Below are 56571 nucleotides of genomic sequence, written 5' to 3'. Positions count from 1 at the left end.
TGGTGCCGGCGAATAGGCCAGATGCGCCATCGCGACCAGTTCAAGTCGGCGGTTGAAGATGCCCAACACCTCATCGCGCTCGAAATCGAGACTCAATGCGTAGCGGCTGATCTGCTCGTCAGTGGCCGGGTAGCCAAAGCGAAGGTAGCGGTCCCGGTCGCTCAAGGCCAGGAGATGGAGGCGTATGCGCTGCCGGTGGCGTCGCGACAGCGAACGGATGGGCACCCAGGAGGCCCAGCTGCGGCGCAGCGCGGATACCGGGTTCCAGGATGTGGCATCGTGGGTGCCAGCATCCGGCTTGGCGGCCTTGTCTGCGTCGGAGGGTGGGAAATTGCTCATGGCGTGTAGGTAGTTCCACTTATCCTAGCTTGTCCCGCGCCGCACCGGGCAGACCTCAGCGGTGATAGTTGGCCCTTTGTGGATCCATGTGCAATCTGTTAGACTGCAAAGCTTCCCTTTGAATGACTGGGGGAAGAGCTTGGTTCGCCTGGCGTGAGAGGTCGCCCTTCATAAGCGACACCGAACGAGAGGCGTTCCGGGACCATGGACAGTCATGCAATCCGCCCTGCGGCCATGTTTGGTGGCAGGGTGAACGAAAGAAACTCATGAAGACCTTCAGCGCCAAGCCGGCCGAAGTGACGCACGAGTGGTTTGTGATTGACGCCACCGACAAGGTGCTCGGACGTGTTGCCAGCGAAGTGGCACTCCGTTTGCGCGGCAAGCACAAGGCCATCTACACGCCTCACGTCGACACCGGCGACTTCATCGTCGTCATCAACGCAGACAAGCTGCGCGTCACTGGCAACAAGGCCACTGACAAGGTGTACTACCGTCACTCGGGCTTCCCCGGCGGCATCTACGCCACGAAGTTCAAGGACATGCAAGCCAAGCATCCGGGGCGCGCCCTGGAGAAGGCCGTCAAGGGCATGCTGCCCAAGGGTCCGCTGGGCTATGCCATGGTGAAGAAGCTGAAGGTCTACGCTGGTGGTTCCCACCCGCACGCCGCTCAGCAGCCCAAGGTGCTGGAAATCTAAGGAGCGGCAATGATCGGAAACTGGAACTACGGTACCGGCCGCCGCAAGTCGTCGGTCGCTCGCGTCTTCATCAAGAAGGGCACGGGCCAGATCATCATCAACGGCAAGCCGGTCGAGCAGTACTTCGGCCGTCAGACCTCGATCATGATCGCCAAGCAGCCCTTGCTGCTGACCAACAATGGCGAAGCCTTTGACATCAAGGTCAACGTCCATGGTGGTGGCGAGTCGGGTCAAGCCGGTGCTGTGCGCCACGGTATCACCCGCGCGCTGATCGACTACGACGCAACGCTGAAGCCCGAACTGAGCCGCGCTGGCTTCGTCACGCGTGACGCGCGTGAAGTGGAGCGTAAGAAGGTCGGTCTGCACGGCGCTCGTCGCCGCAAGCAGTTCAGCAAGCGCTGATCGCCGATCTGGCGCCGCCTCTTTGGCGGCGCTTGGCAACAAGGCCGCCCGCGAGGCGGCCTTGTCGTTTCTGCGGCATGCGGCCTGCACGACGCAAAGCCCGTCGACTGGCAAGGGCAAGGCTTGCGATGCGATCATTTGCCCCAATACTTGAGCGCGTAGCCAGGAGATAATCCGAGCTGCCGTAACGCCTAGATCACCAGAGGATTCCCCCATGAGCGCAGTTCTTGAAAACACCGCCGGCCAGACCGAGATGCCCGCGCCGCTGATCTTCACCGACAGCGCGGCAGAAAAGGTGCGTGATCTGGTTGCCGAGGAAGGCAATCCGGAGTTGAAGCTGCGCGTCTTCGTGCAGGGTGGCGGTTGCTCGGGTTTCCAGTACGGCTTCACCTTCGACGAGGTCGTCAACGAGGACGACACGCAGATGAACAAGAACGGCGTCACGCTGCTGATTGACGCGATGAGCCTGCAGTACCTGGTTGGCGCCGAGATCGACTACAAGGAAGACCTGCAAGGCGCGCAGTTCGTCATCAAGAATCCGAACGCGACGACCACCTGCGGTTGCGGTTCGAGCTTCTCGGTCTGAGCGCGGCCCCGTCGCTTCGAATGTAAGCCGCCCTTGAGGCGGCTTTTTTCATGCCTGTCTCATGCCGGGTGATAGGCGCCTAGGACGCGCAGCCCGCTTGCGCCGGTGACGGCGGGCAGATTGCCGCTCAGACGTTCACAGTGCCGCTGTGCGAGCCAGGCAAAAGCCGCCGCCTCCACCTGTAAAGGCGGCAAGCCGCGCGTCTGTGTCGAGCGCAAGGCCGTGTGGGGCTGTAGTGCTCTGAGCCGCTCCATCAGGAAGCCGTTGAGGGCACCGCCGCCGCAGACCAGCAGCTCCTCGCAGCTGTTGCCGTGGCGGGCCAGACTGTCGGTGATGCAGCGTGCCGTGAGCTCCGTCAGCGTGGCCTGGACGTCGGCCGGGGCTGTGTCGCGGCCATGAAGAGCCAGGTGCTGCTCAAGCCACTCCAGGTTGAACAGATCGCGACCGGTGCTGCGTGGCGGCGCGAGCCGGAAGAAGGGTTCATCGAGCATGGATGCCAGCAGGTCTGGCAGTGGCTTGCCGCTGGCTGCCCACGCGCCATCAGCGTCATAGGCCTGACCCAGGTGGCGCTGTACCCACAGGTCAAGCAGGCAGTTGCCGGGGCCGCAGTCGAAGCCGCCAACCCGTCCGTCGCCATAGAGCAGGCTGACGTTGCTGATGCCGCCGATGTTGAGTACGGCGACATCGTGGTCCTTGCAGCCGAAGAGTGCGGCATGAAAGGCGGGTACCAGTGGTGCACCTTGCCCGCCGGCGGCGACATCTCGGCTGCGCAGGTCGCAGACCACCGCGACGCTGCTCAACTCGGCGAGCAAGGCGCCGTTGAGCAGCTGCACGGTGTAGCCATGGCCGTCGAACATGCCGGGCCGATGGCGCACGGTCTGGCCATGCGCCCCGAGTGCGCGAACTTCTGATGCGCGGACACCAGACCTGTCCAGCAGGGCGGCCACCGCGTCGGCATAGGCGGCCGCGATGGCATTGCCTGCCAGCGCTGCCCTGTGCAACTCGTCGGATCCTGGGCTGTTGAGGGCCAGCAGTTCCGCGCGCAGAGGTGCGTCGAAGGCTTGATGCTGGTGAGCGAGGACATCAAGCGGACCCTGCACGCCCGGGAAGCGGGCAAGCACAGCATCCACGCCGTCCAGCGAGGTGCCGGACATCAGGCCGATGTAAAGGGCTGACACGCCCGCTAGACCTGGATCGTCGAGGCTCAATCGGCGCCGCTGACACCGCTGCCGATGGACTCGGCAACCGCCAGCTGGCTCTTCACGCTGGCCACGGTCTGCATGAACTGGCCTTTGGCTGCGGCGGGCAGCGGGATGGCCTCGGAGGCACGCGCGATGATGCGCGGGTCTTGATGGCGGCCCTTGACCCTGAACTCGAAATGAAGATGCGGGCCGGTCGCCCAACCGGTGGCGCCCACTGCGCCGATGCGCTGCCCCTGGTCGATGCGCTGCCCCTTCTTCACGTCAATGCGGCTGAGATGCGCATAAACGGTCTGGCGCTCACCGGCATGCCGGATGTAGATCACATTGCCGAAGCCGTTCTGCCAGCCGGCGAACTCGACCGTGCCGTCGCCGACGCTGCGCACGGGAGTGCCGGTCGGCGCCCCGTAGTCCACCCCCATATGGGCCTGCCAACGCTGCAGGATCGGGTGGAAGCGCATCGCGAACCCCGAGGTCACCCGTGAGAACTCCATCGGGCTGGCAAGGAAGGCACGACGCTTGTTCTGTCCGTCGAAGCCGTAGTAGCCACCCTTGCCGCTGGCTTCCCTGAACCAGACGGCCGTGTGGGTGCGCCCGTTGTTCACGAACTCGGCTGCGACCACGCGACCGCTGGACTGGCTCCAGGTCGCGGGTTCGCCATCAGCCGTCATGGTCTCGAAAACTACCGAGAAGCGGTCGCCCTTGCGCAGCTCACGGTGGAAGTCGATATCGCCACTGAAGATGTCCGCCATCTGCGAAGCGACGGCGTCAGGAATCTTCGCCTCGTCGGTCGCGGCGAAAAGCGAGGTCTGGATGCTGCCGCTGCCCAGCAGTACCTGGGGGGTCAACGGCGCGGTTTCCAGCTTGGCGCTGAACTTGCCCGCCGCATCGCGCTTGATGGACAGGCGGCTGAAATGGGTGCTCTGCTGCTCGGCCTGTTCTGCCGGGTAGCGCACGACGATAGAGCCGACGCGACCGGAAGCATCGGCACTGAGCTGGACCAGCTTGCCCGGACGACCCTGGAGCACGCGCCGGGCCAGCGCATCCTCGCGCAGGAACTGCGCGGCTGCGCTATCGAAGGCGCCCATGCGCTTGAGCAGGCTGTCGGCCGTGTCGCTGCTGCGCGTCTGGTCATTGCGGATCAATTGCAGCGAGTGATCAGCCAGTGCCTCGAGTTGCTCCTCCAGACCTTGCAGGGCGACAGGCTCGCTGATCGTGTAGCGGGGCAGGTCCTGCGCATCAGGGGCAAAGGGCGCGACACCGAAGGCGGCCACAGCGAAGCCGCCGAGCACGCCGACGACGCTGCCGGTCAGCGCACGCGGATGACGCGACACGGTGCCCGCTACAGCAGCCAATGCCTTGTTCAGTTCTGCTTTCCAGTGAGTCACGCTTGAGGAAGCCCGGGTCTTGGATTGTTCTAGCTATGCCGGCCCAGAGGCCTGGCCCGCGCGGCGTGGGCGCAGCAGGGCGTCCACTAGAATCCTGTGCCACAGCCCCGTCCGCGAGGGCGGCAAGGCTGAAAGGCAGGCGCGAGTATACCGGGGCGATCGCTCGGTCAACGCCTAGAAAACCCGATAAATCAAGGCCTTGCGTGTAAGCGGCAGGGTCAGAGCTGCGCATCCATGTCCGAATCGCGAACTTCCTCCGTCCCGTCCGCTGCGCCGGCCCATCCGATCACGGACCGGGTGCGCGAGGCGCTGGCGATCACCCAGCGCGGCTGCGACGAACTGCTGCCCGAGGCCGACTGGCTGGCCAAGCTGGCACGCTCCGAGGCCACCGGCACGCCGCTGCGCATCAAACTGGGCCTGGACCCGACCGCGCCGGACATCCACCTGGGCCACACGGTGGTGCTCAACAAGATGCGCCAGCTGCAGGACCTGGGCCACCAGGTGATCTTCCTGATCGGCGACTTCACCTCGATGATCGGCGACCCCTCGGGCCGCAATGCGACGCGCCCGCCGCTGACGCACGAGCAGATCAAGGCCAATGCCGAGACCTACTACCGCCAGGCCAGCCTGGTGCTGGACCCGGCCAAGACCGAGATCCGCTACAACAGCGAGTGGAGCGACCCGCTGGGCGCGCGCGGCATGATCCAGCTGGCCGCCAAGTACACGGTGGCGCGCATGCTGGAGCGCGACGACTTCACCAAGCGCTTCCAGAGCCATACGCCGATCTCGGTGCACGAGTTCCTCTACCCGCTGATGCAGGGCTACGACTCGGTGGCGCTGAAGAGCGACCTGGAACTGGGCGGCACCGACCAGAAGTTCAACCTGCTGATGGGCCGCCACCTGCAGCAGGAGTACGGCCAGGAGCCGCAGTGCATCCTGACCATGCCGCTGCTCGAGGGCCTGGACGGCGTGGACAAGATGTCCAAGTCCAAGAACAACTACGTCGGCATCACCGAGCCGGCCAACACCATGTTCGCCAAGATCCTGTCGATCAGCGACGTGCAGATGTGGAAGTGGTTCGAACTGCTGAGCTTCAAGTCCATCGCCGAGATCGCCGCGCTGAAGAAGGACGTTGAGGGCGGCCGCAACCCGAAGGACGCCAAGGTGATGCTGGCCAAGGAGATCACCGCGCGCTTCCATGGCGCGGCGGCGGCCGATAGCGCCGAGGCCGACTTCAACAACCGCGCCAAGGGCGGCATCCCCGACGACATCCCTGAAGTGACGCTGTCGGGCGCGCCGCTGACCATCGGTGCCCTGCTGAAGGCGGCGGGACTGGTGCCCTCCAGCAGCGAGGCGATGCGCATGATCGAGCAGGGCGGCGTGAAGATCGATGGCGCCGTCATCAGCGACAAGGGTCTGAAGGTCGAGGCCGGCCAGTTTGTGCTTCAGGTCGGCAAGCGCAAGTTCGCGCGCGTGAGCCTGAGCTGACGCCACGCTGGCACTGAAAGACAAACGGGAGGCCTTGGCCTCCCGTTTTTCTTGCGGCCCAGGAACTGGGCAGTTTCAGGGCGTGACCGGCCGCGGATAGGCGCCGGGCTGTGGCGTCTGTAGCGGCCGCTCGGCCATGGCGCGGCGCAGATGGGCGATTGCGGCCTCCAGCTGCGCGTCGGCGCCCATGAAGCTGGCACGCGGCGGGTTGTCCACCTCGATGTCCGGCTTGACGCCCACGCCTTCGATCAGGAAGCGGCCCTGGTGATCGATCTGTCCGGTCTCGGCGGCACGCATGATGCCGTTGTCCATCAAGCGGTTGCGGTCCGACAGCCAGACGCCTGCGCCCGAGGTCTGGCGGCCGATGGTCGGTCCCAGGCCCAGGCGCTTGAAGCCCTCGGCAAAGGTCTCGCCGTCGGAGTAGGTGTTCTCGTTGATCAGCACCGCCAGATGGCCGCGGAAGGCCTGCTGCATATTGGCATAGGGCGGCGCGCCTTCGGGTGAGCGGCGCTGCCAGAAGGCCCAGGCGCGGCGCAGCAGCTTCTCCAGCACCCAGCTGTCGATATTGCCGCCGCCGTTGAAGCGCACATCGATGATCAGGCCCTCGCGGTCGATCTGCGCGTAGAACTCGCGCGCGAAGTCGGCGATATCGTCCGGGCCCATCGCACGCAGATGCATATAGCCGATGCGCCCGCCGCTGGCTTCCTGCACGGCGCGGGCACGCGACTGGCGCCAGTCGTTGTAGCGCAGCTGCGCGTCCCGCCTCTGGGGCACGGGCGTGACGATGCGCTGCAGCGTCTTGCCCTCGGCGCTGCGCAACTCCAGCAGCACCTGCTTGCCCGCCTGGCCACGCAGCAGTTCGGCCAGGTGCGGCACCTCGGCGGCGCGGCGGCCGTTGACGGCAGTGACCACATCCCCAGCCTTCAGCTCCAGGCCGGCCGCCGCCAGCGGCGAGGCTTCAGACGGGAGTTCCGGATCGCTGGCATAGATCTGCTCGATGCGCCAGCCCTCGGCCACGCGGCTGAAGCGCGCGCCCAGGCCGGCCAGGCCGGGCTCCTCGGGGCCGCTGCGCACATCGCCCGCACCGATCTGGCTGTGCAGTGCGCCGAGTTCACTGACCATCTGCGCCATCAGCTCGGCCAGGTCGGCACGGCTGCTGACGCGCTCCACCAGCGGCTCGTACTTGGCCCGCACCGCCTGCCAGTCCACGCCATGCATGGCCTTGTCGTAGAAGTGATCGCGCTGCATGCGCCAGGCATCGATGAACATCTGGCGCCATTCGGCGCGCGGCTGGGTGGCGATCTGCCAATCGCTCCAGCGCACCTGGAACTTCGGCAGCTCGGCCGGCAGCTTGGGCGCTGCATCGACGATCAGGATCTCCGGTGCCGCGCCGGCATTGCCGCCCCGCACCAGCATCAGCTTCTTGCCGTCGGCGCTGAGCTCGTAGCTGCGCACATCGCCGGACACGGTTTCGGCGTTGCCGCCCTGGTTGTCGATGGCCAGGGTCTTGAGGCTGGTCTTGCGGTCCTGATCGAGCTCCAGCCACCACAGGCGTTTGCCATCGGTGCGCAGCGCGCTGTAGTTGCCGGCCGCAAGCGGCACCTGATACAGGCGTCCGGCAAGGCCGGCCTGAACGAGGGCGGGTCTGCTGTCGACCTTGGGCTCGGCTTTCGCCGTGCTCTTCGTCGCATCAGGCTTGGCTTCCACCTTGGGCTCGGCCTTGGCCTCGGGCTTGGTGTCCGGCTTGGCTTCGGGCATGTCCAGCTCGCTCTTGGCGGCGAAGGGGAAGCGCTGGCCGGGCTGCAATGCCAGCGCAAACAGCTGGCCGCGGCGGTCGAAGTAGGGCCCCATATTGCGGTCACCCCAGGGACCGCTGCGGCCTGAAACGACGAAGTTCCGGTTCGAGATGAAATAGAGCCAGCGGCCGTCGGGGCTGAAGGCAGGCGAGTCGCTGTCGTAGCGGTCGCTGGTCAGCGCGGGCAGCACCTTGTCCTCGGCCAGGCTGTAGAGCACGATCTGGCTGCGGTTGCTGTTGCGCATCGGCTGCGTCCAGGCCAGATGCCGGCTGTCGGGGGCCCAGCTCAGGCTGCTGATGTCAGCGGCCAGCTTGTCCTGCGCAATCTGGCGCGTGCTGGGCTTGGGGCTGGCGCGCAGGTCGGTCAGGAACAGCCGGCCTTCCTTGTCGCCATGCGCCAGCCAGCGGCCGTCGGGCGAGGGCAGCAGCGACAGGCGCTGCGACTGGCCGTCCTGGGTGATCTGTTCCGGCTGGCTCAGGCCGTTGGCTGCGAAGCGCCAGATTTCCTGCTCACCGCTGAAATCGCAGATGGCGAAGACCTGCTTGCTGTCCGCGCTGAAATCGGCCTGCTTGCAGCGGCCGTCGGCTGGCTGCGGCAATTCGGCGCGGCGCAGAGTGCCCACGCCCTGCGTGGCCAGGCGGCCGCGGCTGCCCAGCAGCACGCGCTCGCCATTCGGCGCGAAGGCGGTGTCGGTCAGAAAGTCCTGCGGCTTCTTGATCCAGCGCTCGCGCTGCTGGTCGAAGTCGCCCCCCAGGCGGATGTCGAGCTTGCGAGGGCTGTCGCCGGCAGTGGCGAGATCCAGCGTGTAGAGATCGGCGCCCAGCGCATAGACCACGCGCTGTCCGTCCAGCGAGGCATGGCGGATATCCCAGCCCTTGTGCCGGCTGTGCTGACGCAAGTCCTGACCCCGGCTGTCGACCGACCAGAGGTTGACGCTGCCATCGCGGTCCGACAGGAAGGCGACGCGTTCGCCGCCAGCGCTGCGGTAGGGCATGGGCCGGTGGTCGTTATTGCCTTCCGCCAGCAGCGGGCGGGCCTCGGCCTGGCTGCTGAGATCGAGCGCCCAGAGGCGCGAGATGGCGCCGCCGCGGTACTGCCGCGCGTTGTCGCCGCTCAGGCCGTTGCGGGTGAAGTACAGCGTTTTGCCGTCGGCGCTGAGCGCGCCATCGCTGGCCTGGGCCACCGGCAGGGCGCGCCGGGTCATGGTCTTGGGATCGATGGCGAACAGCTGGCCGCCGGGCAGTGCCTCCAGGCTGCTGTAGATCACTTCGCCGGCGCTGCTGAAGCCCCAGACGCGCATGCCGCCGCCTTCCCAGCTCAGGCGCTTGGGCACGCCGCCGGCGATGGGCATCAGGTAGAGCTCGGTGCCGCCGTCGTATTGCGCGGTGAAGGCCAGCCACTGGCCGTCGGCCGAAATCGCCGGCCAGGCTTCGGCACCGGGATGGGTGGTCAGGCGCGTGGCCTCGCCGCCGGACAGGCCGACGCGCCAGAGGTCGCCCTCGGCCGCAAACACGGCCTGCTGGCCCTTGATCGCGGGCTGGCGGTAGAAGCCGGCCTGGCTTGCTGCGGCGAGTGCGGGCAACGCACAAAGCGCAAGCGCCCAGGCGGCCTGGGCGAACGGGGGGGTGATCATCAAAGCGTCTCCGGTCGAGTCGCACGGCGCAAGCAAGCCGCGCGGCGGGCTCGTGGCCCGGGGCGCATTCTGCCCGTTAGCGGGACACCGGCCCGTTCGTCACGCCGGTGCTGACATGGCCCGAGGGGACATGGGCCGCCGCGCTGTGGATATGGCCGAGCTGGTCGTCGAAGAAGAAGTCCGGCTCGAACTCGCGCAGGAACTCGCCCTTGGCCAGGCCGCCGAGGAACATCGCTTCGTCGACCTCGACATTCCAGCTCATCAGCGTGCGGATCGCGCGCTCGTGCGCCGGTGCGCTGCGCGCCGTCACCAACGCGGTACGCACGCGCATCGTGCGGCCGGGCTCGCGCTGCAGCTGCTGCAGCGCGGTCAGTACCGGCTTGAACGGTCCCGGCGGCAGCGGCAGGTGCACGCGCTCGCGCTCATGGGCCTGGAAGGCGTCCAGCCCCTGCTGCTGGAAGACGCGTTCGGCCTCGTCGGAGAACAGCACCGCATCGCCGTCGAAGGCGATGCGCAGCTCGAAGGGATGCTCGCTGGAGGCGCGCGCCGATTGCGGATAGACGCGCGCCGCGGCCACGCCGGCAGCCAGTGCCGAGCGCACATCCTCGTCGTTGGCGGAGAGGAACAGCTCGGCCTGCAGCGGGCGCAGATAGCGCCAGGGGTTCTGCCCGCGGGTGAACACGCCGCGCTGGATGGCTAGGCCGTAGTGCTGGGCCGAGCGGAACACGCGCATGCCCGAGATCGGGTCGTTGCGCGACAGCACGACCACCTCGACGCGCTGCTGCGCCTCGGTATTGAAGCCCAGCAGCTTGGTCACCAGCGAGAAGGCCACGCCGGGCTTGGCCGGCACGTCCAGGCGCTGCTGCTGCAGCGCCATGTAGGCGCGGTCGTCGCCGGCTTCGAAGAGCTCGTTCTCTTCCTCGAAATCGAAGAGCGCGCGCGATGAGATGGCGACGACCAGCTGGTCGTCCAGGGTGGCAGGCATGCGGCGATGATAGTGAAGCCGCGCAGTGACTGTCGCGCTACTGAACGAAGCCGATGCTGCTGCGCCTGCGGCCCGGCTCCGGCAGATCCTCGCAAAGGATGCTGCCGCGTCGCGCCAGCTTGGCATTGCCGAAGGCCGTCATCCAGGCGCGCCGCATCTCGCGTGGCGCCAGCTCGGCCATGCGCTCCAGCACCGCGTCGGACGGCTCCTCGTCGAACTGCCGGCCCCAGTCGTGCTGCGCGCGTATGCCCTGGTAGAGCCGCAGCGCGATGCGTCGCGCCGCGGCCGCATCGGGCGCCTCGATCTCATAGACATTGACGCGGTTGAGGATGGGGTCAGGTATTGCCCCGGCGTCATTGGCGGTGGCCACCCAGATCATCTGGCTGGCGTCCACCGCCACCTCGGCGAACTCGTCGGTGAAGGCGCCGGCGGTGTCGTGCTCCAGCAGGCTGTAGAGCGAACCCAGCGGGTCGTAGCTGGCCTCGCCGCCGGCCTTGTCGATCTCGTCGACCACCATCACCGGGTTGGCATAGTCGCCGTCGACCAGCGCCTCGAAGACCTTGCCCGGGCGCGCGCCGCGCCACTGGCTGGACGCACCGGAGAGCACCCAGCCGGCGGTCAGCGAGCTCATCGAGATGAAGCCCATGCCGGTGCCCAGCAGCGCGGCGAGCTGGCGGGCGAAGTGCGTCTTGCCCACGCCCGGCGGGCCAAGCAGCAAGAGCGGCGTGATCTCCAGCGCGTCGCCGCTGTCGGTGCACAGCGCGAGCTGGCGGCGCACGTCGTCGAGCACCTCGTGGAAGTTGGGCAGTTCGTCGTAGAGCGCGTCCATCGCCGGCAGCCCGGAGGGCTTGACCTGGAAGCGCTGCGGCCCCTTGTCGAGCATGCGCCGGTAGGTGCTGCGCAGCGCCTCGTGGTCGGGCTGCTGCGGCAGCTTGGCGAGCTTGTGCTCGACCTCGGCGACGCTGAACACGCTGCGCATCTGCGCGATCGGGATGCGTGGGCCCAGGCAGGCGAGGGCATGGCTGTGAGGCTTGTCACTCATATGCAACTCCCGGCGCCGCCAGCTGCAGCGGCGTCGCCTTCATTCAAGCAAATGCCGAGCTGCTTGCGACTGCGAGAAAGCCCGCAATTGCCCAACTCATTCACGGCTGCGCAGAATTTCGCGTTGCGCCGACTGGCGGGCTACAAATGAAACGCCGTGACGCGCTGCATGAAGGCGGGCTGAAACAAGGGGCGATGAAAGTGCCTGGGGTCATCAACCCTCAGCCACACCCCGTACTTCATGACTCCGCAACAAGTCCAGCTCATCCGCAATTCCTTCGCGCTTGTCGAGAAGCAGGAGCACGAATTCGTCGACCGCTTCTACGAGCGCCTGTTCGAGATCGCGCCCGATGCGCGCAGCCTGTTCCCCAGTGATCTGCGTGCACAGAAGGGCAAGCTCTTCGCAGCGCTGAAGCTGGTCGTCTACAGCCTGGAGCGCTTCGACCAGCTGCGTCCGGCGCTGCGCGACATGGGCCAGCGCCATCGCGGCTATGGCGTGGTGTTCGAGGACTACGGCCTGGTCGGCGAAGCGCTGGTGCAGACGCTGGGCGAGGTGCTCGGCGACGCGGCCGATACCGCCACCGAAGACGCCTGGTTCATGGCCTACACGACCGTTTCCGATGCGATGAACGCCTGATACGGCTTCGCCTTCGAACGCATCACGTCGTGGGCTCGCCTCGCCGTGCTACCGCACGGTCGTCGGCTTGCCGCCGCTCACTTCACCCAGGTATTGAGCTGGATGATGGGCAGCAGCACCGCGAGCACGATCAGCATCACCACGCCGCCCATTGCGACGATTAGCAGCGGCTCCAGCAGCGTTGCCGCGGCCATCGCGCGGCGCTGCACCTCGGTGCCCAGCTGACGCGCAGCGCGGCCCAGCATCTCGGGCAAGGCGCCGGTCTGCTCGCCCAGGCGGGCAAACATGGCCAGCAGCCCCGGGAAGCGTTTCTTGCCGGCCAGCGCTGCGCCCAGCGGCGCGCCTTCGCGCACCTGCACCAGCGCGTCCAGCGCATCGGCGCGCATTGCATGGTTCGACAGCGTCTCTGCCGCCGCCTGCAGCGCCTTCAGGATGGGCACGCCGGCACCCGCGAGCATCGCCAGCGTTGCGGCGAAGCGCGCCGCGTTGTAGCCGCGCGAGAGCCGGCCCAGCAGCGGCAGCTTCAGCCAGGCGGCGTCGAAGCGTTGGCGGAAGGCCTCGCCGCGCAGTGCCCAGCTCAGGCTGGCGCCCGCACCCACCAGCGCGACCAGCACCGCCCAGCCCCAGGCACGGACGAAGTCGCTGATCGCCAGCATCATCACGGTGAGGAAGGGCAGCGCGCGCTTGCTGCCGGTGAACACGCTGGCGATCTGCGGCACCACATAGGTGACGAGGAAGATCACGATGGCCACTGCGATCAGCGAGACGATGGCCGGATAGGCCATCGCGCCGACCAGCTTGGCACGCAGCTCCTGGCGTTCCTCGAGGTCGTCGGCCAGGCTCTCCAGCACCTTGCCTAGAGCGCCGCTCTGTTCGCCGGCCGCGACCACGGCGCGATAGACCTCGTCGAACTCGCGTGGTGCGGTGGCCAGCGCACGTGCGAAGGGCGAGCCGGCATTGACCTCGGCCTTGAGCTGGGCGAGCAGCTCGGCCACGCGCTGGTCCTCGCTTTCGTCGGCCAGGGCCGACAGCGCACGCTCGATCGGCAGGCCCGAGCCCACCAGGCCGGCGAGCTGGCGCGTCCACACCGACAGCGTCGTGGCGCTGAACACGCGGCGCGACCAGCGCAGCGTCGGGCTGCCGGCCTGCTGCTCCTGCTGCGCCACCGGCACGACCTGCAGCGGCACCAGGCCCGAGCTGCGCAGCTGCGTGCGCGCCGCGCGGGCGTTATCGGCCTCGATCAGGCCATGGCTCTGGCGACCGTCCGCATTCAGCGCCTGATACTTGAACGCTGGCATCTCAATCTCGCGTGACGCGCAGCACTTCTTCGGCCGAGGTGATGCCGTCGCGCACCAGGCGCGCGCCGTCCTCGCGCATCGAGCGCAGGCCGGCCGCGGTCGCCGCCTGATGCAGCTCGGCCTCGGCGGCACGGTTGTGGATCAGCTCGCGCACCTTGTCGTCGGCCACCATCAGTTCATAGACGCCGGTACGGCCCTTGTAGCCGGTGTGGCCACAGCTCGGGCAGCCCGCCGGGTGGTAGTGGCCCTCGCCGTCCATCCGTTTGCACTCCGGGCAGAGCTTGCGCACCAGGCGCTGTGCCAGCACGCCCAGCAGGCTGGAGCTGAGCAGGAAGGGCTCGATGCCCATGTCGGTGAGTCGCGTCACCGCGCTGGGCGCGTCGTTGGTGTGCAGCGTGGCCAGCACCAGGTGGCCGGTCAGCGAGGCCTGGATGGCGATCTGCGCGGTCTCGTAGTCGCGGATCTCGCCGATCATGATCACGTCCGGGTCCTGGCGCAGGATCGCGCGCAGCGCCTTCGCGAAAGTCAGGTCGATCTTCGCGTTGACCTGGGTCTGGCCGATGCCGGGCAGCTCGTACTCGATCGGGTCCTCGACGGTCAGCACATTGGTGGTGCTGGTGTCCACCGTCTGCAACGAGGCATACAGCGAGGTGGTCTTGCCCGAGCCGGTCGGGCCGGTAACCAGCACGATGCCGTGCGGCTGCTGCACCAGGCGCTTGAAGGCGGACAGCACCTGGCCGTCCATGCCCAGGCCCTCGAGCGTGAACTTCGATTCGCTCTTGTCGAGCAGGCGCAGCACCGCGCGCTCGCCGTGCGCCGAGGGCAGCGTGGAGACGCGCACGTCGATCGCGCGGTTGCCGATGCGCAGCGAGATGCGGCCGTCCTGCGGCAGGCGCTTCTCGGCGATGTCCAGCTCGGCCATGATCTTCAGCCGCGAGATCAGCGCCGCATGCAGCGCGCGGTTGGGCTGCACCACCTCGCGCAGCGTGCCGTCGACGCGGAAGCGCACCGAGCTGGCACGCTCGAAGGGCTCGATGTGGATGTCGCTGGCGCCGTCCTTGGCGGCCTGCGTCAGCAGCGCGTTGAGCATGCGGATGATGGGTGCGTCGTCGGCCGCCTCGAGCAGGTCTTCGACGGCGGGCAGGTCCTGCATCAGGCGCGACAGATCCACCGCGCTTTCCACTTCGCCGACCACGGTCGCCGCGCTCGATTCGCCGCCGGCATAGGCATTGCCGATGCGCTCGGCCAGACGCGGCTTGGTCTCGAGCTCCATGCGGTCCACCGCATAGAGGCGCTGCAGCTCGGCCAGCGCCGCAGGCGCGGTGTCGGCAGCGGCCCAGAGCACCAGCTCGCTGCCGTCGTCCTCGAGCAGCAGCTGCTGCGCGCGGGCGAAGGCGTAGGGCAGGGGATGGCGGCTGGCCATGGCCTCAGTTGCCCTTGCCTGCCGGCACGTCGGCGCCAGCCTGGCTCGCCGCGGAGCCGGGTGCGGCAGGAATCAGCGGCGCGCCGGTCTCCGGCAGCACGATGCTCTTCTTGGGCTGCGTGGCCTGCTGCGCGGCGCGGATCACCTCGTAGCGGTCCAGCGTCACCTGGTCGGCGCTGGGCTGGTCGCGCAGCACCACCGGTCGCAGGAAGACCATCAGATTGGTCTTGATGCGCTTGCGGTTCTCCGACTTGAACAGATGGCCCAGCACCGGGATGCTGGCCAGGCCGGGCACGCGGTCCTCGCCGTCGGCGTACTCGTCCTTGAGCAGGCCGCCGAGCACGACGATCTGCCCGTCGTCGGCCACCACCGTCGTTTCGATCGAGCTCTTGTCGGTGGTGGGACCGGAGGTGCTGTTGCTGGTTCGTGCGACGACCGAGGAGTTCTCCTGGTAGATGGTCATGCGCACCGTGCCGCCCTCGCCGATCTGGCTCTTGATGCGCAGGGTCAGGCCGACGTCCTTGCGCTCGATCGTCTGGAACGGATTCACCGATGAAGAGCCGGTGCCGGTATTGGTGAAGGAGCCGGTCACGAAGGGCACGTTCTGGCCGATGACGATCTTGGCTTCCTCGTTGTCCAGCGCGATCAGATTGGGTGTCGACAGCACATTCGTGCCGGCATCGGACTCGAGCAGATTGGCCAGCGCACCCAGGGTGTAGAACTCGCCGATCTTCTTCAGCACGCCGACGTTCAGGCCGGCGCTGACGCCGCTGGAGACGGCGCTGCTGATGCCGTCCAGGCCGCTGGCGGTCGCCGCCGAGAGGTTGACGATGTTCGAGGTGCCGGAGCCGAAGTTGGTGCCTATGCCCGAGATCGTGCGGTCGCCCTTGTTGCCGAACACGCTCTGCCACTGCACGCCGAACTGCGCGGCCTTGCTGGCATCGACCTTGACGATCAGCGATTCCACATAGACCTGGGCGCGGCGTCCGTCGAGCTGGTCGATCACCGCGCGCACCTGGCGGTACAGCGGCTCGGGTGCGGTGATGATCAGCGAATTGGTCGACGGGTCGGCCTGGATGAAGCCGCCGGTGGAGGGCTGGGCCGAGGCGGCCACCGGTGTGGTCGCCGCGGTGGAGGCGCCAGTGCCGCCGGCGACGCTGCTGCCGGTGCCGATGCCGGTGCCGATGCCGGTGCTGGCGCCGGTGCTGACCGCGCCGAATGCGCTGCTGCTGCCTGTGCCGCCCAGACTGCTGCCCGTGCTTGCGCCCGTGCCGCCAGATCCGCCGCCGGCCCCGAAGGCAGCGCGCAGCACGGTGGCGAGCTTGGTCGCGTCGGCATTCTTCAGATGCACGACACGGATATTGGCGTTGGCTGCTGCGCCGGAGAGCGGCTGGTCGAGCTTGTCAATGATGGCGCGCGTTGCAGCCAGCTTGGCCGGGTTGGCGGCGCGCAGGATCAGCGAGTTGCTACGCGGGTCGGCCAGCACGCTTAGGCCACTCGTACCGGCCTGACCGGGCACCGCGGCAGCGGCAGCGCCGCCGTCGCCGAGGCGCTGCACCAGCGCCGCGATGTCGGAGGCCACCGCATGCTTGAGCGTGACGATCTCGATATCGGTGGCCGCGGGCTGATCCATCGCCGCGACGATGCGGCCGATGCGCTGCAGGTTCTCGGCGTAGTCGGTGATCACCAGGCTGTTGTTGCCCGGGTTGGCGTTGATGGTGTTGTTGGGGCTGATCAGCGGACGCAGCACGGCCACCAGGTTGTTGGCGTTCTCGTGGTTGAGCTTGTAGATCTGCGTGAGGATCTGGTCGCCGCGCTGCTTGCTGCTGCCCACCTCCACTGCGCCGGTCTGCAGCTTGGCGTCGGCCTCGGGGACCAGCTTGAGCAGGCCGGCGGCGTCGACGACGGTGAAACCCAGGCCGCGCAGCGCGGCCAGATAGCTCAGATAGGCCTCCTGCACCGGCAGCGCCTGCTCGCTGTAGAGCGTCATCGTGCCCTTGACGCGCGGGTCGACGAGGATCTGCCGCCCCAGCATCGCGCCGATCGCGCGGCTGACCGCCTCGATGTCGGCATTGACGAAGTTCAGCGTCACCGGCGTCTGCGCCTTCAGCGCGGGCTTCTTCGCGGAGGCGGGCTGGGCGTGGACGGTCTGGCCCAGCGCCACGGCCAGTGCCAGGGTGGAGCCGGCCAGGACCGGCCAAGGGCGGAGGAGGCGGTTGCGCATGCTCATCCAATCGAGATAAGTGAGCGGCTGCCGTCGCGGCGGCCGATGATGTTCAGCAGATTGTCCAGTCCGGCCTGCTGCTGCGGCGCGGCCTGCGCCACGCCGGTGAAGCGCGCCCGGCCCGCTGCCAGGCTACCCTGGCCGCTGAGCTGCAGCACGCCGGCGAGGGTCTGCAGCTGCAGGGCCGGCACGCCCTCCTGTCCGGGTGGCGTCTGCAGCGTGAGCCTATAGCTGCCCAGCGGTGCGATGGGGGCCAGCCGTGTGCCCAGGTCCAGCAGCTCCAGTTGCAGCCGGCCGGCCAGTCGCCAGCGCCCCTGTGCCCATGCCAGCGCGAAGCCTTCGCTGCTCAGCCGCAGGCTGCCGCTGGGTTGCAGCGTGTTCCAGGGGGTGCCCAGGCCGGCAAGCAGCGCGGCGGGCCAGCGCCCCTGCAGGGCGCCGTCGGCAGCCGCAGCTGCGTCGTTGAGCGCGATCGTCAATCGGCCCAGTCCCGGTCGCAGGTCAAGGCGCAGCGCGTCCGGGATGCAGCAGGGCTGACGCATCTCGACGATCAGGCCGTCCCAGCGCGGACGCAGCTGCCAGGTCAGCCGGTCCGGCAGGCGCGCTGCGTCGCGGCTGTCTGCCCCGCCGGCCAGCACCAGCACGCCGCTGCCCGACCAGATGCTGCCCTGCGTCTCGGCCAGCAGCACATGGCCTCGGGTGGCGCTGGACAGGCCATGCGCCAGCCAGCTGGCCGGCGCGAAAGCCAGCAGCGCAGCGCTGCCGCCGAGCAGGGCGCCAGCCACCGCCCAGCGCCGCGTGCGCTGCTGCGCCGGGACCGCGCCGCCGCGGCCGAATGCGCGCCTGCCCGGCTGGCGGCCCGGTGTGCCGAGCTGCCTCATGTGCTTGCGCCCGCCAGCGCCAGCACGATGCTGCCGCTGTAGGTTCCGTCGCTGCCGCGCTGCAGCGTGGCCTCCACCGGCCGGGCGCGCGCGACGCTGCGCACCTCGACCAGCCAGGCCTGCAGAGCCTCGGGCGCGACATGGTTGAGCTTGAGCACCGCGCGCTCGCCGGTGATGGTGAGGCCGGACGCTTCACCGAGACGTTCGCTGGCTGCCTGCAGCGCTTGCATCGCCTGGGCGGCCGGGACCTGCGGCTGCGCGCGCAGGGCCCGGCTCTCCTCGGCCAGGCGGCGCATCTCCTGCAGCTGCGCATCCAGCTGGGCCAGCTGAGCCGGTGCCTGCTGCAGCGTGCGCAGCGCGGGGGCCAGCAGCACCGTCCAGAGCAGCAGTGCCAGCAGGGCTGCCGCAGCCAGCAGCAGACTCAGGCGTTCGCGAGGGTTGAAGCCCTGCCAGCGTGCGCGCACGCCGGCGCTGATGGCGTCGAGCTGCTGGCGCGTCGCGCCGGCGTCGGATCTCTTCTTCGGGGCCGTCATCGTGAATGCCTAGCGTCGGCTCGCGCGGCTGATGCTGGCGCGGCCCTCTGCGTTGTCGAGCCGCCAGCCCTCAGCTTGCAGGGCTGCGCGGAACTGTTCGATCTGCTGCGGCGCCCAGCCCTGCAGCGGCAGGGTGAGCAGGCCGGTTTCGAAGCGCAGGCTGTCGGCCGGCGCGCGCTCGGCTGGCCAGGCGCGTGCCGCGGCGGCGAGCAAGGTCTCGAGATCCTGTTCTCCGGGCTGGCCGGCCTGGGCGCGCAGCAGCTCCGTTTCGCGGCGCATCTGCAGTGGTGCATCGAGCAGGGCGCGCAGCTGCGGATGGGCCTCGCGCACCGTCTGCACGATCGCGGCGCGCTGCGCTTCGACACTGCGACGCTGCTGCCAGGCCACCAGATTCAGCCCCAGCAACTGCACGCCCAGCAGGGCCGCGACGCCCCAGCGCAGCGGCCGCCAGGCCGGCGCCTGCAGTGAGCGCCAGGCCTGACCCAGGCGCTGCAGGCCGCGGGCACGCGGCGCCAGCTCGAATTGGCGCAGCTCCCAGTCGGTGCCCAGCGCCGCCAGCGCTCGCTCGGCCCGGGTCAGCGGCGCGACTGCGCCGCCCAGCCAGCGCTCTGCCGCCGCGACGAGTGCGGGCTCTGCGCTGTAGCGGCAGGGCTCGGAGGGCAGCAGGGCGCGCGCCAGGCTGCCGGCCAGCGGCAGCATGCTCACGCCCTGTGTTGTGCTCAGACGCAGGAGGGGCGCCTCTTCATGGCCCTGCACATGGCCGCTGATCGAGCCATCGGGTGGGCCCAGCGGCAGCACGCGTTCCACATGGATGCCGGCCTGCTCCAGCGCCGCGAGCGGCGGCAGCAGCAGGGACTTCGCGAAGACGGCGACCCAGGCCTGCTGGCCGCCGGACGCGCCGGGCTCCACCGCGAACGCGAGCTGCTGCGGATCCTCGAGCAGCTGTTCCTCCAGCAGCCCCGACAGGGCCTCGCGCATCTGCCGGCCGGCGCGCGGCAGCGTGATGCGGAACCAGGCGATGTCGGCGTCGGCGGGCATCAGCAGCACGCGGTCGGCCTTGGGCAGGCTGCCGATCGCGCAGCGGCCCTGAGCGCTGAGCTGTTGCCCGTCCTGGCTGAGCAGATAGTCGTAGTCGGCAGCAGCGCTGCCTGCCGCGGCGTCTTCGGCGTCGCGGCCCGGCGAACCGAGGCGCTTGCGCTGCGGCAGGAGCAGGATCAGGGTGGTCATGGGCGGTCGATTCTAGGCACAGTGTGTGGCGCTGCTGCGGCAGGCGCCATCCTGGTTTGTCGCGATCAGTTTCGCCCCGGCGACAGGTTGACGCGCTCGCGCTGCACCAGTCGGATGTTCAGGTCTTCCCGCCAGATCAGGGCGCGTTCTTCCTGCACGCGTTCGTCCAGCCGCAGGCGCGCGTTGACGAAGAAGTAGGACGAGTCCACCGCGACGCGCTGGTTTTCCAGCGGCGTGCCCTGCGGCAGTAGCGCCCCCACGGTCTCGATGCTCTTGAAGGGCTGGCTGCGGCGCCGTTGCACGATGGCCTCGGCCGACGCCAGATCGACACCCAGCACCGCGGCGATCACCTCGCGTGGCGCGGTGTTGAGGTTCAGTGGCGTGGGCCTGGGCAGCAGTGTCACGAGGGGCTGCAGGCGCCCCACCGTCTCGGGCTGCAGGCCCAGCCAGCGCAGCTGCGCGAGGCTGTGCGGGCGCAGCGGCGCGCCGCTGCCGTCGCCCTGGCTTGCGTAGGCGGCGCGCAGGCCATCGGCGATCAGCGCGACGTTGTGCGCGCCTATGCCGGCGCTCTCGCACAGCTGCGCCAGCGTGGCACGCTCGCGGGCGGCGCCTTCGCCGGCGGCGATCAGGTTGCGCAGGTTGTAGCGCGACTGCGCATCCTCGATCGCGCCGGAGAGAAAGGCCTCGGGGCCGTCGTCGGCCGCCGAGACGCCGCTGCCCGCCTCCGCGGCGAGAAAGGTCGAGAGTCTGGCCTCGGCCAGCGGCACCGCCCAGACCTCGCCCAGATGATCGACAGGCTCGTTGCGCTTGGCGCGGGCGTCCTCGCGCAGGATCAGCCGCGCCCAGTCGAGCGCGCCCTGCAGGATCCACGCGCCCTGCGCGCGTGCGCGCTCGGCCGCTTCGATCTGCACCGCGCGGTGCTGACGCCAGACCATGGCGGCGCTGAGACTGGCCACCAGCGTGACGATGAGCATCGCGGTGAGCAGCGCTGCGCCCTGCTGAAGTCCTGCGCGCTTCATCAGGGCTGCTCCAGCTCGATCTGCCGTGTCAGCCGGCCTTGCAGCTCGCTGCCGGGGGCGAACTCCAGCAGCAGGCGCACGCCGGAGGGCAGCGCGCGGCGCGGTGCCGAGGCGGGCGAGCCCGGTGCGGGCGGCGCCGTGCCGGCGTCGGCCTGCTCGTCGCCACTGGACTGCGCATTGCTCCAGCTGTTGTTGCGGTAGTAGTAGAGCTGCCAGGACGCCAGGCCTTCGAGCACGAGCAGCTGCCGCTGGTCCTGGGCCAGCGCCTGCCGGCTCATCGCATAGGCCTCGCTCAGCGCCGAGCGGGTGTTCAGCACCGGCGACTCCCAACGCTGCAGCCGACCATTGCGCAGACTCCACATCACCACCTGCAGGCCGTCCGCCTGGCGACGGGTGAGCAGCAGGCTGGCACCATCGAAGGCCAGCGGCTCGACCAGGCCGCTGTCCTGCAGCTGGCGCAGGTCGGTTTCCCATTGCGACAGCACCGTCTGCAGCCGCTCAGTGCCGAGCAGGCGCTGCTGGCTGATCTCGCGGCTGCGCAGCATGCCGTCGATGCCGCGCCAGGCGATGGTGGTCATCGCCGCCATCAGCGCCAGCGCGACCAGCACCTCGACCAGCGTGAAACCCGTTGAGCGTGTTCGGCACGACATCTTCAGTACCGCCCGACGATGGTGGAGATGCTCAGCAGCGGCACCGCCTCGGGCGTGGCGATCTGCGCATCGACGCGGCGGAAGTTCGGGTTGGGCGTGGGCCGCACCACCAGCCGGCCCATGTAGTCGCGCCCCAATTGTTGGCAGACGAAGTCGCTGTCGCCGATGGAGGGGAACTGTCGGCTCAGGCGCAGCTCGGTGAGCTGGTTCTCGGCGCACCACTGGGCCGCCAGCGTCTGGTCCAGCCGCTCGGCATTGGCGGTGAGCGCGCCTGCAGCCTTGACGCCCGCTGCCAGCGTGATCGCGACGATGGCCAGTGCCACCAGCACCTCGATCAGCGTGAAGCCGGTGCTCGCGGCAGCAGGCGGGCGGCTCAACGCGCCACCTCCGCATCGTCGCTGCGCAGCTGGAAGGGGGCCAGGCCATCGGTGCTGAGCAGCACGCGACGCTCGCCCAGGCGCAGGCGCAGCTGTTGCGCACCGATCAGCGGCTCGGGGCCGAGGCGAATCGAGCCGGTGCTGCCGGCAATCTCGACCACCGGCGCTTCACCCAGCCAGCGGCGCGGCAGCTGCACGCCCGGCGGCAGGCCGGTGAAGCGGAACTGCTCGCCCGAGGCATCGCGCACCGGCATCCACGCAACCGGCAGGCCGCTGACGCGCGCCTCGGCACGTGCGGTCTCGAACAGTGCGGCCAGTCGCTCGCCTTCGCGCTCCAGCTGCGTCGCGGCGGAATCGCGCAAGGCCAGGGCGATGGTGGCCGAAGCAATGGCCAGCAGCGCCACGACCACCAGCAGCTCGATCAGCGTGAAGCCGCGTGCAGCGGTGGCGTCGGCCCGACGGGTCTTACTGCCAGGAGCCGATGTCGGCGTCATTGCCTTCGCCGCCGGGTTGGCCGTCGGCGCCGAGGCTGTAGACATCGACCTCACCCTTCACGCCCGGTTGCTCGTACAGATAGGGGCGGCCCCAGGGGTCGTTGGGCAGCTTCTCGATGTACGGCTTCCAGTTCATCGGCTGCGGGCCGGTCGTGGGCTTGCGCAGCAGCGCTTCCAGCCCCTGCTCGCGCGTCGGGAAGCGCTGGTTGTCGAGCTTGTAGAGCTTCAGCGCCTGCATCAGGTTGTTGACGTCGGTGCGCGCGGCGGTGACGCGGGCATCGTCGGCCCGATTGAGCACATTGGGCACCACCAGCGCCGCGAGGACGCCGATGATGACCAGCACGACCAGCAGCTCGATCAGCGTGAAGCCGGTGACGGCGGAGCGAGGACGGCGCAGCAATTGGGTTCGCATTGGTGGGCAGGCGCAGGGCTTGGTCGGGGTGGGCTGAATCATAATCGCCGCATGCCTGTCCGATTGCTCACCCTGCTTGTCTGGGCCCTGCTTGCCGCCAGCGCGGCCTACTGGGGGCTGCGCCTGTTTACGCGCCCCTTGCCGGTGCCGGCGCAGGCTGTCGCGGTGGCCGAACTCGCGTCGCCGGTGGCCGACCTGTCGCGACTGCTCGGACGCTCGGCGCAGCCGGTGCAGAGCTCCGTCAGCGACGAGCTGCCGCAGGATGCGCGCTTCCGGCTGTTGGGCGTGGTGGCGCCGAAGAGCGGTCTGGCCGCACAACAGCAGGAGGGCGTGGCGCTGATCGCAATCGATGGCGGGCTGCCGCGCGCCGTGCGTGTGGGCGCCGCGGTGGAGGGCGAGCTGCGCCTGCTCTCGGTGGATGCCCGCTCGGCGACGCTGGGGCGTGGCGATGTGCTGACGCTGCGGCTGCAGCTCGAGGCGCCGCCGCCGGCCGCCACCGGTACGCTGCAGTCGCTGACCAGCCCGGTGCCGCCACAGGCGCCGCCGCTGCCGCAGCTGCCCACGGAAAACCTGTTGCCGCCGGCACCGTTGCCGCAGCCCGCGGGACAGCCTGCCGATCGCTGAAGCCGGCTGGCCGCTCAGGGGCGTGACAGCGGTCCGTTGATCGTCTGCGTCAGCACCGGCAGCTCGGAGCCCGAGCTGGCGTGGTGCGGTGCTTCGGCGGGCTCGTGCAGCTCGCTTAGCAGGGCGGCGGCGCTGCGGATCAGCGGCCAGGCCAGCGCCGCGCCGCAGCCATCGCTGCTGTGCATGCCCAGCTCCAGCAGCGCCGAGGCGCGGAACAGTGCCATCGCCTCGTCCAGGCCGTGGCCTGCATGGCTGCGGCAGAACACCGCGTAGTCGGTCACCGGCGGCGCGATGCTGGCGGCGATCTTCAGCGCCGCGCAGGCCGCGATGCCGTCGACGATGATCAGGCTGCGCTTGCTGGCCGCCACCAGCATCGCGCCGACCATCACGGCGAGCTCAAAGCCGCCCAGGGCTGCAAGCACTTCCAACGGTTCGCTGACATCGCGGTGGCGGGTCAGCGTGTTCTGCAGCATGGTCAGCAGCCGGGTGACTTCGTCGGCCGGCCGGCTGGGATCGGGGTCGATGAAGTTGCCCACCGGCACCTGACCCAGCCGGGCCAGCACCAGTGCGGCGCTTTCTTCCGAGCCCTGGCCCAGGCCGGCACAAGCCAGCGCATTGCCCTCGAAGCTGTCGGCGATCTCCATGCCCACGCGCACGCCGGCATGGGCCTGCTCCAACGTCATCGCCATGCCCAGGCGCGCGTTGCGCGTGCCGTGGGCGATCTTGCGCGCGTGCAGCTGCGGATGGGCTGACAGCTGCTCGGCCATGCCGCAGTCGACCACACTGAAATGCAGGCCATGCAGGCGCGCGAACACCGCTGCGGGCAAGCGGTGCTGCAGCGCCAGCTGAGCCTGCTGGCGCGTGGTGTGGCCGTGCAGCAGGCGTATGCCTTCGACGGCCAGGCCGTGGTCGGCAGCGAAGAGCGCCAGCGTCGGTTCCTTGAAGCGCGGTGTCAACGTGTTCTGCACCAGACCCAGGCGCACGGCGAGCGGTTCGAGCTCGCCCATGCTGCCGCTGATCGCGGCTCGACGGTCCAGGCGCTCGCGCAAGGCCCGCTCCAGCTGGGCGTTGGCGGTGGGCGAGATCAGCGACTGGTGGATCGGCATGGGGCGTTGTGCATTCGGGTCGCCGATTGTTGCGGGTGCCGCTCGGCGGCGGCAAGCCCGCAGATCCGGGTCAGCGCGGCTTAGCGCAGGAACAGGCGGTAGACGGGGTTGTGGGTCTCGTCCTCGAAGGGGTAGTTCAGTCCGGCGAGGAAGGCCTTGAGCGCCGCCCGGTCGCCGCGCGGCACCTGGATGCCGACGAGGATACGGCCGTAGTCCGCGCCCTGGTTGCGGTAGTGGAACAGGCTGATGTTCCAGTCCGGATGCATGCTGGAGAGGAAGCGCATCAGCGCGCCGGGCCGCTCGGGGAAGATGAAGCGGAACAGGCGCTCGTCCTTGGCCAACTCGCTGCGCCCGCCGACCATGTGCCGCACATGCTGTTTGGCCAGCTCGTCGTTGCTCAGGTCCACGGTGGGGAAGCCGTGCTTGACGAAGCTTCTGGCCAACCTGTCGGCTTCTTCCCGCTTTGCGATCGACACGCCGACGAAGATGTGCGCCGCGTTGGCGTCCGAGATGCGGTAGTTGAACTCGGTGACGCTGCGCGGACCGAGCAGCTCGCAGAAGCGCTTGAAGCTGCCGCGCTCCTCGGGGATGGTCACGGCGAACAGCGCCTCGCGGGCCTCGCCGACCTCGGCACGCTCGGCGACGAAGCGCAGGCGGTCGAAATTCATGTTCGCGCCGCAGGTGATCGCCACCAGGGTCTGGCCCTTGGCGCCGGTCTTGGCGACGTACTGCTTGATCGCCGCCACGCCCAGCGCGCCGGCCGGCTCCATGATGGAGCGGGTGTCTTCGAAGATGTCCTTGATCGCGGCGCAGACCTGGTCGGTATCGACGAGCACGTAGTCGTCGACCAGCTCGCGGGCGATGCGGAAGGTTTCCTCGCCGACCAGCTTGACCGCGGTGCCGTCGGAGAACAGGCCCACGTCGTGCAGCTGCACGCGCTTGCCGGCCTTCACCGAACGGGCCATCGCGTCGGAATCCTGGGTCTGCACGCCGATCACCTTGATCTCGGGGCGCAGCGCCTTGATGTAGGCCGCCACGCCGGCGATCAGGCCGCCGCCGCCGATGGCGACGAAGACCGCGTCGATCGGTCCGGGATGCTGGCGCAGCAGCTCCATGGCGATGGTGCCCTGGCCGGCGATGACGTCCGGGTCGTCAAAGGGATGGACGAAGGTCAGGCCCTGCTCGCGTTCCAGCTCCAGGGCGCGCCCATAGGCGTCGCTGAAGCTGTCGCCGTGCAGCACAACCTCGCCGCCGAGGGCCTGCACTGCATCGATCTTCACCTTGGGCGTGGTCACCGGCATCACGATGACGGCGCGGCAGCCCAGTTTCTTGGCCGACAGCGCGACACCCTGGGCGTGGTTGCCGGCAGAGGCGCAGATCACGCCGCGGGCGCGGGCCTCGTGGCTGAGGTGGGCCATCTTGTTGTAGGCGCCGCGCAGCTTGAAGCTGAACACCGGCTGCTCGTCCTCGCGCTTGAGCAGCACCTTGTTGCCCAGACGCTTGGAGAGATTGCGCGCCGAACCCAGCGAGGTCTCGACCGCGACCTCGTAGACGCGAGCGTTGAGGATGCGCTGCAAATAGCTGTCACCGCTCGGAATCAACGCCGGCTGCCCTGTCTTGCTGGGGCTGCGGCGGGTGCGCTTCGACGAGGCGGGGGCGGCCATTGGGCGGTTCTCCAGGGCGGGTATTTGCGGCGCTGCATCATAAGCGAGGCCCTGGCGCCGCCCTGTCGGCAGCCTTGCAGCAGCGCAAGGCGCGAAAAAAAGCCCGAGTCCTTGCGGGCTCGGGCTGAATCCACCATGGAGGCGGTGGAGGAGACAAACGGTGCGTCTGAAAACTCGGTGCCGGGCCCAGTCTGGAGCCGACCAATCGTTTCGTCGACAGCGTGCATGCATTGTAAGCCTCAGGAATGTTGCGGTGCAATATTCAGGTAGCCATTTCTGCAACTTTAGGTATCGCCCTCCAGTCAGAGCGTGTGACGAATGTCGCGGACAATGCATCTGCCGCCGGTTTCGGAAGCCGTTTGTCCCGGCGTGCGACGGAGAACAAGACAGCGATGGAATGCACGATCAACTGGATGGGCACGGACGGCATGGCCTTCGTCGCCCAGACCGGCAGCGGCCACATGCTGGCCATGGATGGCGCGCCTGAGGGCGGCGGCCACAACCTGGCCCCGCGGCCGATGGAGACGGTGCTGGCTGGCACCGGCGGATGCACTGCCTATGACGTGGTGCTGATTCTCAAGCGCGGCCGCCACGATGTGCGCGGTTGCCAGCTCAAGCTCAGCGCCGAGCGAGCCGACAGCGACCCCAAGGTTTTCACCAAGATCCACATGCACTTCATCGTCAGTGGCAAGGGTCTGAACCTTGCTGCGGTGGAGCGCGCTGTGGCGCTGTCGCACGAAAAGTACTGCTCGGCGAGCATCATGCTCGGCAAGACGGCCGAGATCAGCACCTCGGTGGAACTGGTCGAGATTTGATCAGATGTGGTGGGCCGTGCGTGTCATCACGCCGGCCGCCATACGCATCAAGCCTTTGATCGGCGCGGGGAGTTCTCGGCCTCCGGCGGCCAGCGCCTCGTCGGCATGGCGGACCTCGTCGGCTTGCATCTGCGCCACGATGGTCCGCGAGGGCTGGTCCGCTGCGGGCAGACGATCCAGGTGGCCGGCCAGATGCTGCTCGACCTGCCGCTCGGTCTCCACGACGAAGCCCAGGCTCCAGCGGTCGCCGGCCAGTCCTGCCAGCGTGCCGATCGCAAAGGCGCCGCCGTACCACAGCGGATTCAGGAAGCTGGTGTGGCTGTCGAGCTGCTGCAGGCGCTGCTGCGTCCATGCCAGGTGGTCGACCTCGTCCTGCGCTGCCTGGGCGAGATGCTCGCGCAGCGCCGGGTCGCGGCAGACCAGCGCCTGGCTCTGATAGAGCGCCTGAGCGCAGACCTCACCGACATGGTTGACGCGCATCAGCGCTGCAGAAAGCCGGCGCTCTTCGTCGGTCAAGGCGCTGTGGTCCTGGCTGCCGGCCGGGTTGGCGCGGCTTGCCCGATGGCTGCCCGACAGCGTGCGCAGCGCGGCATCGACGCTGCACAGCAGCCTGTCGGTCGCCGACAGCCTGACGGACGCGGTGCGCGCTGCTGCAGGACTTGCGGTGGATGGGGTACTCATGGCTGCAAGTGTAGTTTTCGTCGCCGAATTGGGCGCGAGCGACGGCCCGGAGCGGTTCTGCAAGTTAGAGCAAAGCTGCACAAATCGATGGTCTGCGGGACGTTGTTTGCCGACAACGAAGCACATCGAATTGTCATGGTGCTTCTGGTCAGCCCCGGTTCGCTCTGGTGCAATACACTCAACTTCCGTTGAGGAGGTTGCGCCTGATCGGTTCCTGCCAGGGGACTCTGCAGATCAGGGCCTCTAACTACCTTAGGAGATACACCCAATGAAGAAATCCCTGATCGCTCTGGCCGTGCTGGGCTCGCTGGCTGGCGCTGCCTCGGCCCAATCGTCGGTGACCATCTACGGCATCATCGACCTCGGCGTTTCCAAGATCAACAACGGCACGACGCAGCTGAACCTCAGCCCCGTCGTGCTGGGCGCTCGCGATGTGTGGACGATGCGCTCGAGCACCAGCTCGCGTCTGGGCTTCCGTGGCACGGAAGACCTCGGCGGCGGCATGAAGGCCAACTTCCTGATCGAGCATCGTCTGGCTCCGGACCAGGGCACTGCCGAAAACGGCACCGTCGGCATGTGGCACGGTTCTTCGTGGGTCAGCCTGAGCGGCAACTTCGGTGAAGTGCGTCTGGGCCGTCAGTACACCCAGGCCTTCTTCACGGCTCTGGCTGCCGACCCCTGGGGCTATGACTACAACGTCGCCGGCGCTGCTTCCTGGACCCGTGGCGCTAGCGGTGGCACCGAGTACACCCGTCGCGACAACATGATCACCTACCTGACCCCGAACATGAGCGGCTTTACCGCCCAGGTCGGTGTTGCCGCTGGTGAAGGTGCTGCCGCCGGTGTCGGCCGCAACGTTGGCTTCAATGTTGCCTACGCGCAGGGTCCGCTGCAGCTGGGCTTCGGCTACAACGACAGCGACAACGCGGTGAATACCCGCTTCTGGGTGGCCCAGGCTGCCTACAACTTCGGCGTGATCCGTCCGATCGTGTCGTACTCGACCAGCAAGGTCGGCTCGGTCGACACCAAGGCTTACACCATCGGTGCTACCGCTCCTATGGGTGCCAACGGTCAGCTGAAGCTGGTCTATGCCGGCAAGAACCCGGACGGCTCGAACAACGACACCAGCAAGTACGGTATCGGCTACCAGTACAACCTGAGCAAGCGCACCAGCCTGCACGTCGATCTGGGCAGCGCCAAGACCGACAACCTGACCCGTGCGACCGGCTACGAAGCTGGCATCAAGCACATGTTCTGATGCTGCGGCCCGCGTCCTGCGGGCCAGGCATGGAACAATCGAGCCGCCCGCAAGGGCGGCTCTTTTTTTGCCTACCCGCCCCGGCGGTGTGGTGTCGACGGCAAGACCATCGGTCACGCGTTGTGATGCTGAATCAGTTCTCCATGCCTGCGTTCGTGCCTGCATTCCGCGGTATCCGGTCTTCCTTGATCCTGCTCGGGCTTGTCCTGCTGGGAGCTTGTTCCACGGTGCGAGAGGGCCAGCCTCCTCGCGGACAAGTTCCGGCGCAGCAACTTGCAAGCTGGTCGGCTCAGGTCTTGCCGGGCAAGCGTGCGACGCACTACCAAGCTGCTCGACGCGGCGGTCGCGCCTGCCTGCTGGCTCGGGCGGAGCAATCCGCCAGCCTGTGGCGACGCCGGCTGGACATCGAAGCGGCGGCGATTGACCGTGTCGAATTCGAATGGTGGCTGGGCGGTGCTGCGCCGCAGGCCACGGTGACGGCGCCGGAGGTGGACGATGCGCCGGCGCGCCTGGTGCTGGCCTTCGATGGCGACGCTTCACGCCTTTCGCTGCGCAACCGGCTGCTCTTCGAGATGATGGAGAGCCTAAGCGGCGAACCGCCGCCGTTCGCGACGCTGATGTATGTGTGGGACGGGCAGGCTGCTGCAGGTACGGTGGTGGTCAATGCGCACAGTGACCGCGTGCGCAAGATCGTCGTCGGTTCGGGTGGCGGCCAGCAGGGGCAATGGCAGCGCTTCGAGCGAGACTTGCGCGCCGACTACCGACTGGCCTACGGAGAGGATCCGGGCCGCCTGATCGGCGTGGCTTTGATGACCGATGCCGACAACACGCGCGCGCGCAGCGAGGCCTGCTATGGCGAGCTGCGCGTGAACGGTCAGGCGAAAAGTGCCTGGACGGAGTGAGCCGCCTGCCGCTGTTGCGCATCGAGCCAGTCCGGGTTGGTGATCTAGGGGCTTTCCCCTTTGTCCGTGTCGGCCGTATTCGGGATCATTGCGCGCTTGTGACGCCGGCCCCCAAAAGGGTCCGGATCCTGCCGCGGCCCGGCGGCCTGGCGACCGATACCCTTGCACACCCGCAGCAGATAGATGCTCGTATTCATACTCAGACGGCTGGCGCAGGCCGCCGTCGTGATGCTCACCGTGGCCTTCATCGCCTTCATGCTCTTCCAGTATGTCGGCGACCCGGTCACCAATCTGCTGGGACAGGACGCAACGCCGGAGCAGCGCCAGCAGTTGCGTCAGGATCTGGGCCTGGACGCGCCATTTCCGGTGCAGTTCGCCACCTTCGTCGGCAATGCGGTGCAGGGCGAGTTCGGCCTGAGCCTGCGCCAGGGGCGCAAGGTGTCCACGCTGATTGCCGAGCGTTTCCCGGCCACGCTGGAGCTGGCGCTGGTCGCGGCGTTGATCGCGCTCTTCGTCGGCATTCCGCTGGGCGTGTATGCGGCGCTGCGGCGCGGCCGGTTCGGCTCGCAGCTGCTGATGACGCTGTCGCTGCTGGGCGTGTCCCTGCCGACCTTTCTGATCGGCATCCTGCTGATCCTGGTGTTCGCCGTCTGGTTGAAATGGTTGCCCAGCTTCGGCCGCGGTGATGTCATCGCCCTCGGCAGCTGGACCACCGGGCTGCTGACGCTGGACGGCCTCAAGCACCTGCTGCTGCCGGCGGTCACGCTGTCGGTGTTCCAGCTCACGCTGATCATGCGGCTGGTGCGCGCCGAGATGCTGGAGGTGCTGCGCAGCGACTACATCAAGTTCGCCCGTGCGCGCGGCCTGAGCGACCGCGCTGTCTACTTCGGCCATGCGCTGAAGAACACCTTGGTGCCGGTGATCACGATCACCGGACTGCAGCTCGGTTCGCTGATTGCCTTCGCCATCATCACCGAGACGGTGTTCCAGTGGCCGGGCATGGGACTGCTGTTCATCCAGGCGGTGCAGTTCGCCGACATCCCTGTGATGGCGGCCTACCTCTGCCTGATCTCCTTCATCTTCGTCACCATCAACCTGCTGGTGGACATGCTGTACTTCGCCGTCGACCCGCGCCTGCGTGTGGAAGGACGGGCGGGAGGACATTGACGCGATGTCGACCGACGCCTACCGCCGCCTCGGCGAGCTGCATGGCGAGCTCACCGCGCTTCGCCGCGAGCTGCACACCATGCCCGAGCTGGGCTTCGAGGAACGCCGCACCTCCGCGCGCGTCGTCGAGGCGCTGAAGTTGTGTGCTGTCGACGAGATCCATACCGGCATCGCCAAGACCGGCGTGGTCGCGCTGATCCACGGCCGCGGCGGGCCGGGCCGGCAGCTCGGCCTGCGTGCCGATATGGATGCCCTGCCTCTGCATGAAGAGGGCGATGTGCCGTGGCGCTCGGCCACGCCGGGCCTGATGCATGCCTGCGGCCATGACGGCCACACCACCATGCTGATCGGTGCGGCGCGCTATCTCGCAGCCACCCGCAATTTCGACGGCACTGCGGTGCTGATCTTCCAGCCCGGTGAAGAGGGCTATGCCGGAGCGCGCGAGATGATGCGCGAAGGCCTGTTCGAGCGCTTCCCGGTCGAATCCGTCTATGCGATGCACAACTGGCCGCAGCTGCCAGCCGGCCACATCGGGCTGAATCACGGCGCGATGATGGCTGCTTCCGACAAGGTGGAGATCACGCTGCACGGCCGCGGCGGCCATGGCGCGCATCCGCATCTGGCGGTCGATCCGGTGCTGATGGCCGGCCAGGTGATCACCGCCGTGCAGAGTCTGGTCTCGCGCAATGTGGCGCCCTTGGACCAGGCGGTGGTCAGCCTGTGTGCGCTGCGTGCCGGCGAACTGGGCGCCTTCAGCGTGATCCCGAGCAGCGCGACGCTGGTGGGTACGGTGCGCAGCTTCAAGCCTGCCGTGCAGCAGCTGCTCGAGGAGCGGCTCACCACCCTGGTCGAGTCCATCGCGCTGGGTCTGGGCGGCAGCGCCACGGTGCGCTACACGCGCAGCTACCCGGCCACGATCAATACGGCCCGCGAGGCGGCCTTTGCGGCGCAGGTCGCGCGGGGCTTGGTCGGCGCGGAACGGGTCAACGAGCAGCTGCCGCCCAGCATGGGCTCGGAGGACTTTTCCTTCATGCTGCAGGCCAAGCCGGGTGCCTATCTGCGCCTGGGGCAGGGCAGCGAGTCGGGTCCGAACTGTGGCCTGCACAACCCGCGTTACGACTTCAACGACGAGATCCTGCCGCTTGGCGCCGCGCTGTTCGCCTCGCTGGTCGAACAGGGTCTGCCGCTGGCCGCCACGGCCGCAACGGAGCATTGATGAGTTCCCCTGCTTCCACCGCTTCCGCCGCACCGCCCGGCGCGCTCAAGCGCTTCTTTGCCGGCGATGTCTGGCACTCCTTCAAGTCGTCGCCGACGGCGATAGCGGCGGCGGTGATCGCCAGCGTGTGCGTGTTCTGCGCCCTGTTCGCCGGCTACGTCGCCCCGCACAATCCTTTCGATCTGGCCTCGCTGGAGCTGATGGATTCGCGCCTGCCGCCGGCCTGGATGGAGGGCGGCTCGTCCAAGTACCTGCTGGGCACTGACGACCAGGGGCGCGACATCCTCTCGGCGCTGATGTACGGCGCGCGCATCTCGCTGTTCGTCGGCCTGGCCTCGGTCCTGCTGTCGATGCTGATCGGCGTCGGGCTGGGCCTGCTCGCCGGGTTTGCCGGCGGCCGCATCGACGCCTTCATCATGCGCGTCTGCGACGTGATGCTGTCCTTCCCGTCCATCCTGATCGCGCTGCTCATCGATGGCGTGGGGCGAGCCATGTTCCCCGATGCGCACGACTCGCTGGCCTTCACCGTGCTGATCTTCGCGATCGCCCTGTCCGGCTGGGTGCAGTACGCGCGCACGGTGCGCGGCTCCACGCTGGTGGAGCGCAACAAGGAGTACGTGCAGGCGGCGCGAGTCATCGGTGTGTCCTCGGGCCGCATCATGCTGCGCCATGTGCTGCCCAATGTGCTCGGGCCGGTGCTGGTGCTGGCCACCATTCAGGTGGCGGCGGCCATCATCACCGAGGCGACGCTGTCCTTCCTGGGTGTCGGCGTGCCGCCGACCAGCCCCAGCCTGGGCACGCTGATCCGCGTGGGCAATGACTTCCTCTTCTCCGGCGAGTGGTGGATCACGCTGTGGCCCGGCGTGATGCTGGTGCTGATCGCGCTGTCGGTGAACCTGCTGGGCGACTGGCTGCGCGATGCCTTGAATCCTCGCCTGAGATGAGTCGCGACATGACTGCACCCCTGCTCGAAGTCAGCCATCTGCGCGTCGAATTTCCGACCCGGCATGGCACCTTGCTGGCGCTGGACGACATCAGCTTCGACATCGCGCCCGGCGAGATCCTCGGCGTCGTCGGTGAATCCGGTGCCGGCAAGTCGCTGACCGGCGCCTCCATCATCGGCCTGCTGGACCCGCCCGGGCGCATTGCCGGCGGCGAGATCCGTCTGGAGGGCCAGCGCATCGACAACCTGCCTTATGAGCAGATGCGCAAGATCCGCGGTCGCAAGATCGGCGCGATCTTCCAGGACCCGCTGACGTCGCTGAATCCGCTGTACACCATCGGGCGCCAGCTCACCGAAACCATCCTGACGCACCTGCCTATGAGCGCGGCGCAGGCGCGCGCGCGCGCGATCGAGCTGCTGGAGCAGACCGGCATTCCAGCCGCAAAGCAGCGCATCGACCAGTATCCGCACCAGTTCTCGGGTGGCATGCGCCAGCGCGTCGTGATCGCGCTGGCCCTGGCGGCCAGCCCAAAGCTGATCGTTGCCGACGAGCCCACCACGGCCTTGGACGTGTCCATCCAGGCGCAGATCATCTCGCTGCTCAAGTCCGTGTGCCGAGAGCAAGGCGCCGCAGTGATGCTGGTCACGCACGACATGGGCGTGATCGCCGAGACCTGCGATCGCGTCGCAGTGATGTATGCCGGCCGCATCGCCGAGATCGGGCCGGTGCACGAGGTGATCCACCGGTCTGCGCATCCCTACACGGCCGGCCTGATGGGCTCGATCCCGGCGATGGATGAGGATCGCGAACGCCTGTTGCAGATCGACGGCGCGATGCCGCGTCTGAATGCGATCCCGCAGGGCTGCGCCTTCAACCCGCGCTGCCCCCAGGCCTTCGAGCGCTGCCGCAGCGAGCGGCCTGAGCTGATGGACGCTGGCGCCACCCGCGCCGCCTGCTGGCTGCGCAGCAGCCGGCCCGAAGCATCAAAGGAGCAGCTGCAATGAGTGGCGGCACCCGTCCCCTGGTCGAGGTGAAGGACCTGTCCAAGGTCTTCGATGTCTCGCCGCCCTGGCTGAATCGCGTCATCGAGCGCAAGGGTCGCCTGTACGTGCATGCGGTCGACGGCGTCAGCTTCGCCATCGAGCGGGGCAGGACGCTGGCCCTGGTCGGCGAGTCCGGTTGCGGCAAGAGTACTGTGGCCCGTCTCTTGGTGGGCTTGTACGAGCCGACGCGCGGTGCGGTCGCCTTCGATGGCGTGCAGACATCCGTGGCGTTGAAGGGCAGCGGCGCCAAGGCCCTGCGTCGGCGCATGCAGATGATCTTCCAGGATCCCTATGCCTCGCTGAACCCGCGCTGGAAGGTGCAGGACATCATTGCCGAGCCGCTACGCGAGCATGGGCTGATCACCGACTCGGCGCAGCTGCGCACGCGCGTGGGCGAGCTGCTGCAGTCGGTGGGCCTCTCGCCGGCCGACTGCGAGAAGTTCCCCCACCAGTTCTCCGGCGGGCAGCGTCAGCGCATCTCGATCGCGCGCGCACTGGCCACCGAGCCGGAGTTCCTGGTCTGCGACGAACCGACCTCGGCGCTGGATGTGTCGGTGCAGGCGCAGGTGCTCAACATCATGAAGGACCTGCAGCGCGAGCGCGGCCTGACCTATCTGTTCATCTCGCACAACCTGGCGGTGGTACGTCATGTGGCGGATCAGGTGGGTGTGATGTACCTCGGTCGGCTGGTCGAGCAGGCAGACAAGGCGCAGCTCTTCAGTGCGCCGCGCCATCCGTACACGCGCATGCTGCTGGATGCGATCCCCGACATCCACATGACCGGTCGCGCGCGCACGCCGGTGCAGGGCGAGGTGCCGAATCCGCTCAATCCGCCGAGCGGCTGCTCCTTCCATCCGCGCTGCCCGCATGCGAACGAGCGCTGCAAGAGCGAGCGTCCGCCGCTGCAGGAATTCCAAGGCGTGCGCGTGGCTTGCCACGCGGTGACCGAAGGGCGGATCTGAGCTCGCCGCGCTTCAGCGCGCTTGAGCAGCAGGGGCCGACGCGGCCGGCTTCGCGGCAGGCGGCGTAGCGGATTCATTGGGCAGCGTCAGCGGGCCTTTCTGGCCGCAGGCACTGAGAAGCAGGGTCAGCGCGAGGCCGGCTGCCATGCGCGCGGCCGGGCTAGACCCTGAGCGCGAAGCGGCCTCCGTCATGGGGCCTACACTTGCGGCTTGCGCCATGGGCGCACCAGTGTTGCTTGTCTTCATCCCCGGAAGTTTATCGGTCATGACCGCCCCCACCGCCACCCCGCTCAGCGACGCCGATTACCACGCCAAGGCTCACGCCGTGCTGGCACGCGTCGAGGCGCAGATCGACAGCTGGCTGGACGAGGATCTGATCGACATCGATACGCATCGCACCGGTGGCCTGCTGGAGCTCGCCTTCCCGAACCGCAGCAAGATCGTCATCAACACCCAACCACCGTTGCAGGAGATCTGGCTTGCGGCGCGTGCAGGTGGCTATCACTTCCGGCATGTGCAGGGCCAGTGGCTGGAGCGAGAGAGCCAGGAGTTCTTCGCGTTGCTGTCCAGGCTGGCCAGCGAGCAGGCCGGCAAGGCGCTGGTCTTCACACCCGGGGACTGACCGTCTTGTTGCCGAGGGCGGCGCGCAGCGCCGCGGTGGGCTTGAGCCCTAGCGCCTGAACAGGTCGAGGATGCTCTTCTTCTCTTCGTCGCTGGCGGCTTGCGGCACCTGCGAGGCGTCGTCACTCAGCTTGCGCACGCCGTCGGCGCCGACGTATTCGTCGTAGTACCAATCGCCGCCGCGCTGCACCACGCCTTCCGGCGGCTCGATTTCGTGCACCTCGACGTCACGCAGCGCGTGACGCATGTATTCGATCCACACCGGCAGCGACAGGCCGCCGCCGGTCTCGCGGCTGCCCAGCTTGCGCGGCTGGTCGTAGCCGATCCAGACCACCGCCACGGCTTCGCGCTGGTAGCCGGCGAACCAGGCGTCCATCGAGTCATTGGTGGTGCCGGTCTTGCCGTAGATGTCGCTGCGCTTGAGCGTGGCCTGCGCTTTGGCGGCGGTGCCGCTGCGCGTCACCTCCTGCAGCAGGCTGCTCATCAGGAAGGCGTTGCGGGCATCGATGACGCGTTGCGATTCGTCGACGACCACCGGCTGGGCCTGGAACAGCACGCGGCCCTGATGGTCGGTGATGCGCTCGATCAGGCGGGGTGTCACCTGGTAGCCGCCGTTGGCGAACACCGCATAGCCCTGCGCCATCTGCATGGGCGTCACCGAGCCGGCGCCCAATGCCATGGTCAGGTAGGCCGGGTGCTTGTCGGCCTCGAAGCCGAAGCGGGTGATCCACTGCTGGGCATACTCAGGACCGATGGATTGCAGCACGCGGATCGAGACCATGTTCTTGGACTTGGCCAGTGCGGTGCGCAGCGGCATCGGTCCCTCGAACGTGCCGTCGTAGTTCTTCGGCTCCCAGGGTTGGCTGCCGGTCGTCGCAGCGCTGAAGAACAGCGGTGAGTCATTCACCACGGTCGTGGGCGCGAAGCCGCGCTCCAGTGCGGCGGAGTAAATGAAGGGCTTGAAGCTCGATCCCGGCTGGCGCCAGGCCTGGGTGACGTGGTTGAACTTGTTCTTGGCAAAGTCGAAGCCGCCGACCAGGGCGCGCAACTCGCCGTTGCGCGGGTCCAGCGCGACGAAGGCGCCTTCCACCTCAGGAAGCTGGGTCAAGGTCCAGCTTTCTTCCTGCTGCTCCTTGCCGGCCTTGCGCACGGTCTTGACGGACTTGACCACGCGCACGATCGCACCGCGACGAATCTGCACCTTGGGGTTGCCGCGCTCGGCCAGCCCACTGGCCACCGGCTTGAGACCGTCGCCGACGACGGTGATCGTCTCGCCGCTTTGCAGCACCGCCTCGACCTTCTTGGGGTCAGCTGAGAGCACCACCGCTGCCAGCAGTTCGTCGTTGGGCGGATGGTCGGCCAGCGCCTCGGCAATACGCGCGTCCAGCGCCTTCGGGTCCTTGGGCAGGTCGACGTAAGCCTCGGGCCCGCGGTAGAACTGACGCTGCTCGTAATCGAGGATGCCGCGGCGCAGCGCACGGTAGGCCACCGTCTGGTCGCTGGCGCGCACCGTCAGATAGACGTTGAGGCCACGGGTGTAGGCCTCCTCGCCATACTGGGCAAAGATCAGCTGCCGGGCGACCTCGGCCAGGAACTCCGCGTGCATGGCGTTGTCGTTCACCCGCTTGAGCCGCAACACTTCGGCCTTGGCAGCCTCATGCTGCTCCTCGGTGATGAAGCCGTTGTCCAGCATGCGATCGATGATGTGCTGCTGGCGGATCTTGGCCCGGCGCGGGTTGTTGAAGGGGTTGTAGGCCGACGGCGCCTTGGGCAGGCCGGCGAGCATCGCCGCCTCGGCGATGCTGATGTCCTTGAGCGGTTTGCCGAAATAGATCTCAGCCGCGGCGGCGAAGCCGTAGGCGCGATGGCCGAGGAAGATCTGGTTCATGTAGATCTCGAGGATCTTGCGCTTGGGCAGCGCGTTCTCGATCTTCAGCGCCAGCAGGATCTCGTAGATCTTGCGCGTCAGCGTCTTCTCGGTGGAGAGGTAGAAATTGCGCGCCACCTGCATGGTGATGGTCGATGCGCCTTGGCTGCGCGACTCGGCGACGTTGGCCAGACCGGCACGGATCACGCCCAGATAGTCGACGCCACCATGCTGGTAGAAGCGTGCGTCCTCGATGGCGAGCACCGCGTCCTGCATCACTTGCGGGATCTGCTCGATGGGCAGGTAGTTGCGCCGTTCCTCCCCGAACTCGCCGAGTTGCACCGCGTCCGAGGTGAGGATGCGCATCGGCAGCTTGGGCCGATAGTCGGTCAGGCCACTGATGTCCGGCAAGTTGGGGTAGGCCATGGCCAGTGCCAGGCCGATCAGCAGGGCGATGCCGCCACAGGCGGCCACGGCAAGACCGATCGACCAGGCGAGCAGTCGACGCACGAGCACCAGTGGGGAGCGTCCGGCAGACGGCGTGGATTCGGACTTGGCTGTGGATGCGGTCTTGTTCTTGGCGGCGCTCATGGGGCTCCGATCGGGCTGCGCGGATTATAGAAAGTCGGCAATAAGCCCCATGAGTCAGGCTCAGTCGCGCTTTTCGCCTGTTTTTCCGGGTTTCATCGCGCCAGAATGCGTGTATGTTTCGCAACGCGGTGTTACTTGCTGTGACCGGATTTCCTTTCAGCGTCAACACCTTTGCTGCTAGCATTCAAGTAAGTTATTAATATCCGGCGCCTCAAAAGCGAGTTGGAGGATTCGCGTCATGGGAATACTTGACGTACTGCTGGGTCGCAAGCATCCGCCCATGATTGGTCTGGATATCAGCTCCTCCAGCGTGAAGCTGGTTGAACTGAGCCAGACGAAGGGCGGCGAAATCGTGCTCGAGCGTTTCGCCATGGAGTCCTTCGAAAAGGGCTGGATCACTGACGGCCAGATCGAAAAGTTCGACGAAGTGGCTGATGCGGTGCGGCGCTGCGTTGCGCGCAGCGGGGCCCGCACACGCGATGTCGCTCTGGCGATGCCTCAATCTTCTGTGATCACCAAGCGCATCATGCTTCCGGCGGGGCTGCGCGAGGAAGAGCTCGAGATCCAGGTCGAGGCCGAGGCTAACCAGTACATCCCGTTCTCGCTGGACGAGGTGAGTCTGGATTTCTGTGTGATCGGCCCCAGCCCTACCTCGGTGGGCGATGTGGAGGTGCTGATCGCGGCCTCGCGCAAGGATCGCGTGCAGGACCGTCAAGGTCTCGCCGAAGCCGCTGGACTGCATCCGATGGTGCTCGACATCGAGTCCCACGCCTCGCGTCTGGCGATGGGGCGACTGATCGCCAATCTGCCTGCAGGTGGCAAGGATGCACTGGTCGCGTTGTTCGAGATCGGTGCCGACACCACGAGCCTGAAGGTGCTTCGCGACGAGGAGATGCTGTACGACCGCGATCAGGCCTTCGGCGGCTCGCAACTCACGCAGCTGATTTCTCGGCAGTACGGCTTCAGCTTCGAGGAGGCCGAGCAGAAGAAGCTCGCCAATGATCTGCCCGACGACTACGAGACGGCGGTGCTGCATCCCTTCGTGGACAGCCTGTCGCAGGAGATCGGCCGAGCCTTGCAGTACTTCTTCACCAGCACGCCGCACCACAAGGTGCATTACGTGATGCTGGCCGGAGGCACGGCCACCTTGCCGGGCCTGAAAGAGCGGGTCACCGAGCTGACCGGCTTCGCCTGCATGGTGGTCAACCCCTTCGAGAACATGGCCCTTGGACCCGCCGTGCGTGAGTCCAAGCTGCGGCGAGAGGCACCGGCCTACCTGACCGCCTGCGGACTGGCGATGCGGAGGTTCTACCAGTGATCCTGATCAACCTGCTGCCGCACCGCGAGGAAAAGCGCAAGCGGCGCAAGCAAGCGTTCTTCCTGGGGATTGGTGTATCCGCGCTGGTCGGTGCGCTGCTCGTCGGCGCTGCTTATGTGCTGCTGGAGCAGCTGACCAGCCAACAGCGATCGCGCAACAACTATCTGAGCGCCGAGATCTCGCGGCTGGAGGCGCAGATCAAGGACATTGCCAACTTGCGCGCCGAGATCGAGGCGCTGAAATCGCGCCAGCGCGCGGTCGAGGATCTGCAGACCGATCGCAACACCCCGGTGCAACTGCTCAACGAGCTGTCGCGGCATACGCCTGAAGGGGTCTACCTCACCGGCATCAAGCAGGCGGACAAGACCGTCACTGTCAGCGGCGTCGCGCAGACCCAGGAGCGGGTGTCCGAGTTCCTGCGCAACACCTCGCGAAGTTCCGAGTGGCTGGAGCGTCCGGATCTGGTCGAGATCAAGCTGGCCAACCTGACAACCAGCGGTCGGGACCAGAAGCGCCTGTTCGAGTTCACCGCGCGGGTCACGATCAAGACGCCGCCGCGTGAGGCGCCGGCCAACGCGCCGGCCGGCAGAAAGACCTGAGACAGCCATGGCTAGCAAATCCCCTGCGCTGAAGATCGATCTGAATGCCTGGTTCGCCGATGTTGCGGACCAGTTTCGCGGGCTCAATCCCAACGAGCCGGGCCAGTGGCCTGTGCTGCCCAAGTTGGCGGCATTCCTGGCCGTGGTGCTTGTCGTTGTCGTTGTCGGCTGGCTGCTGCTGCTCTCCGATGTGCAGGCGGGTCTGGACGCTGAGCGCGAAAAGGAACCCAAGCTCAAGGACGACTTCAGCATGAAGTTGGCCCAGGCGGTCAATCTGCCCGAGCTGCGCAAGCAGAAGAGCCAGGTCGAGGAATACGTCACCCAGCTGGAGAAGCAGCTGCCCGGCAAGGCCGAGATGGATGCGCTGCTTTCGGACATCAACCAGGCGGGTCTCGGCCGCGGTCTGCAGTTCGAGCTGTTCCGTCCCGGCCAGGTGGTGATCAAGGACTACTACGCCGAGCTGCCGATCTCGCTGCGCGTCTCCGGTCGCTATCACGACATCGGCTCGTTCGCAGCCGACGTCGCCAACCTCTCGCGCATCGTGACATTGCACAACCTCAGCGTTGTGGCGCCCACAGGCAAGGATGCGGGCTCAGGCTCGTTGAGCATGGAAGCTACCGCGCGCACCTATCGTTACCTGGACGCTGCAGAGGTGGCCGAGCAGAAGGCTTCCGCAGCCAAGGCCGCCAAGCCCGGAGCGAAGAAATGATGATCTCCTCGCTGCGTACTCACTCGGCCGGGTCCCGGTTGTTGGCCGGTGCTGCCGTGCTGCTGGCCCTCGCCGGCTGCGCCTCTGACGTCGACGAGTTGCATCAGTGGATGGAGCAGCAGCGCCGCGAGGCCAAGCCCAGCGCCCAGCCTCTGGTGCCGCCGAAAAAGTTCCTGCCGCAAGCCTATGAAGCCGGCGCCGGCGTCGATCCGTTCAGCCAGCAGAAGCTCAGCGTGGCGGTGAAGCAAGAGGCCACGCAGCCGAATTCGCTGCTCACTGCTGAGATGAGCCGTCGGCGCGAGCCGCTGGAGGCCTATCCGCTGGACAGCATGGCCATGGTGGGAAGTCTGACACGCAGCCAGCGGCGCTATGCCCTGCTGAGGGTCGACAACCTGCTGCATCAGGTCAAGACCGGCGACTACATCGGTCAGAACTTCGGCCGGATCACCCAGATCACCGAAACCGAGATCAGCTTGCGAGAAATCGTCCAGGACGCAGCAGGCGAATGGATCGAGCGCACCAGTACCCTCCAGCTGCAGGAGAAGGGACGATGAAGACGAGTACCCAGAAGAACATGAGGATGAGCCACTGGCGCGCCCTGGCACTGGCCTGCGGCCTTGGAATTGCGGCGTCCGCGTCGGCATTCGCGCAGAACGTGATCCGCGCGATCAATTCCGTGCAGCAAGCTGGGGCCGAGGTCGTGCGGATCGAACTGGCCGAGTCCTTGACCGAGTTGCCGCGCGGCTTCACCGTGCAGACCCCGCCGCGAATCGCCATCGATCTGCCGGGCGTGGGCAGCGCCTTGGGCCGCAATGTCGTGGAGATCAACCAGGGCAATTTGCGCTCCGCGAGCGTGGCCCAGGCAGGCGAGCGCACCCGGCTCGTGCTGAACCTGCGCCAGGCCTCGGGCTATCGCGCCGAACTGCAAGACAAGGCACTGGTGCTGATCCTCGACGCCGCGCCCGCCATGGCCAGCGTGGCCGAGGGCGAGCCGACGCGCTTCGCTCCGAGCCTGAACGCCAGCGCGCAGACGCTGCAGGACGTCGACTTCCGCCGCGGCCCGGATGGCAGCGGCCGCGTCATCGTGAACCTGCCGAGTAATCAGGTCGGCGTGGACATCCAGCAGCAGGGCCAGAGCCTGGTTGTCGAGTTCCTGCGCTCGACCCTTCCCGAGAAGCTGCGTCGTCGCATCGACGTGACGGACTTCGGCACGCCGGTGCAGACGATCACCACTTCGCAGAGCGGCGAGCGCGTGCGCATGGTGGTTGAGCCCAAGGGGTCCTGGGAGCACAGCGCATATCAGAGCGACAACCAGTTCGTGCTGGAGGTCCGTCCGCAAAAGGTCGATCCCAACAAGCTGACCCAGGGGCCGGGCTATGCGGGCGACAAGCTCTCGTTGAACTTCCAGAACATCGAGGTGCGGGCGCTGTTGCAGGTCATCGCTGACTTCACCAACTTCAACGTGGTCACCAGCGATACCGTTACCGGCAACGTGACGCTGCGTCTCAAGGACGTGCCATGGGATCAGGCGCTGGACATCATCCTGCAGGCTAAGGGCCTTGGTCTGAAGAAGTCTGGCAACGTGTTGTGGATCGCCCCCAAGGACGAACTGGCCGCGAAGGAGAAGCTCGATCTCGAAGCCAAGGCGCAGATTGCCCAGCTCGAGCCTGTGCGCACTCAGTCCTTCCAGCTGAACTACACCAAGGCCGAGGAAGTGGCCAAGGGTCTGACCGGCCAGAATGCCGCCCAAGGAGGCGGCGGACAGAACAACTCGCGCATCCTGTCGCAGCGCGGCAGCGTCATTTACGAGACACGCACCAACCAGCTCTTCGTCACGGATATCCCGTCCAAGCTCGAAGAGGTGCAGGGAATGATCGCCAAGATCGACGTGCCGGTGCGCCAGGTACTGATCGAGGCTCGCATCGTCGAGGCCGACGACAAATTCGGCCGCTCGCTGGGCGTCAAGCTGGGCTCGCAGGACCTGCGCGGCATCCAGGGAGGCATTCCGGGCTACAACGTTGGGGGCAACAACTACATCACGCTGGGTGGCAACTACTCCGCGGTTGGCGCCCAGACCAATCAAGGTCCGGCGCAGAGTTATTCCAACAGCCAGTTCGTGAACCTGCCGGCCAATGTGTCGTCCGACACCTTCGGCGGCAGCTCGGCCGCGTCGTTTGCGCTCTCGCTGTTCAGTGCCAGCGCGAATCGTTTTCTGAACCTCGAGCTCTCGGCGCTGGAAGCCGACGGCAAGGGCAAGATCGTGTCCAGCCCGCGCGTTATCACCGCCGACCAGGTCAAGGCGCTGATCATGCAGGGTGAGGAACTGCCCTATCAGGTGGCCACCTCCAGCGGCGCGACCTCGATCCAGTTCAAGAAGGCTGTGCTCAAGCTCGAGGTGGTGCCGCAGATTACGCCGGAGGGCAATGTGATCCTCGACGTGGATGTCAACAAGGACAGTCGCGGCACGCTGACCCCTCAGGGTTATGCGATCAACAACAAGCAGGTGCGTACGCAGGTGCTGGTCGAGAACGGCGGCACGGTGGTGATCGGCGGCATCTACACACAGGAAGAGCGCGACGACATCTCCAAAGTGCCGCTGCTTGGTGATGTTCCGGTGATGGGCAATCTCTTCAAGAGCAAGTCACGCGTCGCTACCAAGACCGAGCTGCTGATCTTCCTCACGCCGAAGGTCGTCAGCGATCGGGTGACTGTCCGCTGATCAGGGGGAGCCGGCAGGCCCAGCCATGCCGGCCAAGCAGGAGTTCAATGCAATGAAGACAAGTGATCATTCCGGCCGAGCCGGCCTGAAGTCAGTAGCCATCGGCGCCATGCTCGCCATGGTGCTGAGTGCCTGCGGCGGTGGCGGCGAAGCCGGCACGCCGGTTGTCGGCGGCGGCACGGGGGGCGGCAGTGGTGGTGGCGCCACGACTACCGATGTGGTGACGGTGGGGGTGGCCTTGTCGTCGGTGACGGTGACTGCGGGTGCGCCCTCGACGGTATCCGCGACGGTGAAGAATAAGGCGGGCGCGGGCGTTCCGGGTCTGGTTGTGAAGTTCTCCACCGATGCAGGGCTCGGTGCCTTCAGCGCGCCGTCTGCGTTGACCGATGCGAACGGCGTGGCCTCTGTCGTGCTGTCGCCCGCTCAGCCATCGGCCACCGGCGCGGATCTCGTCAAGGCCACGGTGACCTATCTCGACAAGGACTACTCCGGCTCGACGGGCTTTCAGCTCACTGCTACAGAAGTCAATATTGCCTCGTTCACCTCGGACGTCAGCAATCTCTCTGCCTACGGCCAGGCCAACCTGACCGTGACGCTGTCGGGCACCAGTGCCAGCAGCGCGGTCAGCGTGGCGATCAATTCGGCCTGTGCCACGCAAGGCAAGGGCACGATCACGCCGGCCACGCAGACCACCACCACCGGCAAGGCGACCTTCACCTTCCGTGATGGCGGCTGCGGTGCGGTGAACGCTCGTGAGAACCTGCAGGTTTCGGTGGTGGGCACATCCAAGACGCAGACGCTGAGCCTCCCGGTCAGCTCGCCTCTGGCTTCCAGCATCGGCTTCATCTCCGCTTCGCCCACCAACATCTATCTGCGTGGTTCGGGCCTGATCGAGAACTCGAACGTCACCTTCCAAGTCAAGGATGCCGCCAACAACGGCCTGCCCGGACAGACGGTGGTGCTCGAACCTGACGTGCTGGTCGGGGGACTGACCCTCGACGGCGGCAGCGCCGCAGTGTCCAAGCTGACGGACAGCGAAGGCAAGGTCATCGTCCGCGTCAACTCGGGCACCGTGCCGACGCCTGTGCGCATCAAGGCCACGCTGCAAGGCAGCAATATCTCCACGGTGTCCAGCGCGCTGGCGATCGCCGTCGGCCTGCCTTCGCAGCTGAACTTCTCGCTGGCTCAGCAGACGACCAATATCGAGGGCTACAACATCGACGGGGTCACCAATACCTACACGGTGATCGCGTCCGACCGCCTCGGCAACCCGGTTCCCGATGGCACGGCGATCAACTTCGTCACCGAAGGTGGTCAAGTCCAGGCCATCCGTCAGACCGCCACCAGCGACAAGGGCATCGCCTCCGCCACGGCCAACTTCGTCAGCTCCGAGCCGCGGCCGGCCGACGGGCGCGTGACTGTGGTGGCCTATGCGCTGGGTGAGAAGTCCTTCTTCGATCAGAACGGCAACAACGTCTACGACCTCGGCGAGGACTTCCAGGATCTGGGTGACATCTATCTGGATCGCAAGTACGACGGTTTCTACAACGGCGTCGAGGACCAGTTCATTTCGCTCAGCACCAATGGCTCGCAGTCCAGCAAGTCCTGCCTGGCGGCGGCGGCGCCCTTGATGCAGGTGGGCAAGGACATTCCGTCGCGGCCGGAAACCTGCAGCCAGACCTGGGGACGTGCCTATGTCCGTCGTGCGATCCAGACCATCTTCTCGACTTCTGGGGCGCGCCCGGTGTGGCCCGCTGGGAGTTGGCCTGATCAGGTCTACGGTAGCTGTGCTGTGACGCCGCAGTTGCTCAAGGGCTATGCAGGTGACCAGCCCTTCTATCGTGAGGATGGTATTGACCCAGCGTCCTTCGATGGACGGCACCCTCTGTTCGGTTCAGGCACCTTCTACACCGGCGGTGGGCGCAGCGGCTTCATTACCTTCACTTTGGCTGACGCCAATGGTGTGGCCTTCAACCCCATGGCTGCTGGCACCACGATCACTGTGGCGACGACCGATGGCCTGAGCGCCAATGTCCAGGGGGGCTCGCCAGTGGCGAACACTTCGCGCCCGGGCAATGTTTCTGTCAGCTTCAAGTTCGACGACAAGACAGATAGCGGCACGCTGACGGTGAACATCAAGTCGCCCAGTGGCCTGACGACGTCGGTTGGTCAAGCGCTGGTGGTGGCTGCGTTCCCGGCTACCGGCCGGTGCAGGCCCTGAAGCTCGCGCTGGTCGGCATGCCCGGCTGTGGCAAGTCCACGGTCGGGGCCCAGCTGGGGCGCCAGCTGGGTGTGCCCTGCATCGACTCGGATGCCGAGATCGAGAAGCATCTGGGCGAGAGCATCCGCAGCTTCTTCGACCGCAAGGGTGAGGCTGCGTTCCGCGACATCGAGACCGAGGTCATCCAGAGCCTGCTCTCGTCCGGACGCGAGATGGTGCTCGCCACCGGTGGTGGCGCGGTGCTGCGCGACGAGAACCGGCGCGCGCTGCGCGAGGGTGCCACTGTGGTCTATCTGCGTTCGTCGCCCGACGAGTTGTTCCGCCGGCTGCGCCACGACACCAAGCGGCCGTTGCTGCAGGTGCGCGACCCCTTGAAGAAGCTGCGCGAGCTGTATGCGCAGCGTGACCCGCTCTACCGCGAGACCGCGCATTACGTGATGGAGACCGGGCGGCCCTCGGTCAGTACGCTGGTCAATATGGTGCTGATGCAGCTGGAGCTTGCCGGCGAGATCAGCAACCAGCGGGTCAAGGCCACCGTGGGCGCAGGCAAGCTCGACTGAAGACGAAGCCTGGGCCGCGAGGCTGTCCGGCGACGGCCCGTACACTTGGGGCATGAGCAGCAGCAGCTTCAGCGCAACTGGTTCCCCGACCCCGCGCGCCACGGTATCCATCGCGCTCGACGAGCGCAGCTACGCCATCCTCATCGGTCCGGACCTGCTCGATCAGCCCGCCAGCTGGCAGGGTCTGCCCAAGGCGGCCGCGGCGGTGATCGTCAGCAACGAGGTGGTGGCGCCCTTGTATCTGGAGCGCCTGCGCCGTCAGCTGCTTGCGCACTATCCGCGCGTCGATGCGGTGGTGTTGCCGGACGGTGAGCAGCACAAGGACTGGACGTCCCTCAACACCATCTGCGATCACCTGCTGGCCCAGGCCTGCGACCGCAAGACGGTGCTGTTCGCGCTGGGTGGCGGCGTGATCGGCGACATGACCGGCTTCGCTGCGGCGATCTACATGCGCGGTGTGCCCTTCGTGCAGGTGCCGACGACGCTGCTCGCGCAGGTGGACTCCTCGGTGGGCGGCAAGACCGCGATCAACCACCCGCTGGGCAAGAACATGATCGGCGCCTTCTACCAGCCGCTGCGTGTGGTGGCCGATCTGGCGACGCTGGACACGCTGCCGCAGCGCGAGTACGCCTCGGGCCTGGCCGAAGTGATCAAGTACGGCCCGATCGCCGACGCCGAATTCCTCACCTGGATCGAGCTGAACATCGACGCGCTGGTGGCGCGTGACAAGGCGGCGCTGGCCCATGCGGTGCAGCGCAGCTGCGAGATCAAGGCCTGGGTCGTGGGCCAGGACGAGCGTGAGCAGGGCCTGCGCGCCATCCTCAACTTCGGCCACACCTTCGGCCACGCCATCGAGACCGGGCTGGGCTACGGCCAGTGGTTGCATGGCGAGGCGGTCGGCTGTGGCATGGTGCTGGCGGCGGATCTGTCGGTGCGCGCCGGCCTGATGCCCGGCGACTTCGTGGAGCGCATCCGGCGCCTGGTCGAGCGAGCCGGCCTCCCGATCGTCGCGCCCAAGCTCGGCTTGCAGCGCTATCTGGAGCTGATGCGCGTCGACAAGAAGTCCGAAGGCGGCGCGATCCGCTTCGTGCTGATCGAGGCGCTTGGCCGCGCTGGCATGCACAGCGTTGAAGACGCGCTGATTGCTGCGACGCTGGACGCGCACAGCGCCTGAGGGCGCGAAGCCCTGACGCACCATGGCCCTGGCTGTCTACGCTGCCGATTCCGCGAGGAACCGAGGCCGTCGCCATCACGAACCAGCGGCGCCAACCCGCAGCGACTTTCAGCGCGACCGCGACCGCATCGTCCACAGCAGCGCCTTCCGCCGCCTGGTCTACAAGACACAGGTCTTCCTCAACCACGAGGGCGACCTGTTCCGTACACGCTTGACGCACTCGCTCGAGGTGGCACAGCTCGGCCGTTCTATCGGTCGCAGCCTGGGCCTGGACGAAGACCTGATCGAGACCATTGCGCTCGCCCATGACCTGGGCCACACGCCCTTCGGCCATGCGGGTCAGGATGTGCTGGACGAGTGCATGAAGCCCTTTGGCGGCTTCGAGCACAACCTGCAGTCGCTGCGTGTGGTGGACACGCTGGAGCAGCGCTATCCCGACTTCGACGGACTCAATCTCACTTTCGAGAGTCGCGAGGGCATCCTCAAGCATTGCAGTCGCCGCAATGCCGAGCTGATCGAGGCGCGCGAGCCGGGCGGTGTGGCCTGGCGCTTCCTGCATGGCCAGCAGCCCAGCCTGGAGGCGCAGCTGTGCAATCTGGCCGACGAGGTGGCCTACAACGCACACGATGTGGACGACGGCGTGCGCTCCGGCCTGGTGACTCTGGAGCAGCTGGAGGCCGTGCCGCTGGTCTGCCGCTATCTGCGCGCCACGCTGCAGCAGCACCCGAGCCTGCAGGGCAAGCGACTGCTCGCCGAGACGATACGCCGCATGCTGTCTGATCAGGTCTACGACATCATCGACAGCACGCGTGCCGCGCTGCGCGAGGTCGCACCGCAGAGCATCGACGATGTGCGCCGCGCGCCGCCGCTGGTGCGCTTTAGCAAGCAGATGCGCGCCGAGAGCAGCGAGCTCAAGCGCTTCCTCTTCGCCAATCTCTACCGCCATCCGCAGGTCAGTGCCAAGCGCGAGCGCGCGGTGCAGGTGCTGCGCGAGCTGTTCGAGTTCTACATGAACGATCCGACGCGGCTGCCGCCGGACTTCGCCGACAGCGATGACCATGCGCGGGCCTGTGCCGACTACATCGCCGGCATGACCGACCGCTTCGCGCTGCGCGAGCATGAGCGGCTCACCGGTCAGCGGCTGCTCGGCTGATTGCGATGGCCAGACTCGCACGCCTGAGCCAGGCCGGCCTGACCCAGCATCTGATCCACCGCGGCAACAACCGCCAGCCCATCGTGCTGGACGACGATGACCGGCGCACCCTGCTGGCTGCGCTGCAGGAGTGCGCCGCCACCCACAAAGTGTCCATTCACGCCTACGTGCTGATGGACAACCACCTGCACCTGCTGGCCACGCCGAGCACCGACGAGGGCCTGGGCCGCATGATGCAGTCGTTGGGCCGCCGCTATGTGGCGGCCTTCAATCGGCGCCATGGTCGCAGCGGCACCTTGTGGGAAGGGCGCTATCGCGCGGCGCCGCTGGAGCCCGAGACCCAGTTGCTTGCCGCGATGCGCTGCATCGAGCTCAACCCGGTGCGTGCCGGGCTGGTGGCGCAGGCCAAGGACTACGCCTGGTCGAGCTGCCAGCACCACCTGGGGCTCAGGCGCGACCCGCTGGTCAACGACCACCCCAGCTTCTGGGCGCTGGGCAACACCCCCTTCGACCGCGAGATGCGCTACCGCCATCTGCTCGACGAAGGCGTCAGCGAGCTTGAGCTGCGCACCGTGATGGAGTCGGCACTCAAGGGCTGGCCGCTGGGCTCGCCACGCTTTCTGGCCGAGCTGTCCAAAAGCGCGGCCCGGCCGGTGGTGCCGCGCCCTCGTGGGCGCCCGGCGAAGCCCAAGGTGGTATCTTGACTCTGTCCCCAATAAATTGATTCTGCTTTGTCTGGCTTTGCTTAAATAGACTCTGACCCTATTTATTCCGGCTTGCCGGATTTGCTGCACCGCAGTACCCTTACAAACCCTGATGGTTTGATGTGGAGATTGCAATGGCTGCAGCACAAGACGGACAGATTGGCGTCGTCGCCAGCGCCGAGGAAATCCGGGATCTGGCCGAGCATGGCCTGTACCGGCCGGCCAATGAGAAGGACGCTTGCGGCCTCGGTTTCGTCGCCCACATCAAGGGCAAGAAGGCCCACGACATCGTCCAGCAGGGCCTGAAGATCCTCGAGAACCTGGACCACCGGGGCGCGGTCGGGGCCGATCCGCTGATGGGCGACGGCGCCGGCATCCTGATCCAGATTCCTGACGACTTCTACCGCGAGGAGATGGCCAAGCAGGGCGTCACCCTGCCGCCTCCCGGCGAATACGGCGTCGGCATGATCTTCCTGCCCAAGGAGCACGCCTCCCGCCTGGCCTGCGAACAGGAGCTCGAGCGTGCGGTGAAGGCCGAGGGTCAGGTCTTGCTCGGTTGGCGCGATGTGCCGGTGGACCGCGAGATGCCGATGTCGCCCACGGTGCGCGAGAAGGAGCCGGTGATCCGCCAGATCTTCATCGGCCGCGGCCCGGACATCATCGTGCCCGATGCGCTGGAACGTAAGCTCTACGTGATCCGCAAGACCGCCTCCAGCGCCATCCAGGCGCTGAAGCTGACGCACAGCCGCGAGTACTACGTGCCCAGCATGAGCTGCCGCACGGTGATCTACAAGGGCCTGCTGCTCGCCGATCAGGTCGGCAAGTACTACATCGACCTGGCCGACGAGCGCGTGGTCTCGGCCATCGCCCTGGTGCACCAGCGCTTCTCGACCAACACCTTCCCCGAGTGGCCGCTGGCCCACCCCTATCGCATGGTGGCCCACAACGGCGAGATCAACACCGTCAAGGGCAACTTCAACTGGATGCGCGCCCGCGAAGGCGTGATGAAGTCGCCGGTGCTGGGCGACGATCTGAAGAAGCTCTACCCGATCAGCTTCGAAGGCCAGAGCGACACCGCCACCTTCGACAACGCGATCGAGCTGCTGACGATGAGCGGCTACCCGCTCGCCCACGCCGCGATGATGATGATTCCGGAGGCCTGGGAGAACCACGAGCTGATGGACGAGCGTCGCCGTGCCTTCTACGAGTACCACGCCTCGATGATGGAGCCCTGGGACGGTCCGGCGGCGATGGTCTTCACCGACGGTCGTCAGGTCTGCGCGGCGCTGGACCGCAACGGCCTGCGTCCGGCGCGCTACTGCGTGACCGACGACGACAAGGTCGTGCTGGCCTCCGAGGCCGGTGTGCTGCCCATCCCCGAAAGCAAGATCGTCAAGAAGTGGCGCCTGCAGCCGGGCAAGATGTTCCTCATCGATCTGGAACAGGGCCGCATCGTCGATGACGAGGAACTGAAGAACCAGTACGCCAACGCGCGCCCCTACCGCCAGTGGATCGAGAACGTGCGCGTCCGGCTCGACGACATCGAGGTCGGCGAGGTCGCGGCGCCCGAGTTCAAGAGCACGCTGCTGGACCGCCAGCAGGCCTTCGGCTTCACGCAGGAAGACATCAAGTTCCTGATGGCGCCTATGGCCGCCAACGGCGAAGAGGGCATCGGCTCGATGGGCAACGACAGCCCGCTGGCCGTGCTGTCGGACAAGAACAAGCCGCTGTACAACTACTTCAAGCAGCTCTTCGCGCAGGTCACGAACCCGCCGATCGACCCGATCCGCGAGAACATCGTGATGTCGCTGAACAGCTTCATCGGCCCCAAGCCCAACCTGCTGGACATCAACGCGGTGAATCCGCCGATGCGCCTGGAGGTCTCGCAGCCGGTGCTGGACTTCCAGGACATGGCGCGCCTGCGCGCCATCGAGGCGCACACCAACGGCAAGTTCAAGCCCTATGAACTGGACATCTCCTATCCCTTCACCTGGGGCAACGAGGGTGTCGAGGCCAAGCTCGCCTCGCTGTGCGCCGAGACCGTGGACGCCATCAAGGGCGGTCACAACATCATCATCATCACCGACCGCTATCTGAGTGCCGAGCGCGTCGCGGTGCCGGCACTGCTGGCGCTGTCCGCCGTGCACCATCATCTGGTGCGCGAGGGCCTGCGCACGACGGCCGGCCTGGTGGTCGAGACCGGCACGGCGCGCGAGGTGCACCACTTCGCAGTGCTCGCAGGCTTCGGCGCCGAGGCGGTGCATCCCTACCTGGCGCTGGAAACGCTGGGCGCGATGCACGCCGAGCTGCCGGGCAATCTGTCCACCGACAAGGCGATCTACAACTACATCAAGGCGATCGGCAAGGGACTGTCGAAGATCATGTCCAAGATGGGCATCTCGACCTATATGTCCTACTGCGGCGCGCAGATCTTCGAGGCCATCGGCCTGAAGGCCGACTTCGTCGAGAAGTACTTCCGCGGCACACCCACCCAGGTCGGCGGCATCGGCGTGTTCGAGGTGGCCGAGGAAGCGATCCGTCTGCACAAGGCCGCCTTCGGCAACGACCCGGTGCTGGCCACCATGTTGGACGCCGGCGGCGAATACGCCTGGCGCACCCGCGGCGAAGAACATATGTGGACGCCGGACGCGATCGCGAAGCTGCAGCACAGCACGCGCTCGAACAAGTTCGAGACCTACAAGGAATACGCGCAGATCATCAACGACCAGAGCAAGCGCCACATGACGCTGCGCGGCCTGTTCGAGTTCAAGATCGATCCGAGCAAGGCGATTCCGCTGGAGGAAGTCGAGCCGGCGGCCGAGATCGTCAAGCGCTTCGCCACTGGCGCGATGTCGCTGGGTTCGATCTCCACCGAGGCGCACTCGACGCTGGCGCTGGCGATGAACCGCATCGGCGGCAAGAGCAACACCGGCGAAGGCGGCGAGGATCCGGCGCGTTATCGCAACGAGCTCAAGGGCATCAAGATCGTCAAGGGCACCAAGGTGTCCGATGTGGTCGGCAAGGATGTTATCGCGGCCGACTACGAGATGCAGGACGGCGACAGCCTGCGCTCGAAGATCAAGCAGGTGGCCTCGGGCCGCTTCGGCGTGACCACCGAGTATCTGGTCTCGGCCGATCAAATCCAGATCAAGATGGCCCAGGGCGCCAAGCCCGGCGAGGGCGGCCAGCTGCCGGGCGGCAAGGTCAGCGAGTACATCGGCTTCCTGCGCTACTCGGTGCCGGGCGTCGGTCTGATCTCGCCGCCGCCGCACCACGACATCTACTCGATCGAGGACCTGGCGCAGCTGATCCACGACCTGAAGAACGTCAACCAGCGCGCCGACATCTCGGTCAAGCTGGTCTCCGAAGTGGGCGTGGGCACGATCGCAGCCGGCGTGGCCAAGGCCAAGGCCGACCACATCGTGATCGCCGGCCATGACGGCGGCACCGGCGCGTCGCCGTGGAGCTCGATCAAGCATGCCGGCACGCCCTGGGAGCTGGGCCTGGCCGAGGCGCAGCAGACGCTGGTGCTGAACCGCCTGCGCGGCCGCGTGCGCGTGCAGGCCGACGGCCAGATGAAGACCGGTCGTGACGTCGTCATCGGTGCGCTGCTGGGTGCCGACGAGTTCGGCTTCGCCACCGCACCGCTGGTGGTCGAGGGCTGCATCATGATGCGCAAGTGCCACCTGAACACCTGCCCGGTGGGCGTGGCCACGCAAGATCCGGTGCTGCGTGCCAAGTTCAGCGGCAAGCCCGAGCATGTCGTCAACTACTTCTTCTTCGTCGCCGAGGAGGCGCGCCAGATCATGGCGCAGTTGGGCATCCGCAAGTTCGACGAGCTGATCGGCCGCTCCGACCTGCTCGACATGAAGAAGGGCCTCACGCACTGGAAGGCCAAGGGCCTGGATTTCAGCCGTGTGTTCCACCGTCCGGCCGTGCCGGCCGAGGTGGCCCGCCTGCACGACGGCAGCCAGGACCATGGCTTGGCCAAGGCGCTGGATGTCAAGCTGATCGAGAAGTGCCTGCCCGCCTTCGAGAAGGGCGAGAAGGTGCAGTTCATGCAGGAGGTCACCAATGTGCGTCGCACGGTGGGCGCGATGCTCTCCGGCGAACTGGTGCGCCGCCATCCTGAAGGCCTGCCGGACCAGACCATCTTCATCCAGATGGAAGGCACGGGCGGCCAGAGCTACGGTGCCTTCCTGGCCCCGGGCATCACCTTCTACCTGATCGGCGAGGCTAACGACTACACCGGCAAGGGACTGTCGGGCGGCCGCATCGTCGTGCGCCCGAGCATCGAGTTCCGCGGCGACGCGACCAAGAACATCATCGTCGGCAATACCGTGCTCTACGGTGCGACGCGCGGCGAGGCCTTCTTCCGCGGCGTGGCGGGCGAGCGCTTCGCGGTGCGCCTCTCTGGCGCCTCGGCGGTGGTCGAGGGCACCGGGGACCATGGCTGCGAGTACATGACCGGCGGCACCGTCGTCGTGCTGGGCAAGACCGGCCGCAACTTCGCGGCCGGCATGAGCGGCGGCATTGCCTATGTCTTTGACGAGGATGGCGAGTTCGCCAAGCGCTGCAACCCGGCCATGGTGGCGCTGGACAAGGTGCTGCCGATGGAGGAGCAGGAGGCGGGCGTCGATCGCGCGATCTGGCACCGCATCAGCCCGCAGAGCGAGGTGCAGACCGACGAAGCGATCCTGAAGAAGATGATCGAGGACCACCACCGCTGGACCGGCAGTCAGCGCGCCCGCGAGATCCTCGACAACTGGGCGGCCTCGCGCGCCAAGTTCGTCAAGGTCTTCCCGCACGAGTACAAGCGCGCTTTGGGCGAGCTCAACGCCGCCAAGCAGACCGCCGAAACCATTGCCCAAGCCAAGGCGCCGACCAAGCCGGTCAAGGCCTGAACCAGAGATTAGGAGTCGATCACCATGGGAAAAGTCACCGGCTTCATGGAGTACGAGCGCCTGGAAGAGGGCTATGAGCCCGTCGAGAAGCGCCTGAAGAACTACAAGGAGTTCGTCATCGGCCTGACGCCCGAGCAGGCGAAGGTGCAGGGCGCGCGCTGCATGGACTGCGGCACGCCCTTCTGCAACAACGGCTGCCCGGTCAACAACATCATTCCGGACTTCAACGACCTCGTGTACCGCGGGGACTGGCAGAACGCGATCACCGTCCTGCACAGCACCAACAACTTCCCCGACTTCACCGGCCGTATCTGCCCCGCGCCCTGCGAGGCCGCCTGTACGCTGAACGTCAACGGCGACGCGGTGGGCATCAAGTCCATCGAGCACGCGATCATCGACCGTGCCTGGGCCGAAGGCTGGATCCAGCCCCAGCCTGCCGCGGTGAAGACCGGCAAGAAGGTTGCCGTCGTCGGCGGCGGCCCGGCCGGCCTGGCAGCAGCCCAGCAGCTGGCGCGCGCCGGCCACGACGTGACGGTGTTCGAGAAGAACGACCGCGTCGGCGGCCTGCTGCGCTACGGCATTCCCGACTTCAAGATGGAGAAGTCGCACATCGACCGCCGCGTCCAGCAGATGGAGGCCGAGGGCGTGGTGTTCCGCACCGGCGTGCTGGTGGGCAGCCTGCCCGAGGACAGCAAGGTCACCAATTGGGCCAAGGAAACGATCAGCGCCGACGAGCTGAAGGCGCAGTTCGACGCGGTGCTGCTCACCGGCGGCGCCGAACAGAGCCGCGACCTGCCGGTGCCCGGCCGTGAGCTGCAGGGCATCCATTTCGCGATGGAATTCCTGCCGCAGCAGAACAAGGTCAACGCCGGCGACAAGCTGAAGAACCAGATCCGCGCCGACGGCAAGCATGTCGTCGTGATCGGCGGCGGCGACACCGGCAGCGACTGTGTCGGCACCAGCAACCGCCATGGCGCCAAGAGCGTCGTGCAGTTCGAGCTGATGCCGCGTCCGCCCGAGCAGGAGGACAAGCCCCTGGTCTGGCCCTACTGGCCGCTGAAGCTGCGCACATCAAGCAGCCACGAGGAAGGCTGCGAGCGCGAGTTCGCGATCGCCACCAAGGAGTTCCTGGGCGAGAAGGGCAAGCTGACCGGCGTGAAGACGGTGCGCGTCGAGTGGAACGGCGGCAAGATGACCGAGGTGCCCGGCTCCGAGCAGGTGCTCAAGGCCGACCTGGTCTTCCTGGCCATGGGCTTCGTCAGCCCGGTGGCCACCATCCTGGACGCCTTCGGCGTCAGCAAGGACGCCCGCGGCAACGCCAAGGCTTCGACCGAAGCCGAGGGCGGCTACAAGACGAATGTCGACAAGGTCTTTGCCGCCGGCGACATGCGCCGCGGCCAGAGCCTGGTCGTCTGGGCCATCCGCGAGGGCCGCCAGGCCGCCCGCGCGGTGGACGAGTTCCTGATGGGCTCGACCACGCTGCCGCGCTAACTAATCACGCAAATCAGCGCCAGTGCAGAGAAGCCGCCTTCGGGCGGCTTTCTTTATGCCTTTGCGGCGGCGCATTCCGGTGCAGCATGCCGGTAGCAGTCTGTTACCCCGGCGCGCCACTCGTCGCGCCTCGCGTTCCGCCCGTCAAGGGTGGGCGGCGGAATGTGCAATTTGGCACATCATCAGGCGCCGCGACTGCCGAGAATCCTCTCCAGACAACCGTCGATACGTCCGTCAGGCCGGTGCGACACAGATTTCAGGGAACCCGTCATGAACGATTGTCAGCATGTTCCGACTCGCGCAGCCGCGCTGAAGGCGCGCCGCAGCTTCGATCGCGGCTTCACCCTGGTGGAACTGCTGATCGTCGTGGCCATCATCGGCATCCTTGCAGCCGTGGCACTGCCTTCGTACCAGGACTATGTCCGACGCAGTTCGCTCCCAGAGGGGACTGCTGCATTGGCCAGCGCCCGCATCAAGCTGGAGCAGTACTACCAAGACAACCGCAACTACGGCACCACCAGCTGCGGCAATGGTGCGGTCACCTTCGGCACCGTGGGCAAGTTCACGACAAGTTGCGAACTCACAAACAACGGCCAGGGCTACACCGTTACGGCGACAGGCTCTACCGGGGTGGCCAACGGCCATGTCTTCACGCTGGACCAGAGCAACGCTCAGCGCACGACGAAGTTCAAGGGCGATGCAGTGACCAAGAGCTGCTGGCTGATGAAGGGCGACGAATGCTAGCCATCCGGCGGGCCGCGGCACGCGGCGTCAGCATGATCGAGGTCGCCGTGGTCCTCGTGGTGATGGGGATGATGCTCGCCTTTGCCATGC

51 protein-coding genes (2 of these 51 running past the window's edge) are annotated in these 56571 nt (G+C 67.0%); 29 read left to right on the top strand and 22 right to left on the bottom strand.

The window, feature by feature from the left end:
• Positions 1 to 339, bottom strand: the 5' end (the start) of a protein-coding gene (locus tag AC2EBS_RS14300; protein ID WP_484729090.1) for a GNAT family N-acetyltransferase. 402 nt of this gene lie to the left of the window's left edge; only the first 339 of its 741 coding nucleotides appear in the window; its start codon is at positions 337 to 339; the stop codon falls past the left edge of the window.
• A gap of 266 nt (positions 340 to 605) precedes the next feature.
• Between AC2EBS_RS14300 and rplM the strand changes: the two genes are divergently transcribed.
• The 3 genes from rplM (at position 606) to erpA (ending at position 2022) form a co-directional block, all read left to right on the top strand.
• Complete coding sequence (rplM, locus tag AC2EBS_RS14295) at positions 606 to 1034, top strand: 50S ribosomal protein L13 (RefSeq protein WP_484729089.1); 429 nt, start codon at positions 606 to 608, stop codon at positions 1032 to 1034.
• A gap of 9 nt (positions 1035 to 1043) precedes the next feature.
• A complete protein-coding gene (rpsI, locus tag AC2EBS_RS14290) occupies positions 1044 to 1436 on the top strand; it encodes a 30S ribosomal protein S9 (protein WP_484729088.1) in 393 nt (130 codons plus the stop codon).
• A gap of 214 nt (positions 1437 to 1650) precedes the next feature.
• Entirely contained in the window at positions 1651 to 2022 is a 372-nt protein-coding gene (gene erpA, locus AC2EBS_RS14285) for an iron-sulfur cluster insertion protein ErpA (protein ID WP_484729087.1), read from the top strand.
• Positions 2023 to 2081: 59 nt separating this feature from the next.
• On the opposite strand, the gene AC2EBS_RS14280 is transcribed toward erpA, so the two are convergent.
• Both AC2EBS_RS14280 and AC2EBS_RS14275 read right to left on the bottom strand, forming a co-directional pair.
• Positions 2082 to 3230, bottom strand: a complete 1149-nt coding sequence (locus AC2EBS_RS14280; protein WP_484729086.1) for an anhydro-N-acetylmuramic acid kinase — start codon at positions 3228 to 3230, stop codon at positions 2082 to 2084.
• On the bottom strand, positions 3227 to 4576 hold the full coding sequence (locus tag AC2EBS_RS14275) for a peptidoglycan DD-metalloendopeptidase family protein (protein ID WP_484729085.1): 1350 nt from the start codon (positions 4574 to 4576) through the stop codon (positions 3227 to 3229). The genes AC2EBS_RS14280 and AC2EBS_RS14275 overlap by 4 nt, the downstream gene beginning before the upstream one ends.
• Positions 4577 to 4843: 267 nt before the next feature.
• On the opposite strand from AC2EBS_RS14275, the gene tyrS reads away from it, so the two are divergent.
• Complete coding sequence (gene tyrS / locus AC2EBS_RS14270; RefSeq protein ID WP_484729084.1) at positions 4844 to 6097, top strand: tyrosine--tRNA ligase; 1254 nt, start codon at positions 4844 to 4846, stop codon at positions 6095 to 6097.
• A 75-nt stretch (positions 6098 to 6172) separates the two neighbouring features.
• Here the strand turns inward: tyrS and AC2EBS_RS14265 are convergent, their stop codons facing one another.
• From AC2EBS_RS14265 to AC2EBS_RS14255, 3 genes are all read right to left on the bottom strand, one after another.
• Complete coding sequence (locus tag AC2EBS_RS14265; RefSeq protein WP_484729083.1) at positions 6173 to 9526, bottom strand: S41 family peptidase; 3354 nt, start codon at positions 9524 to 9526, stop codon at positions 6173 to 6175.
• Positions 9527 to 9602: 76 nt separating this feature from the next.
• Positions 9603 to 10511 (bottom strand): 5'-nucleotidase, encoded by a 909-nt coding sequence (locus AC2EBS_RS14260; RefSeq protein ID WP_484729082.1) that lies wholly within the window; start codon positions 10509 to 10511, stop codon positions 9603 to 9605.
• 37 nt (positions 10512 to 10548) lie between these two features.
• Complete coding sequence (locus AC2EBS_RS14255; protein WP_484729081.1) at positions 10549 to 11553, bottom strand: AAA family ATPase; 1005 nt, start codon at positions 11551 to 11553, stop codon at positions 10549 to 10551.
• Between the two features lie 240 nt (positions 11554 to 11793).
• On the opposite strand from AC2EBS_RS14255, the gene AC2EBS_RS14250 reads away from it, so the two are divergent.
• On the top strand, positions 11794 to 12189 hold the full coding sequence (locus tag AC2EBS_RS14250) for a globin domain-containing protein (RefSeq protein WP_484729080.1): 396 nt from the start codon (positions 11794 to 11796) through the stop codon (positions 12187 to 12189).
• A 77-nt stretch (positions 12190 to 12266) separates the two neighbouring features.
• Here the strand turns inward: AC2EBS_RS14250 and gspF are convergent, their stop codons facing one another.
• From gspF to gspG, 11 genes are all read right to left on the bottom strand, one after another.
• Positions 12267 to 13487, bottom strand: coding sequence for a type II secretion system inner membrane protein GspF (gene gspF / locus AC2EBS_RS14245; RefSeq protein WP_484729079.1), 1221 nt, complete (start codon positions 13485 to 13487; stop codon positions 12267 to 12269).
• A gap of 1 nt (position 13488) precedes the next feature.
• Positions 13489 to 14910 (bottom strand): type II secretion system ATPase GspE, encoded by a 1422-nt coding sequence (gene gspE / locus AC2EBS_RS14240; protein ID WP_484729078.1) that lies wholly within the window; start codon positions 14908 to 14910, stop codon positions 13489 to 13491.
• A 4-nt stretch (positions 14911 to 14914) separates the two neighbouring features.
• Positions 14915 to 17134: a type II secretion system secretin GspD gene (gene gspD / locus AC2EBS_RS14235; RefSeq protein WP_484729077.1), complete on the bottom strand. Its 2220-nt coding sequence runs from the start codon at positions 17132 to 17134 to the stop codon at positions 14915 to 14917.
• 2 nt (positions 17135 to 17136) lie between these two features.
• Positions 17137 to 18012 carry a type II secretion system protein N gene (gene gspN / locus AC2EBS_RS14230; protein WP_484729076.1) on the bottom strand — a complete coding sequence of 292 codons (876 nt, stop codon included), beginning with the start codon at positions 18010 to 18012 and terminating at the stop codon, positions 17137 to 17139.
• Positions 18009 to 18545, bottom strand: coding sequence for a type II secretion system protein GspM (gene gspM / locus AC2EBS_RS14225; RefSeq protein WP_484729075.1), 537 nt, complete (start codon positions 18543 to 18545; stop codon positions 18009 to 18011). Before gspM ends, gspN begins: the two co-directional genes overlap by 4 nt.
• 9 nt (positions 18546 to 18554) lie before the next feature.
• Positions 18555 to 19772: a type II secretion system protein GspL gene (gene gspL, locus AC2EBS_RS14220; protein WP_484729074.1), complete on the bottom strand. Its 1218-nt coding sequence runs from the start codon at positions 19770 to 19772 to the stop codon at positions 18555 to 18557.
• Between the two features lie 65 nt (positions 19773 to 19837).
• Positions 19838 to 20791 (bottom strand): type II secretion system minor pseudopilin GspK, encoded by a 954-nt coding sequence (gspK, locus tag AC2EBS_RS14215; protein ID WP_484729073.1) that lies wholly within the window; start codon positions 20789 to 20791, stop codon positions 19838 to 19840.
• Complete coding sequence (locus AC2EBS_RS14210) at positions 20791 to 21441, bottom strand: PulJ/GspJ family protein (RefSeq protein WP_484729072.1); 651 nt, start codon at positions 21439 to 21441, stop codon at positions 20791 to 20793. The genes gspK and AC2EBS_RS14210 overlap by 1 nt, the downstream gene beginning before the upstream one ends.
• Before the next feature lie 2 nt (positions 21442 to 21443).
• On the bottom strand, positions 21444 to 21818 hold the full coding sequence (gene gspI / locus AC2EBS_RS14205) for a type II secretion system minor pseudopilin GspI (RefSeq protein ID WP_484729071.1): 375 nt from the start codon (positions 21816 to 21818) through the stop codon (positions 21444 to 21446).
• Complete coding sequence (locus AC2EBS_RS14200; protein ID WP_484729070.1) at positions 21815 to 22312, bottom strand: pilus assembly FimT family protein; 498 nt, start codon at positions 22310 to 22312, stop codon at positions 21815 to 21817. The genes gspI and AC2EBS_RS14200 overlap by 4 nt, the downstream gene beginning before the upstream one ends.
• Complete coding sequence (gspG, locus tag AC2EBS_RS14195; RefSeq protein WP_484729069.1) at positions 22284 to 22724, bottom strand: type II secretion system major pseudopilin GspG; 441 nt, start codon at positions 22722 to 22724, stop codon at positions 22284 to 22286. Before gspG ends, AC2EBS_RS14200 begins: the two co-directional genes overlap by 29 nt.
• Positions 22725 to 22775: 51 nt before the next feature.
• Here gspG and AC2EBS_RS14190 point away from each other — a divergent pair, with 51 nt between their 5' ends.
• Positions 22776 to 23348, top strand: a complete 573-nt coding sequence (locus tag AC2EBS_RS14190) for a hypothetical protein (protein ID WP_484729068.1) — start codon at positions 22776 to 22778, stop codon at positions 23346 to 23348.
• Between the two features lie 14 nt (positions 23349 to 23362).
• On the opposite strand, the gene AC2EBS_RS14185 is transcribed toward AC2EBS_RS14190, so the two are convergent.
• Both AC2EBS_RS14185 and ilvA read right to left on the bottom strand, forming a co-directional pair.
• Entirely contained in the window at positions 23363 to 24454 is a 1092-nt protein-coding gene (locus AC2EBS_RS14185) for a nicotinate-nucleotide--dimethylbenzimidazole phosphoribosyltransferase (RefSeq protein WP_484729067.1), read from the bottom strand.
• 80 nt (positions 24455 to 24534) lie between these two features.
• Positions 24535 to 26118 carry a threonine ammonia-lyase, biosynthetic gene (ilvA, locus tag AC2EBS_RS14180; protein WP_484729066.1) on the bottom strand — a complete coding sequence of 528 codons (1584 nt, stop codon included), beginning with the start codon at positions 26116 to 26118 and terminating at the stop codon, positions 24535 to 24537.
• Positions 26119 to 26510: 392 nt separating this feature from the next.
• Between ilvA and AC2EBS_RS14175 the strand changes: the two genes are divergently transcribed.
• Positions 26511 to 26933: an OsmC family protein gene (locus AC2EBS_RS14175; RefSeq protein WP_484729065.1), complete on the top strand. Its 423-nt coding sequence runs from the start codon at positions 26511 to 26513 to the stop codon at positions 26931 to 26933.
• Here AC2EBS_RS14175 and coq7 read toward each other — a convergent pair whose 3' ends face one another.
• Positions 26934 to 27614 (bottom strand): 2-polyprenyl-3-methyl-6-methoxy-1,4-benzoquinone monooxygenase, encoded by a 681-nt coding sequence (gene coq7 / locus AC2EBS_RS14170; RefSeq protein ID WP_484729064.1) that lies wholly within the window; start codon positions 27612 to 27614, stop codon positions 26934 to 26936. It lies immediately after the preceding gene.
• A 268-nt stretch (positions 27615 to 27882) separates the two neighbouring features.
• Between coq7 and AC2EBS_RS14165 the strand changes: the two genes are divergently transcribed.
• The 7 genes from AC2EBS_RS14165 (at position 27883) to AC2EBS_RS14135 (ending at position 35106) form a co-directional block, all read left to right on the top strand.
• The gene (locus tag AC2EBS_RS14165) at positions 27883 to 28872 is read left to right on the top strand and encodes a porin (protein ID WP_484729063.1); all 990 of its coding nucleotides are present in this window, start codon (positions 27883 to 27885) and stop codon (positions 28870 to 28872) included.
• A gap of 29 nt (positions 28873 to 28901) precedes the next feature.
• The gene (locus tag AC2EBS_RS14160; protein ID WP_484729062.1) at positions 28902 to 29774 is read left to right on the top strand and encodes a DUF3047 domain-containing protein; all 873 of its coding nucleotides are present in this window, start codon (positions 28902 to 28904) and stop codon (positions 29772 to 29774) included.
• Positions 29775 to 29957: 183 nt separating this feature from the next.
• Positions 29958 to 30941, top strand: a complete 984-nt coding sequence (locus tag AC2EBS_RS14155; protein ID WP_484729061.1) for an ABC transporter permease — start codon at positions 29958 to 29960, stop codon at positions 30939 to 30941.
• Between the two features lie 4 nt (positions 30942 to 30945).
• A complete protein-coding gene (locus AC2EBS_RS14150; RefSeq protein ID WP_484729060.1) occupies positions 30946 to 32157 on the top strand; it encodes a M20 aminoacylase family protein in 1212 nt (403 codons plus the stop codon).
• Positions 32157 to 33101 carry an ABC transporter permease gene (locus AC2EBS_RS14145; RefSeq protein WP_484729059.1) on the top strand — a complete coding sequence of 315 codons (945 nt, stop codon included), beginning with the start codon at positions 32157 to 32159 and terminating at the stop codon, positions 33099 to 33101. Before AC2EBS_RS14150 ends, AC2EBS_RS14145 begins: the two co-directional genes overlap by 1 nt.
• Positions 33102 to 33109: 8 nt before the next feature.
• Complete coding sequence (locus tag AC2EBS_RS14140; protein WP_484729058.1) at positions 33110 to 34105, top strand: ABC transporter ATP-binding protein; 996 nt, start codon at positions 33110 to 33112, stop codon at positions 34103 to 34105.
• Entirely contained in the window at positions 34102 to 35106 is a 1005-nt protein-coding gene (locus tag AC2EBS_RS14135) for an ABC transporter ATP-binding protein (RefSeq protein ID WP_484729057.1), read from the top strand. The genes AC2EBS_RS14140 and AC2EBS_RS14135 overlap by 4 nt, the downstream gene beginning before the upstream one ends.
• 12 nt (positions 35107 to 35118) lie before the next feature.
• Here AC2EBS_RS14135 and lptM read toward each other — a convergent pair whose 3' ends face one another.
• On the bottom strand, positions 35119 to 35253 hold the full coding sequence (lptM, locus tag AC2EBS_RS14130) for an LPS translocon maturation chaperone LptM (protein ID WP_484729056.1): 135 nt from the start codon (positions 35251 to 35253) through the stop codon (positions 35119 to 35121).
• 118 nt (positions 35254 to 35371) lie between these two features.
• Here lptM and cyaY point away from each other — a divergent pair, with 118 nt between their 5' ends.
• Positions 35372 to 35728 (top strand): iron donor protein CyaY, encoded by a 357-nt coding sequence (cyaY, locus tag AC2EBS_RS14125; protein WP_484729055.1) that lies wholly within the window; start codon positions 35372 to 35374, stop codon positions 35726 to 35728.
• 48 nt (positions 35729 to 35776) lie between these two features.
• On the opposite strand, the gene AC2EBS_RS14120 is transcribed toward cyaY, so the two are convergent.
• The gene (locus AC2EBS_RS14120; RefSeq protein WP_484729054.1) at positions 35777 to 38185 is read right to left on the bottom strand and encodes a penicillin-binding protein 1A; all 2409 of its coding nucleotides are present in this window, start codon (positions 38183 to 38185) and stop codon (positions 35777 to 35779) included.
• Between the two features lie 238 nt (positions 38186 to 38423).
• On the opposite strand from AC2EBS_RS14120, the gene AC2EBS_RS14115 reads away from it, so the two are divergent.
• The 14 genes from AC2EBS_RS14115 to AC2EBS_RS14050 all read left to right on the top strand — a co-directional run.
• Positions 38424 to 39503, top strand: coding sequence for a pilus assembly protein PilM (locus AC2EBS_RS14115; RefSeq protein ID WP_484729053.1), 1080 nt, complete (start codon positions 38424 to 38426; stop codon positions 39501 to 39503).
• Positions 39500 to 40102, top strand: coding sequence for a PilN domain-containing protein (locus tag AC2EBS_RS14110; protein WP_484729052.1), 603 nt, complete (start codon positions 39500 to 39502; stop codon positions 40100 to 40102). The genes AC2EBS_RS14115 and AC2EBS_RS14110 overlap by 4 nt, the downstream gene beginning before the upstream one ends.
• Positions 40103 to 40109: 7 nt before the next feature.
• Complete coding sequence (locus AC2EBS_RS14105) at positions 40110 to 40811, top strand: type IV pilus inner membrane component PilO (protein WP_484729051.1); 702 nt, start codon at positions 40110 to 40112, stop codon at positions 40809 to 40811.
• Entirely contained in the window at positions 40808 to 41365 is a 558-nt protein-coding gene (locus tag AC2EBS_RS14100; RefSeq protein ID WP_484729050.1) for a pilus assembly protein PilP, read from the top strand. The genes AC2EBS_RS14105 and AC2EBS_RS14100 overlap by 4 nt, the downstream gene beginning before the upstream one ends.
• Positions 41362 to 43530, top strand: a complete 2169-nt coding sequence (locus AC2EBS_RS14095; protein ID WP_484729049.1) for a type IV pilus secretin PilQ — start codon at positions 41362 to 41364, stop codon at positions 43528 to 43530. The genes AC2EBS_RS14100 and AC2EBS_RS14095 overlap by 4 nt, the downstream gene beginning before the upstream one ends.
• 25 nt (positions 43531 to 43555) lie before the next feature.
• Positions 43556 to 45751 (top strand): Ig-like domain-containing protein, encoded by a 2196-nt coding sequence (locus AC2EBS_RS14090; protein ID WP_484729048.1) that lies wholly within the window; start codon positions 43556 to 43558, stop codon positions 45749 to 45751.
• 17 nt (positions 45752 to 45768) lie between these two features.
• Positions 45769 to 46311, top strand: a complete 543-nt coding sequence (locus AC2EBS_RS14085) for a shikimate kinase (protein WP_484729148.1) — start codon at positions 45769 to 45771, stop codon at positions 46309 to 46311.
• Positions 46312 to 46363: 52 nt separating this feature from the next.
• Positions 46364 to 47485: a 3-dehydroquinate synthase gene (gene aroB / locus AC2EBS_RS14080; protein WP_484729047.1), complete on the top strand. Its 1122-nt coding sequence runs from the start codon at positions 46364 to 46366 to the stop codon at positions 47483 to 47485.
• Between the two features lie 22 nt (positions 47486 to 47507).
• The gene (locus AC2EBS_RS14075) at positions 47508 to 48638 is read left to right on the top strand and encodes a deoxyguanosinetriphosphate triphosphohydrolase (RefSeq protein WP_484729046.1); all 1131 of its coding nucleotides are present in this window, start codon (positions 47508 to 47510) and stop codon (positions 48636 to 48638) included.
• A 5-nt stretch (positions 48639 to 48643) separates the two neighbouring features.
• A complete protein-coding gene (locus AC2EBS_RS14070; RefSeq protein ID WP_484729045.1) occupies positions 48644 to 49342 on the top strand; it encodes an REP-associated tyrosine transposase in 699 nt (232 codons plus the stop codon).
• 134 nt (positions 49343 to 49476) lie between these two features.
• Entirely contained in the window at positions 49477 to 54246 is a 4770-nt protein-coding gene (locus AC2EBS_RS14065) for a glutamate synthase-related protein (RefSeq protein ID WP_484729044.1), read from the top strand.
• 24 nt (positions 54247 to 54270) lie between these two features.
• Positions 54271 to 55737 (top strand): glutamate synthase subunit beta, encoded by a 1467-nt coding sequence (locus AC2EBS_RS14060; RefSeq protein WP_484729043.1) that lies wholly within the window; start codon positions 54271 to 54273, stop codon positions 55735 to 55737.
• A 270-nt stretch (positions 55738 to 56007) separates the two neighbouring features.
• Positions 56008 to 56481 (top strand): type IV pilin protein, encoded by a 474-nt coding sequence (locus tag AC2EBS_RS14055; protein WP_484729042.1) that lies wholly within the window; start codon positions 56008 to 56010, stop codon positions 56479 to 56481.
• Between the two features lie 32 nt (positions 56482 to 56513).
• Positions 56514 to 56571, top strand: the start of a protein-coding gene (locus AC2EBS_RS14050; protein ID WP_484729041.1) for a GspH/FimT family pseudopilin. It continues 521 nt past the right edge of the window; only the first 58 of its 579 coding nucleotides appear in the window; its start codon is at positions 56514 to 56516; its stop codon lies beyond the right edge, outside the window.

It is taken from the genome of Roseateles sp. T103, assembly GCF_057219915.1.
The sequence above is the reverse complement of the archived record's forward strand: the minus strand, read 5'-3'. Positions and strand labels throughout refer to the sequence as shown.

Coding starts and splice junctions, on each gene's coding strand:
- AC2EBS_RS14255 (WP_484729081.1), bottom strand. CDS start 11,553: ATGAGTGACAAGCCTCACAGCCATGCCCTCGCCTGCCTGGGCCCACGC.
- tyrS (WP_484729084.1), top strand. CDS start 4,844: ATGTCCGAATCGCGAACTTCCTCCGTCCCGTCCGCTGCGCCGGCCCAT.
- AC2EBS_RS14155 (WP_484729061.1), top strand. CDS start 29,958: ATGCTCGTATTCATACTCAGACGGCTGGCGCAGGCCGCCGTCGTGATG.
- gspN (WP_484729076.1), bottom strand. CDS start 18,012: ATGAGGCAGCTCGGCACACCGGGCCGCCAGCCGGGCAGGCGCGCATTC.
- AC2EBS_RS14160 (WP_484729062.1), top strand. CDS start 28,902: ATGGAACAATCGAGCCGCCCGCAAGGGCGGCTCTTTTTTTGCCTACCC.
- AC2EBS_RS14185 (WP_484729067.1), bottom strand. CDS start 24,454: ATGCCGATCCACCAGTCGCTGATCTCGCCCACCGCCAACGCCCAGCTG.
- AC2EBS_RS14250 (WP_484729080.1), top strand. CDS start 11,794: ATGACTCCGCAACAAGTCCAGCTCATCCGCAATTCCTTCGCGCTTGTC.
- AC2EBS_RS14070 (WP_484729045.1), top strand. CDS start 48,644: ATGGCCAGACTCGCACGCCTGAGCCAGGCCGGCCTGACCCAGCATCTG.
- AC2EBS_RS14200 (WP_484729070.1), bottom strand. CDS start 22,312: ATGACGCCGACATCGGCTCCTGGCAGTAAGACCCGTCGGGCCGACGCC.
- AC2EBS_RS14210 (WP_484729072.1), bottom strand. CDS start 21,441: ATGTCGTGCCGAACACGCTCAACGGGTTTCACGCTGGTCGAGGTGCTG.
- gspG (WP_484729069.1), bottom strand. CDS start 22,724: ATGCGAACCCAATTGCTGCGCCGTCCTCGCTCCGCCGTCACCGGCTTC.
- AC2EBS_RS14105 (WP_484729051.1), top strand. CDS start 40,110: ATGGCTAGCAAATCCCCTGCGCTGAAGATCGATCTGAATGCCTGGTTC.
- AC2EBS_RS14260 (WP_484729082.1), bottom strand. CDS start 10,511: ATGCCTGCCACCCTGGACGACCAGCTGGTCGTCGCCATCTCATCGCGC.
- AC2EBS_RS14145 (WP_484729059.1), top strand. CDS start 32,157: ATGAGTTCCCCTGCTTCCACCGCTTCCGCCGCACCGCCCGGCGCGCTC.
- gspD (WP_484729077.1), bottom strand. CDS start 17,134: ATGCGCAACCGCCTCCTCCGCCCTTGGCCGGTCCTGGCCGGCTCCACC.
- AC2EBS_RS14075 (WP_484729046.1), top strand. CDS start 47,508: ATGGCCCTGGCTGTCTACGCTGCCGATTCCGCGAGGAACCGAGGCCGT.
- gspE (WP_484729078.1), bottom strand. CDS start 14,910: ATGGCCAGCCGCCATCCCCTGCCCTACGCCTTCGCCCGCGCGCAGCAG.
- AC2EBS_RS14065 (WP_484729044.1), top strand. CDS start 49,477: ATGGCTGCAGCACAAGACGGACAGATTGGCGTCGTCGCCAGCGCCGAG.
- gspF (WP_484729079.1), bottom strand. CDS start 13,487: ATGCCAGCGTTCAAGTATCAGGCGCTGAATGCGGACGGTCGCCAGAGC.
- AC2EBS_RS14060 (WP_484729043.1), top strand. CDS start 54,271: ATGGGAAAAGTCACCGGCTTCATGGAGTACGAGCGCCTGGAAGAGGGC.
- AC2EBS_RS14095 (WP_484729049.1), top strand. CDS start 41,362: ATGAAGACGAGTACCCAGAAGAACATGAGGATGAGCCACTGGCGCGCC.
- AC2EBS_RS14120 (WP_484729054.1), bottom strand. CDS start 38,185: ATGAGCGCCGCCAAGAACAAGACCGCATCCACAGCCAAGTCCGAATCC.
- AC2EBS_RS14135 (WP_484729057.1), top strand. CDS start 34,102: ATGAGTGGCGGCACCCGTCCCCTGGTCGAGGTGAAGGACCTGTCCAAG.
- AC2EBS_RS14175 (WP_484729065.1), top strand. CDS start 26,511: ATGGAATGCACGATCAACTGGATGGGCACGGACGGCATGGCCTTCGTC.
- ilvA (WP_484729066.1), bottom strand. CDS start 26,118: ATGGCCGCCCCCGCCTCGTCGAAGCGCACCCGCCGCAGCCCCAGCAAG.
- AC2EBS_RS14190 (WP_484729068.1), top strand. CDS start 22,776: ATGCCTGTCCGATTGCTCACCCTGCTTGTCTGGGCCCTGCTTGCCGCC.
- cyaY (WP_484729055.1), top strand. CDS start 35,372: ATGACCGCCCCCACCGCCACCCCGCTCAGCGACGCCGATTACCACGCC.
- rplM (WP_484729089.1), top strand. CDS start 606: ATGAAGACCTTCAGCGCCAAGCCGGCCGAAGTGACGCACGAGTGGTTT.
- erpA (WP_484729087.1), top strand. CDS start 1,651: ATGAGCGCAGTTCTTGAAAACACCGCCGGCCAGACCGAGATGCCCGCG.
- gspL (WP_484729074.1), bottom strand. CDS start 19,772: ATGACCACCCTGATCCTGCTCCTGCCGCAGCGCAAGCGCCTCGGTTCG.
- AC2EBS_RS14165 (WP_484729063.1), top strand. CDS start 27,883: ATGAAGAAATCCCTGATCGCTCTGGCCGTGCTGGGCTCGCTGGCTGGC.
- AC2EBS_RS14115 (WP_484729053.1), top strand. CDS start 38,424: ATGGGAATACTTGACGTACTGCTGGGTCGCAAGCATCCGCCCATGATT.
- AC2EBS_RS14140 (WP_484729058.1), top strand. CDS start 33,110: ATGACTGCACCCCTGCTCGAAGTCAGCCATCTGCGCGTCGAATTTCCG.
- AC2EBS_RS14150 (WP_484729060.1), top strand. CDS start 30,946: ATGTCGACCGACGCCTACCGCCGCCTCGGCGAGCTGCATGGCGAGCTC.
- AC2EBS_RS14055 (WP_484729042.1), top strand. CDS start 56,008: ATGAACGATTGTCAGCATGTTCCGACTCGCGCAGCCGCGCTGAAGGCG.
- AC2EBS_RS14085 (WP_484729148.1), top strand. CDS start 45,769: ATGCCCGGCTGTGGCAAGTCCACGGTCGGGGCCCAGCTGGGGCGCCAG.
- gspM (WP_484729075.1), bottom strand. CDS start 18,545: ATGACGGCCCCGAAGAAGAGATCCGACGCCGGCGCGACGCGCCAGCAG.
- AC2EBS_RS14100 (WP_484729050.1), top strand. CDS start 40,808: ATGATGATCTCCTCGCTGCGTACTCACTCGGCCGGGTCCCGGTTGTTG.
- AC2EBS_RS14265 (WP_484729083.1), bottom strand. CDS start 9,526: ATGATCACCCCCCCGTTCGCCCAGGCCGCCTGGGCGCTTGCGCTTTGT.
- gspK (WP_484729073.1), bottom strand. CDS start 20,791: ATGAAGCGCGCAGGACTTCAGCAGGGCGCAGCGCTGCTCACCGCGATG.
- lptM (WP_484729056.1), bottom strand. CDS start 35,253: ATGGCAGCCGGCCTCGCGCTGACCCTGCTTCTCAGTGCCTGCGGCCAG.
- coq7 (WP_484729064.1), bottom strand. CDS start 27,614: ATGAGTACCCCATCCACCGCAAGTCCTGCAGCAGCGCGCACCGCGTCC.
- AC2EBS_RS14090 (WP_484729048.1), top strand. CDS start 43,556: ATGCCGGCCAAGCAGGAGTTCAATGCAATGAAGACAAGTGATCATTCC.
- aroB (WP_484729047.1), top strand. CDS start 46,364: ATGAGCAGCAGCAGCTTCAGCGCAACTGGTTCCCCGACCCCGCGCGCC.
- rpsI (WP_484729088.1), top strand. CDS start 1,044: ATGATCGGAAACTGGAACTACGGTACCGGCCGCCGCAAGTCGTCGGTC.